Origin of the sequence: Streptomyces atratus, from assembly GCF_014648655.1 — a bacterium.
GTDB lineage: Bacteria > Actinomycetota > Actinomycetes > Streptomycetales > Streptomycetaceae > Streptomyces > Streptomyces atratus.
In genome coordinates, this window is sequence record NZ_BMRN01000005.1 from 169,145 (window position 1) to 225,802 (window position 56,658).

Consider the following 56,658-nt stretch of genomic DNA (forward strand, 5'->3'; position numbering starts at 1 on the left):
CCGGTGGCCGCGAGGAGATCCGGGTCTGTCTGGAGCTGGACACCTCACTGCAGCTGCTCGGCGGACGGGTCAGGATCGGCGCCCTGCGCTCACCGCTGCGCTCCCCCGCCCAACTGGCCGAACTGGCACGCTCGGTGGCGCGCAGGCCCGGCTTCCGGCTGGTGGGTCTGATGGCGTACGAGGGTCATATCGCCGGGGTCGGGGATTCGGTCGCGGGACGGCCGCTGCGCTCCGGAGCGATCCGGCTGATGCAGGCCGCAGGCCGCAAGGAACTGGCCGCCCGGCGGGCCGAGGTCGTGCGGGCGGTACGGGCGGTGGCACCGGACCTGGAGTTCGTGAACGGCGGCGGCACCGGCAGTGTGCAGCACACCGCGGCGGAGCGCGCGGTGACCGAGATCGCGGCCGGATCGGGGCTCTACGTACCGCGGCTGTTCGACAACTACACGTCGTTCACAGCGCGTCCGGCGGCACTGTTCGCCCAGCCGGTGGTGCGCCGGCCGGGCGTGGGTGCGGTGACGGTCCTCGGTGGCGGCTATCCGGCGTCCGGGCCCGCAGGTGCGGACCGGCTGCCCGTCCCGTATCTGCCGGAGGGACTGCGCTACGACCCGCAGGAGGGGCCGGGCGAGGTGCAGACCCCGCTGCTCGGCGCCCCGGCGGACGATCTGCTGATCGGCGACAAGGTGTGGTTCCGGCACGCGAAGGCCGGTGAACTGTGCGAACGCTTCGACGAGTTGCAGCTGATCGAGGGTGACCGGGTGACGGCGACCGTGCCGACGTACCGCGGCGAGGGCCGTACGTTCCTGTGAGCTCAGGGAGCCACGGAGCTGCCCATGCCGCCGCTCGTACCGCTGTCGTCGATCGGCCGGATCGCCTCGGTGATGGTGTCCATGAGGGAGAGCGGCGGGCAGTATCGCCGTCGCCCCTGCCCAGCAGTACGGCTCCGGTGACGGCTGCGCCGACGACGGCCGGTCCGGCCACGGCGAGCGCGACGATCCGGGTGCCGCCACCGGTCGCCGCACTGCCACTGCCGTTCCCGTACGTGACCGGCTCGGGCGGCCCGAACTGCTGGGGCGCGGAGGCGATCGGGCGGGTATGCGCGGTCCATGCCGTACCGTCCCACCACCGCTCGGTACCCGGTGTCGCGGCGTCCGGATACCGGCCGGGCGGTGTCGCGTTGCTCATCCCACCACTCCGGAGTTCCGCCGCCGACGGGATCCCGACGAGCTCCTGTTGGCGGTGGAACTCTAGACCGGTGTGACGTACGCCCCGGAGATACCGCCGTCGACGAGGAAGTCGGTGGCGTTGACGAACGAGGAGTCGTCGCTCGCGAGGAAGGCGACGGCTGCCGCGATCTCCGTGGCGTCGGCGAACCGTCCGACCGGGATGTGCACGAGCCTGCGGGCCGCGCGTTCCGGGTCCTTGGCGAACAGCTCCTGGAGCAGCGGGGTGTTGACCGGTCCCGGGCACAGCGCGTTGACCCGGATGCCTTCGCGGGCGAACTGCACACCGAGTTCGCGGGACATGGCGAGGACGCCGCCCTTGGACGCGGTGTAGGAGATCTGGCTGGTGGCCGCTCCCAGGATCGCGACGAAGGACGCGGTGTTGATGATCGAGCCGCGGCGCTGGCGGCGCATGTAGGGCAGGGCGGCCTTGCAGCAGAGGTAGACGGAGGTGAGGTTGACGTCCTGGACGCGCTTCCATGCCTCCAGTCCCGTAGTGAGGATGGAGTCGTCGTCGGGCGGGGAGATGCCCGCGTTGTTGAAGGCGATGTCGACGGAGCCGTAGGTGTCGAACGCGGTCTTGAAGAGCGCCTCGACCTGTTCGGGGTCGGTGACGTCGACGCGCACGAACGTGCCGCCGACCTCCTCGGCCGCGGCGTTGCCCGCGTTCTCGTCGATGTCGCCGCAGACGACACGGGCGCCCTCCGACGCCAGCCGGCGTGCGGTGGCCAGGCCGATGCCGCTGGCGGCTCCGGTGATGACGGCGGTGCGGCCGACCAGGCGGCGGCAGATGTTCTCGCTGTCGGTGGTGGTCATGCTGGCTCAGGCCTCCGTGCTGATGAAGACGTTCTTGGTTTCGGTGAATGCGGCAAGCGCGTCGGGGCCTAGTTCGCGGCCGAGTCCGGACTGTTCGTAGCCGCCGAACGGGGTCCAGTAGCGGACGCTGGAGTGGGAGTTGACGGAGAGGTTCCCGGCCCGGACCGACTGCGAGACGCGCAGTGCGCGGCCCACGTCGCGGGTCCAGATCGACCCGGCGAGGCCGTACTGCGTCGCGTTGGCGAGCCGGACGGCGTCGGCCTCGTCCTCGAAGGGAAGAACGACGGCGACCGGACCGAACACCTCTTCGGTGGCGACGGGTGAGTCCGGGCGGGCGTCGGTGAGGACGGTCGGTGGGAACCAGAACCCGGGCCCTTCGGGTGCTTTGCCTCTGAGGGCGGTCGCGTCCTCGGGGACGTAACTCCGCACCCGTTCCAGTTGCGCCCGGGAGATCAACGGGCCCATCCGGGTGTTCTCGTCCAACGGGTCTCCCACCACGACCGATTCGATTGCGGGGGCGAGCAGTTCCAGGAAGCGGTCGTACGCGGATCGCTGGACCAGGATGCGGGTGCGGGCGCAGCAGTCCTGGCCGGCGTTGTCCAGGAACGCCATGGGTGCGGCGGCTGCGGCGGCCTCGATGTCGGCGTCGGCGAAGACGATGTTGGGGCTCTTGCCGCCGAGTTCGAGGGTGAGCCGCTTCACACGGTCGGCGCACTTGGCCATGATCTGCTTGCCGACCCGGGTGGAGCCGGTGAAGACGATCTTGGCGACGCCAGGGTGCTCGACCAGGGCGTTTCCGGTCACATCGCCCGCGCCCGGCAGCACCTGGAGGAGGTGGTCGGGAAGCCCTGCGTCCAGGGCGAGCCGGGCCAGCCGCAGGGCGGTGAGGGGGGTCGTCTCGGCGGGCTTGAGGAGTACGGCGTTGCCGGCGGCGAGGGCGGGGGCGAGGCCCCAGGCGGCGATCGGCATGGGGAAGTTCCACGGTGCGATCACGCCGATGACGCCGAGGGGTTCGAGGAGGGTGATGTCGAGTCCGCCGGGGACCGGGATCTGCCGGCCGGCGAGTCGTTCCACTCCCCCGGCGGCGTAGTCGAGCAGATCGCGGACGTTGGCCGCTTCCCAGCGGGCGTTGCCGAGGGTGTGGCCGGCCTCCTGGACCTCCAGGCGGGCCAGCTGTTCGGCTTCGCCGTCGACGGCGGTGGCGAAGCGGCGCAGCAGCCTGGCGCGGTCGGCGGGGGCGAGGGCGGCCCAGGTTCGCTGGGCGGCTGCGGCCCGGACGACCGCCGCGTCGACCTCGGCGGCGGTGGTGGACGGGACGGTGGCGAGGAGTTCTTCGGTCGCCGGGTTGAGTACGTGGTGTTCCACCGGGTGGTCGGGCGTGGTCACGGGGTGCCTCACAGGCGTTCGAAGGAGCGGCGGAGCTCCCAGTCGGTCACTGCGGCGTCGAAGGCTTCGAGTTCGACGCGGGCCATGTTGCGGTAGTGCGCGACGACGTCGTCACCGAAGGCCGCCCTGGCGATCTCGCTCCTCTCCCAGAGTTCGGCGGCTTCGCGCAGTGTGGTGGGGACGTGGTCGTAGTCGGCGGCGTAGGCGTTGCTTCCGCAGGGCTGGGGGAGTTCGAGGCCCTTCTCGATGCCGTGGATGCCCGCCGCGACCAGTCCGGCGACGGCGAGGTACGGGTTGACGTCACCGCCGGGCAGCCGGTTCTCGAAGCGCATCGAGCGGCCGTGGCCGACGACGCGGAGCGAGCAGGTGCGGTTGTCGTGGCCCCAGGCGACGGCGGTCGGCGCGAAGGAGCCCGGCTGGAAGCGTTTGTAGGAGTTGATGTTCGGTGCGTAGAGGAGGGAGAAGTCGCGCAGGGCGGCCAGCTGCCCGGCGAGGAAGTGCCGCATCACCGGGGACATGCCGCCGCCCTCGCCCGCCATGACGCTGCGCCCGGCCTCGTCGGCGGACCGGAGCGAGAGATGGATGTGGCAGGAGTTGCCCTCGCGCTCGTTGAACTTGGCCATGAAGGTGAGTGCGACGCCCTCCTGGGCGGCGATCTCCTTGGCGCCGGTCTTGTAGACGGCGTGCTGGTCGCAGGTGACCAGGGCCTCGTCGTAACGGAACACGATCTCGTGCTGGCCGGGGTTGCACTCGCCCTTGGCGGACTCGACGGTGAGACCCGCGGCCGCCATTTCGTTGCGGATACGGCGCAGCAGCGGCTCGACGCGGCCGGTGCCGAGTACGGAGTAGTCGACGTTGTACTGGTTGGCCGGGGTCAGATCGCGGTAGTTGCGGTCCCAGGCCTGCTCGTAGGTGTCCTTGAAGACGATGAATTCGAGCTCGGTGCCGACATGGGCCGTGTAGCCGTGCTCGGCCAGCCTTTCCAGCTGGCGGCTCAGGATCCGGCGGGGTGCGGCGGCGACGGGCGATCCGTCCTCCTGGGTGAGGTCGGCCATGACCATGGCCGTGCCCTCGTTCCAGGGCACCAGGCGCAGGGTGGAGAGGTCGGCGTGCATGGCGAAGTCGCCGTAGCCGCGGTCCCAGGAGGACATCTCGAATCCGTCGACGGTGTTCATGTCGGTGTCGACGGCGAGCAGATAGTTGCATCCCTCGGAGCCGTGCTCCACGACCTCGTCGAGGAAGAAGCGGGCGGCGAACCGTTTGCCCTGCAGCCGTCCCTGCATGTCGGGGAAGGCGAGCACGACGGTGTCGATCTCACCGCTTCTGACGAGGACGCGCAGTTCCTCGATCCCCAGCGGTGGTGTTCGGTCTGCCACGGGATACTCCTCCTTCGGCCAGCCGGAAGGCTTAAGGTATGCGAGAGAACCATTAATTGTGAAGGGAATGCGGGACGTGGCCGAGGAAAGCGAGTTCACCGACCGCCTGATGCCCGTACTGCGGCCCGTCCGGGCGGGGAACGGCTTCGAGGAGGCGCTGGAGCAGATCCTCCAGGTGGTCAGGCTCGGGCTGGTGCCCGGCGGCGGGCGGCTGCCGGCCGAGCGCGAGCTGGCCGAGCTCCTGGGGATCAGCCGGGTCACGCTGCGCGAGGTGCTGAAGGTCCTGCAGGACCAGGGCCTGGTGGAGAGCAGGCGCGGGCGGTACGGCGGCACGTTCGTGCTGCCCCGCACCGACAGTCCCGGCGAGGACGAGCTGCGCCGGAGGGTGGAGTCGGTCGACATCGAGGACGTGCTGCGCTTCCGCGAGGTACTGGAGGCCGGGGCGGCCGGGCTGTGCGCCGTGCAGGGGCTGACGGACGAGGGGGCGGACCGGCTGCGGACGGCTCTGGCGGCGACTCACGAAGCACCTCTGCCCGACTACCGCAGGCGCGACACCCTGTTCCACCTGACCCTGGCGGAACTCTCGGGCTCCGCATCCCTGACGGCGCAGTACGCGGCCGTCCGGGCCACCGTGAACGATCTGCTGGACTGCATACCGCTGCTCGTGCGGAACCTGGAGCATTCGCAGCATCAGCACACAAGTCTCGTCGAGGCGGTTCTCGACGGGGACGCGGAGGCCGCGCGTGCGGTGATGCGCGAGCACTGTGCGGGTACGGCCGCGTTGCTGCGCGGATTCCTGGCCTGAAAGAGGTGCTACCGGTTCCGCTTCGGTGACAGCCTCCGGAAACGCAAAGGTATCCTCTGCCACCATTGAAACCATGGAACCGAGCCCGCCCGCACAGGCGGCCGACCGGAGGGACCGCCCCGTGTCCGAACCTCTCATCGGCGTCTCCACCTATCTGGAGCCCGCGGCCCGCTGGGGCGTCTGGGAGCTGCCCGCCACCCTCCTCCCGGCCGCCTACCCGCGGATGGTCCAGCAGTCCGGCGGCCTGGCCGCCCTGCTCCCGCCGGACGCCCCCGCCCGGGCCGGGGCCGCGGTGGCCCGGCTGGACGGCCTCGTCATCGCGGGCGGCGCCGATGTGGAACCCGGGCTGTACGGCGCGGAGCGCGACTTCAGGACCGGTCCCCCCGCACATGAGCGCGACGCCTGGGAGCTGGCCCTGATCAGGGCCGCGCTGGAGTCCGGTACGCCGCTCCTCGGCGTCTGCCGCGGTATGCAGCTGCTCAATGTGGCGCTCGGCGGCACCCTGACCCAGCACCTCGACGGGCACACCGGCCCGCTGGGCGCGACCGGAGTCCTCGGCGCACACCCGGTGAAGACCGTACCGGGAACGCTCTGCGCATCGATCGCGCCGGGGGAGTCAGCCGTCCCCACCTACCACCACCAGTGCGTGCAACGGCTCGCACCGGGACTCGTGGCTTCGGCGCACGCGGCGGACGGCACGGTCGAGGCGATCGAACTGCCCAGGCCGCAGTGGGTGCTCGGCGTGCAGTGGCATCCGGAGATGGGCGACGACCCACGGCTGATGCAGGCACTGGTGGCGGCAGCGACGGCCCGGCCGATCCCGGCCCGTACGCCGTCCGAGGACCTCGCGCCGCCGCGGACCACGGGGGCCCGCGAGCGCTTGCGGCCCTAGCGGGTGCCGGCGGCCTCGGGAGCCGCGGCCCCGAAAGAGGCGTCAGCAGGACGAACCGGCGCGCGGGCGTACACGAGATTCCCCGCTACGTGTCCCGTCCCGTCAGCGACAGCAGATCGCGCGCCGGACCCGTCGGACGGTGGCCCGAGGGCCATACCGCGCGCAGCTGGCGCCTCAGCCGCACCCCGGCGATCGGTATCTTGACCAGGCGCCTGGAGGACAGCTCCTCGCCCAGCGCCAGTTCGCTCAGCACGCACGGTCCCGCCCCGCTCTCCGCCGCCGCCTTCACCGCGGTCGTCGAGGAGAGTTCGAGCAGTGGCTGGGCGAGGCCGCCGTGCACGGCGAGGGCCGCGTCCAGTACCTGGCGGGTGCCGGAGCCGTACTCGCGCAGGATCAGCGGGGTCGCGGCCAGTTCCTGCGGGGTCAGGGGCGTACGGCGGCGGGCCCACACATGGGACGGGGCGACCACGACAACCAGGCGGTCATGGGCGATGACTGTGCCGTCGAGCCCTTCCGGCACGGACAGGCCCTCCACGAATCCGAGGTCGGCCTCGCCGACGAGCAGCCGCCCCGCGACCGCCGCCGAGTTTCCGGCGAGCAGCGAGACCGCGGTGTCCGGCCGTTCGGCACGCAGCGCTATCAGCCAGCCCGGCAGCAGGTATTCGGCGATGGTCATGGAAGCGGCCACCCGCAGTCGGGAGTCCCGCCGGTCGCGCAGCGCCTGCGCGCCCGCGTCGAACGCCTCGGCCGCCTCGACGATCCTGCGCGCCCAGTCGGTGACCAGCGCGCCCGCGTCGGTGAGCCGGGAGCCGCGCGGCGAGCGGTCCAGCAGGGCCAGGCCGAGCTGCCGTTCCATCGACCGGATGCGACTGCTGGCCGCGGGCTGGCTGACGCCGACGTCCTGTGCCGCGCGCCCCAGACTGCCGTGCCGGGCGACGGCGAGCAGCAGCTCCAGCGCACCGAGGTCGGGGACCCGGTGGGAGAGGGGAACATGTTCTTCACCGGTCATAAAGCCACCTTATGACCTCATAGACATGGAGTCCCTGGTGGGGACCAGCCCGCGCCACGAAAATCGTGGCATGTCCATCTTTCCGCAGACGCAGCAGTCCCCAGCCCCGTATTCGGCCGCCCTCCGGCTGCCCCATCTGCGGCACATCGGCCCCAACTGGTACGCCACCGTCATGGGCACCGCGATCGTCGCGAGCGCGGGTGTCGCGCTGCCCGTGCACGTCCCGGGACTGCGGGGGGCCTGCACGGTGGTGTGGGCGCTCGCGACGGTCATGCTCGCCGCGGTTCTCACAGCCCGTACCGGGCACTGGATCGCCCATCGCGACCAGGCCCGCACCCACCTGATGGACCCCGCCGTCGCACCGTTCTACGGCTGTCTCTCGATGGCACTGCTGGCGGTCGGGGGCTCGTCGATGGTGGTCGGCCGGGACGTCATCGGGCACCAGGCGGCCCTGGCCCTGGATGTCGTGCTGTACACGGCCGGCACGCTGATCGGGCTGGCCGCCGCAGTCGCGATTCCGTATCTGATGGTCGTGCGTCACCGGGTGGAGCCAGGCACCGCGTCGCCGGTGTGGCTGCTGCCGGTGGTGGCCCCGATGGTCTCCGCGGCGCTCGGTCCGCTGCTGGTGCCGGAGCTGCCCGCCGGTCAGTGGCAGGAGGCGATGCTGCTGGCCTGCTACGCGATGTTCGGTCTGAGTCTGCTGGCCACGTTGGTGATGCTGCCGCTGATCTTCGCCCGGCTCGTCCACCGGGGCCCGCTGCCGCTCGCGCTGACGCCCACGCTGTTCCTTGTCCTCGGCCCGCTGGGCCAGTCGACGACCGCGGTCAATCAGCTCGCCGATGTGGCGCCGGGCGCGATCGGGGAGCCGTATGCCTCGGGGTTCGAGGCTTTCGCCGTGCTGTACGGGGTGCCGGTGATGGGCTTCGCGCTGATGTGGCTGGCTCTGGCCCTCGCGCTGGTGGTGCGCGCCGTGCGGAACGGAATGACCTTCAGCATGACGTGGTGGGGCTTCACCTTCCCGGTCGGTACGTGTGTCACGGGCGCCGCGGGTCTGGCCCGGCACACCGGTCTCACGGCGTACACCTGGCTGGCCGTCGCGCTGTACGTACTGCTGGTGACGGCATGGGCGGTGGCCGGGGTGCGGACGCTGCGCGGGCTGCTCAGCGGAGTGCTGCTCGCAGCGCCGCAGGCGCCTGCGCCAGTGACGGCCCGTACCACGTGAGGAACCGCCCGTCGACGAGTGCGGCGGGCAGTGCGGGGAACGCTTCGGGCCCGTCGTCCGCGGTGAAACGGTACGGCTCGTCGGGCAGCACGACCAGGTCGGCGCCTGCCGTGTTGAGCGCGTCGAGCGGGATGCGGGGATAGCGCTCGGCGTGGTCCGCGTAGACGTTCTCGACGCCCAGCCTGGCCAGCAGATCTCCGGCGAAGGTGTCGCGGCCCAGCACCATCCAGGGCCTGCGCCAGACGGGCACGACCGCACGGCGCGGGGCGCGGGGCGGCGGGAGCGCGGCCCAGGCGGCCTCGGCCTCGTCCAGCCAGCGTGGCCTGGCCTGTCCGCAGGCGGTGACCAGGACCCGTTCCAGTTCCTCGAAGGCCTGGTCGAGGGTCCGGACATCGGTGACGAGCACCTCGATCCCGGCGGCCCTGAGGGCCGCGAGGTCGGGTTCGCGGTTCTCCTCCTGGTTGGCGACGACGAGATCGGGCCGGAGCGCGACGACCGCGGCCACGTCGGGATTCTTGGTGCCGCCGATCCGGGCGGCGGTCAGACCGGCCGGGTGGGTGCACCAGTCGGTGACGCCGACCAGCAGGCCGGGGGCGGTGACGGCGACGGCCTCGGTGAGCGAGGGGACCAGGGAGACGACTCGCACGGTGGGGAACCCCTCTCAGCGACGCGGGTCGAAGGTGGCGTCGATGTGCTCGGCGACCGCGACGACCAGCAGCCGCGTACCGGGCATCGTGGCCCGCCAGCGGTGCCGCACTCCGCCGGACAGAAAAAGTGTGTCGCCCTGCTCCAGCCGGTGCGCCTGCCCCTCGGCCTCCACCTCCGCGGCGCCCCGCACCACGTACATCACTTCGTCGTTGCGGTGCTGGAACTCGCGCCCGAGGTCGAGTTCACCGGTGAACTCCAGGGCGCTGAGCTGATGGCGTCCGCGCACCACCCTGCGTACCCCGTCTCCCTCGCCCGCCCGTACGACATCGACGGCGCGCGCCGAGTCCGCGGCGGCGCGCAGCCGCGCCGTGGTGGTCTCCAGGGCTTCGGCGACCCGGTCCAGGGACCGGGCGCTGGGCCGGGCCCGCTCGTTCTCGATCTGGCTGAGGAACGGCACGGACAGACCACTGCGGGTCGCGACCGCGGCCAGTGTGAGCCCCGGATCTGCGCCGTCGGCGGACCGCGGCTCCCACGCGGAGTGCTTCCTTGTCGTCCATGTCCGGCTCCCTCCCGACTCGTCATCCTTCCGGCTGCCAGCACATTACGCATACGGTTACGCAAGGTCGGCCGGTTGATGAGCGTCTTCCGGACAGCAGGAAGGGGCGGGCCCGCCGACGGCGGCGCCCACCCCTTCCCCTGCACGGGCCCTGAAAAGAGCCCTACTGCGGAGCCATCTTGTCCGCGATGCCCGGGTTCTTCTCCATCCAGGCCTTCACGGCCTCTTCCTCATGGCCGGTACCGTGCTTCTGGATCTGGTTCTCCAGGCCGGCGAGCTGGTCCTCGCTCAGCTTGAAGTTCTTGAACCACTTCGTCAGCTGCGGGTACTGCTTCGGGAAGTCCTTGCTGGCGATGGTGTGCAGCCGGTCGCCGTTGCCGAAGGCCTTCTCGGGGTCCTTCAGCTTGGTCATGCCGAACTCGTTGTACGCCCAGTGCGGCGTCCAGAGCAGCACCGCGATGGGTTCCTTCTTGGCGTACGCACGCTTCAGCTCGGCAAGCATGCCGGGCGTCGAGGAGTCGACGACCTCGTACTCCTTGTCCAGGCCATATGCCGGCAGCACGTTCTTCTTGAGGTTCTCCATCGTGGCGGTGCCCGGCTCGATGCCGACGATCCGGCCCTTGAACTGCGAGGACTTGCCCTTGAGGTCGGCGAGGGACTTGACGTCCTTCACGTACGAGGGCACCGCGACCTCGATCGATGTCGGGCCGTACCACGAACCGATGTCGGTCAGCCGGGAGCCGTACTTGTTCCAGTAGTTCTTCTGGGTGTACGGCAGCCAGCCGTCGAACTGCACATCGATCTGGCCGCGGGACATCGCGGTGTACATCGGACCGACCTCGAACTGCTTGAGGTTGATCTTGTAGCCGCGCTCCTCCAGGACCGCCTTCCACAGGTACGTGGCGGCGATGTCCTCCTCCCAGGGGAACCAGGCCATCTCGACGGCGCGGTCGCGCTCGTCCTTGCCGCCCGCGTCCTTGGACGTCTTGGCCCCGGCGACGGGGGTCCACTTCTCGGCGACGCCCGGGTTGGCCTTCAGCCAGGTGCGGACGGCCTCCTGCTCGTTGCCGGAGCCGGCCTTCTGGATCTCCGCCTCGAGGCCGGTGAGCTGGTCCTCGCTCATCCTGAAGTTCTTGAGCCAGGTGCCGACCTCGGGATTGTCGGCGGAGAAGCCCTTGCGGGCCAGGGTGTGAATGCCGTCGCCCTTGCCCCAGAGGTTCTTGGGGTCCTCGAGCTTGGTCAGGTCGAACTGGTTGTACGCCCAGTGCGGCGACCAGAGCGGGACGACGATCGGTTCCTTCTTGGCGTACGCACGCTTCAGCTCGGCCAGCATCGACGGCGTGGAGCCGTCGACGACCTCGTACTCCTTGTCCAGGCCGTAGCCCGGCAGGATCTTGTCCTTGAGCAGGCCCATCTCACCGGCGCTCGGCTCGATGCCGACGATCCGGCCCTTGAACTGCGAGGACTTGCCCTTGAGGTCGGCGAGGGACTTGACGTCCTTCATGTACGAGGGGACGGCCAGCTCCAGCGAGGTGGGGCCGTACCAGGAGCCCATGTCCTCCAGGCGGTCCTGGTACTTCTTCCAGTAGCTGGCATGGGTGACCGGCAGCCATGAGTCGGTCTCGAAGTCGATCTGGCCGTTGGCCATACCGGTGTAGAGCGCACCGGCCTCGTACTGCTCGGCGTCGACCTGGAAGCCTTGACGCTCCAGCAGCTCCTTCCACAGGAAGGTGGAGGCGATGCCCTCGTCCCACGGGATGTAGCCCATGCTGATCTTCTTGCCCGCACCGATTTTCGAGCCGCCTGCAGCGGTGGCCTTGTCCGAGTCGGACGAGCCGAAGAGGCCCATGCCGCCCGCGACGAGTGCGAGGACGACGATGCCGACGACCGCGACGACGGGCTGCGGGCGGTGGTTCCAGACCTTCAGTCCGCCGGCCATCGACTGCGCCCTGGCGAGGGCGCGGCGGGCGAGCGGGGAGACCTCGCGGCCGAGCGCACTGGTCATCCGGTCCAGGTACATCGCCACGATGACGATGGAGATACCGGCCTCGAAGCCGAGGCCCACGTCGACGTTGCCGATGGCGCGGTAGACGGCGCCGCCGAGGCCGCCGCCGCCGACCATGCCGGCGATGACCACCATGGACAGGCCCAGCATGATGACCTGGTTGATGCCCGCCATGATCGTGGGCAGGGCGAGCGGCAACTGCACCCGCAGCAAGGTGTTGCGCCGGGTGGTGCCGAATGCTTCGGCCGCCTCGACGAGTTCGCCGTCGACCTGGCGGATGCCGAGCTCGGTCATCCGGACGCCCGGGGGCAGCGAGAAGATGATGGTGGCGATGATGCCGGGGACCACGCCGACGCCGAAGAAAATGACGCCAGGGATCAGATAGACCATGGCGGGCATGGTCTGCATGAAGTCCAGGACGGGCCGGGTCACCGCGCTGACGGTCTTGGAGCGGGACGCCCAGATGCCCAGCGGTACGGCCAGCACCAGCGCGATGATGGTGGCGACGAGCACCAGGGTGAGGGTGTCCATCGCTTCGTCCCACAGCTCGACGGAGTCGATGACGGCGAAGCCGACGAAGGCGAGCACACCTGCGAGCAGACCGCGCAGCCACCAGGCGACGACGGCGACGATGCCCGCGAAGAGCAGCGGTGCGGGGGCGGAGAGCACGGCGGCTATGCCGTCGAACATGCCGTTGACGATCGAGCTGATCGCGTCGAACAGCCAGGACAGGTGGGTCTGCAGCCAGTCGACCGCGGAGTCGACCCAGTCACCGAGAGGAAGCCTAAACATTGGCCACCTTCTTCGCGGTGGTCGCAACGTCCTGCGGGACCTCGACGGGGCTCATCGGCTCACCGAGGACGGCGAGCAGCCGGGCGCGCGGTACGACACCGACGAGCTTGCCCTCGGCATCGGTCACGGCGACCGCGACTCCGCTCTGCGAGCAGGGCGTGAAGAGCTCGATGATCGGCGTGGACTCGGTGACGGTGGCCGGGGCGGCCCGCAGGACGTCGTCTGCGGTACGCAGTTCCTCGCCGTCGTCCGTACTGGTGCCCATGACGGTGTGCGGTTCGGCCATGATGGCGCCCGCGGTCAGCACCCGGGTGCGGTCGACGTCCTGGGTGAAGGAGGCGACGTAGTCGTTGGCCGGGGTGACGAGGATGTCCTCGGCGGTGCCGAGCTGGACGATCTTCCCGTCGCGCATCACGGCGATACGGTCGCCGAGGCGCATGGCCTCGTTGAGGTCGTGGGTGATGAAGACGATGGTCTTCTTCAGGCGCTTCTGCAGTTCGAGCAGCTGGTCCTGCATGTCGCGGCGGATCAGCGGGTCGAGCGCGCTGAAGGACTCGTCCATCAGCAGCAGGTCGGCGTCGGTGGCCAGGGCGCGGGCCAGGCCGACACGCTGCTGCATACCGCCGGACAGCTCGTCGGGCCAGGACTTCTCCCAGCCGGCGAGGCCGGTCAGCTCCAGCGCCTCGGTGGCACGCTTCTCGCGCTCGGCGCGCGGCACACCCTGCACTTCGAGGCCGTACGCGGCGTTCTCCAGCACGCTCCGGTGAGGGAAGAGCGCGAAGTGCTGGAACACCATGCTGATCTTGGAGGACCGGACATGGCGCAGTTCTGCGGGGCTCAGGGCGGTCAGGTCCTGGCCGTCGAACAGCACGCGTCCGGCTGTGGGCTCCAGAAGTCCGTTGAGCATGCGCAGCAACGTGGACTTTCCGGACCCGGACAGACCCATCACGACGAAGATCTGTCCCGGTTCGACGGTGAACGAGGCGTCGATCACCGCTGCGGTCGTTCCGTCGGCGCGCAGCTCGTCGCGGTCGGCGCCGCTTTCGAGCTTCTGCACGGCTTGATCGGGTCGTCTGCCGAACACTTTGTACAAGTGCTCAGCTTGCAGCCTTGACACATACACCTCGCGGGTTGAACCGAAAAACGGTCTGCCACCCCCTCCGGCAGACCGTGGAGCAGCGCGGATTCGGTCCGCATGGCACGTGCACTGGTTGAAACTGCTACGTGATCCGCTCCGGCTGCGCGCCTGCCCTCACTTACACGAGCCAAACACAAGAGTGACCCAGGTCACCGATGAGCGGCCGTCGCCGGGGGCCCGCCCCCTTGCCCCGATGTCCGCGACGGCCGGTGTCAGTGGGGTGCGGCATCATCGGGGTGTGACGCGACGCCTGATGCTCCTCGACACCGCTTCCCTCTACTACCGCGCCTACTTCGGGGTTCCCGATTCGGTGCGCGCCCCGGACGGGACCCCGGTCAACGCCGTGCGCGGGCTGCTCGACTTCATCGGGCGCCTGGTGCAGGACCACCGGCCGGACGACCTGGTCGCCTGCATGGACGCGGACTGGCGGCCGCACTGGCGGGTGGAGCTGATCCCTACGTACAAGGCGCACCGCGTCGCGGTGGAGACCGCCGAGGGGCTGCCCGACGAGGAGGAGACCCCCGACACACTGGCCCCGCAGGTGCCGGTCATCGAGGAGGTCCTGGATGCGCTCGGCATCGCCCGGGTCGGCGTCGCGGACTACGAGGCGGACGATGTGATCGGCACGCTCACCGGTCTGGCCACCGGCCCCGTGGACATCGTCACCGGCGACCGGGATCTCTATCAGCTGGTTGACGACGCCCGCGGGGTGCGGGTGCTCTATCCCCTGAAGGGGGTCGGCTCGCTCCAGCTGACGGACGAGGCGTGGCTGCGGGAGAAGTACGGGGTGGACGGCTCCGGCTATGTCGATCTGGCCCTGCTGCGCGGCGACCCGAGCGACGGGCTGCCGGGCGTTCCCGGTATCGGCGAGAAGACGGCGGCGAAACTGCTGGACGCCTTCGGCGATCTGGCCGGGATCATGGCCGCGGTGGACGATCCGGCCGCCAAGCTGACGCCCTCGCAGCGCAAGCGCCTCGACGAGGCCCGGGACTATGTGACCGTCGCACCGAAGGTGGTCCGCGTCGCCCGTGACGTACCCCTGCCCGAGTTCGATCCCGCACTTCCCACCGAGCCACGCGATCCCGTCGCCCTCGAAGCCCTCGCGAAGCAGTGGGGGCTGGGCGGTGCCCTGCAACGCGTGCTCTCCACACTGCGCGACTGAGATGCTAGCTTAGGTAAGCCTAAGCACTCGGAGCAGGGAGAATCTCGTGGCAGAGCGACCGGCACGGCAGGCACCCAAGGCGCAGGGGGCCCACGTTGTGCGCACCGAGCAGATCACCCCTCACATGGTGCGCGTGGTGCTCGGCGGTGACGGCCTCGCCGGCTTCGGACTCTCCGGGTTCACCGACCACTACATCAAGCTCTGCTTCGCCCCCGAGGGTGCGGGCTACGCACACCCGTTCGACATGGCCAGTATCCGTGAGGAGCAGCCGCGGGAGCTGTGGCCCACCACCCGCACCTACACGGTGCGCTCCTGGGATCCGGTCACCCGTGAGCTGGCCATCGACTTCGTGGTCCACGGCGACGAGGGCCTCGCCGGACCCTGGGCGATGCGGGCGGTCGCGGGTGACCAGGTGACCTTCCTCGGCCCCGGCGGGGGCTACGGCCCAAACGCCTCGGCGGACTGGCACCTCCTGGCCGGCGACGAGAGCGCTCTGCCGGCCATCGCCGCCGCCCTGGAGCAGATGCCGGCGGGTGCGGTGGTGCATGCGTTCGTCGAGGTGGCGGACGCCTCGGAGGAGCAGAAGATCGTGACGCCCGACGGGGTCGAGGTGACCTGGCTGCACCGCGGTGAGCGCCCGGTCGGCGAGGCGCTGACAGCCGCGGTCAAGGAGCTGGAGTTCCCGGCGGGCGAGGTCCAGGCATTCATCCACGGCGAGGCGGGCTTCGTGAAGGAGATCCGCCGCCATCTGCGCCTGGACCGCGAGATCCCGCTCTCCCAACTGTCCATCTCCGGCTACTGGCGGCTCGGCCAGAACGACGACGCCTGGCGCTCGGTCAAGCGCGAGTGGAACGCACAGGTGGAGCGCGAGCAGGAGAGCGCGGCGTAACACCGGCTCACTCGTGTACGCCCCGGTCCCCGACCGGGGCGTACGTGTTCCCGGGGCGCCGGTTCATCCACCGGCGGCATGCACCGCCGCCCCGTCGCCGCCGCCCGGACCCCCCTCGCCTTCGCCGTCGTACGCGCGCGAGGACGCGTCCACGTGCGCGAGCCGTCGCAGTGCGCTGAACATCGCCTCCCCCAATACCGTGCCGACGACCACGCCCTCCACCAGATCCTCGCGCGCCACCCGCCGCCCCACATAGTCGAGGTCGGCCCGCGCGACCGGTTCGGCGGCGGCCGCGTAGTCGTCGAGCAGCTCGACGAACCCGCCGTGCCCGGCCCGCCGCAGCGCGACGATCACCCCGGCCAGGCACTCGCCGGCCGGACCGTGCGCCTCGGCCCGCCAGCCGCGTCGCTCCACCAGCTCCGCCACCTCTTCGCGGGCGTCATCCAGCTCGGGGCCCGGCTCGCCCCCCTGGAGCGGGGTGAGTCGCTTCGCCGCGACACCCAGCACCTTGTGCACCGGCTGCTCCGGATCCTCGACCGCCCGGAGCACATCGCCGATGGCCGCGAGCGAGAGCCCGCCGATATCCAGCAGGGCGCGGATCAGCCGCAGCCTGCGCTCATGGCCGGAGTCGTAACTCGCCTGGTTCGGGCTGGTCAACTGCCCGGCGGGCAACAGCCCTTCACGTACATAGAACTTGATCGTCGGTACCGGAACCCCGGACCTGCGACTCAACTCGCCGATGCGCACCGCGTGTTCTTCCTTCCGCGCTTGCCAACCCCCGACCCATCATAGATAGTTCCACTATCGGATAGCGGGAAGTGCCACTATCCATAATTGCAGGGGGTCCTCATGCCTTCATGGCGTTCATGGCACCGGCCGTTGGTCCTCTTCGCGACCGCGATGGCCGTCATGGCGGTCGTTTCGGCCGTGGGACTGCTGGTCGACGACCGGGTCCTGGCGGGCTCGGCCATATGGTTCAAGCCGTTCAAGTTCGCGGTCTCGTTCGTCGTGTACGCACTCGCACTGGCCTGGATGCTGACGCTGGTCACTCGCGGCCGGCGCGTCGGCTGGTGGGCCGGAACCGTGGTCGCCCTGTCCAGCCTGGGCGAGATGGCGATCATCACCGGCCAGGTGATCCGCGGGAAGCGCAGCCACTTCAACCACGCCACCCCGTTCGACGAGACGCTGTTCAACGCGATGGCCGTCACCGTCGTCGTGCTCTGGACCGGCACACTGGTCATAGCCGTCCTGCTGTTGCGCGCCCGTATGGCCGACCGCGCCGCCGCCTGGGCGATACGCTCGGGCGTGCTGCTCGCCCTGGCGGGTGCCGGATTCGGCTTCCTGATGACGCAGCCCACGCCCGAGCAGCGGGCGGCCGGAAATCTCGACACCGCCGATGTGATCGGCGCGCATTCCGTCGGCGTACCGGACGGCGGCCCGTCGATGCCCCTCACCGGCTGGTCGACAACCGGCGGGGATCTGCGCATACCGCACTTCGTCGGCATGCACGCGCTCCAGCTGCTGCCGCTCTTCCTGCTCGCGCTGATCGCCCTGGCCCCGCGCTTCCCCCGGCTGAGTGAACCGCGGGTCCGACTGCGGCTGGTGCTGGTCGCCTCCGGTGCGTACGCGGCAGTCGTCGCGCTGGTCACCTGGCAGGCGCTGCGCGGTCAGCCGCTGACCCATCCGGACGGTGCGACGCTCATCGCCGCGGCCCTGATCACGGCGGCGACCGCCGGCTGCGGTTATGGGGCGCTGAGGTCAACTCCCGTACCGAAGAAGGCCGATTCAGATTCCTTCTCCGATTCCGCCGACAAGGAGCTCGTGGCATGACCGGTGCGCTCTTCGAGATCTCGTTCTTCCTGACAGCCCCGTTCTGGCTGCTCATGATCCTCGCGCCGAACTGGCGTCCCACGGCGCGCATCGTCGCATCCCCGCTCACCGTCCTGCCGGTGCTTGCGCTCTATCTGGTCATGGCCGTACCGGTCTTCCCCGAGCTCTGGGACGCGGTGCGCAGTCCCGACATCGACACCTTCCGTGACCTGACGGCCCTGGCGAACGGGGCGGGGGCGGTCTGGGCGCAGGTCATCGCCTGGGATCTGCTGCTGGGCCAGTGGATGTTCCTGGAAGGACGCCGACTGGGGATCTCTCCGCTGGTGATGGGGCCACTGCTGGTGCTGACGATTCTGCTGTCGCCCTTCGGGCTGCTGGTCTTTCTCGTGCTACGGGCTGTCCTGCGGCCGAAGACCCGGCCCGGGAACGGAATCCCGGACCGGGCCGGTCACGCGTCGCTGCGGTGAGGGCGCCCGTCAGACGGACTTCCGGTACGAGCGGAGTATGCGGGTCGACAGCCGGACCGCCACCACCGCAAGGACCAGCAGTGCTCCCCCGCGGCTGAGCACCGGACTCCGGTCGGGGTCGGCGGTCGGCGGTCGGCGCCGAACGGCCGGCCGCCATCGCCCAGTTGACCGGGTTGAAGTCCGCGACGTGCCGCGTCCAGGACGGCATCCGGCTCGGGGCCATGAAGGAGGAGGAGAGGAAGGTCAGCGGCAGCAGCAGGAAAGTGTTGATGCCGGTGATCGACTCGCGCTGACGGACCAGCATGCCGAGCGCGTTGGAGAGAGCGCCGAAGACCGTGCCGAGCAGGATCGAGGCGACGACCAGGATCAGCAGCCCGCCCGCACCGCCGGGGTAGGTGGCGCCGGCGGCCCAGCCGAGCAGCACGATGATGACGGACTGCACGGCGGTGCTGGTGCCGTTCTGCACGACGTCGGCGTTCATCAGCGCGTTGCTGCTGACCGGCGTCGTCAGGAAGCGGTTGAGCGTGCCGCGTTCACCGGTCGGGGGGCCGGGGTTCGAGACCCCGGCGATTGCTGCTCCAACAGCTCCCGCCGGGGTCTTTTTTTCTGTGGCGTCGCTCCTGCTACGCCTTCCGCTCAGGGTCGAGAACGATCTCCTGTTGGTCCAAGTCCTGCCATTCCTGCGGGACTTCACCGGTTTCATGGAAGGACTTCCACTCCTCGATGCCGCTGATCGAGGCGTCGGTGATTTCCTTGTGGAAGTTCTTGATCCACTCCAGCTGTGCGTCGATCATGTGGAGCTGATACTCGGTCTCGACGACGAAGACGCGGGGCAGCTTCTCCCCCAACTGACCGAGGACCCCCCGGAGAGCCGCGGCCTGGACCGCCAGCGCCGCCTCCCGGGTCTCCATCAGCTCCGCCACATCCTCCGGCGGCAGCACCGGCAGAAGCGAGAGGGCTGTCTCGAAAACCGGGTACTCGACGGCCGGAACGGCGAGCAGATCGGAGAGCCAGTCGAGCATTTCCGCACGCCCGGCCCCGGTGATGCCGTAGAGCGTGCGCTCGGGGCGGTTGCCCTGCCGCTGGACGCCCGCGACCTCGACGTAACCGTGCTTCTCCAGGTTCTGGACGACGGTGTACAGCGAGCCGAAATTGATCTTGACGCTGTGTTCCTTGCCGCGCCGGCGAAGCGTCTGGGCGATCTCGTACGGATACATGGAACGCTCGGCGAGCAGCACCATGACCGTCAGCGCCAGTGGATTGCCGAGCCTGCGCCGCTCGGTCACCCGCCCCACCACCACTCCGCCTTCGAATACTCGTGAGCGAACATATCGCGTTCACCCGGACGCTTCAACCGCGATGTATCGCGAATTTCGGGATGCGTGGAAGGATCTCGCGCACTGACCAATCCGTGCTGCCGTCGGCTCCGGATCACTCGGAGAACCGATGTGCGATCAGGGAGGAAGCCCGCGTGAAAGAAGCCGTGTACATCAGCGGAGCGCCCTCGGCGGGGCCCGATCTCCAGGAGCTGCTGGGGCTGGTCGCCCGGGGCGACCAGGATGCGTTCGCCAAGGTGTACGACGCGGTCAGCGGGCCCGTCCTCGGGCTGGTACGGAGCGTGCTGCGCGATCCCGCCCAGTCGGAGGAGGTCGCGCAGGAAGTCCTGGTCGAGGTGTGGCGGACGGCCCCTCGCTTCCGGGCCTCCCGCGGCAGCGCGATGAACTGGGTGCTGACGCTTGCTCACCGCCGGGCCGTGGACCGGGTGCGCTCGGCCGAGGCATCGGCGGCCCGTGAGCACCGGGCGGCGCTGCTGGACCGTACGCCCGCCTTCGACCAGGTCACCGAGCAGGTGGAGAGCCGGCTGGAGCGCGAACAGGTCCGCCGCTGCGTGCGGACGCTCTCCGAGCTGCAACGGCAGTCCGTGACCCTCGCCTACTACCGGGGGCTGACCTACCGCGAGGTGTCGGAGCTGCTCTCCGTACCGCTCGGGACGATCAAGACACGACTGCGCGACGGGCTGATCCGGCTGCGCGACTGCCTCGGGGTGAGCGCATGAGCAACGCCGAACTGCACACACTGACCGGGGCATACGCCCTGCACGCGCTGCCGGACACCGAGCGGGTGGCCTTCGAACGGCATCTCCGCGACTGCGAGGCCTGCGCCGTCGAGGTGCGCGAGCTGTCCGAGACCGCCGCCCGACTCGGCCTCGCAGTGGCCGACACCCCACCGCGCGGGCTGCGGGACAGGGTGCTGCGGGAGATCACGACCGTACGGCAGGAGTCGCCGTCGGGCATCGGCCGGGACCGCTCGGGCGGCGCGGCGGACCGGGGCGACAGCACTACGGGGCGTGGCGCCGGTGGTACGGGGCAGGGCGGCCGGCGGCCGAGGTACGCGCTCGCCGCCTGTCTCGCCGCCGCCGTCGGATTCGGCGGGATCGCCGCCTGGCAGCACCGGGCGGCCCAGGACGCCCGGCAGGAGGCGCGGGCGGCACAGCAGCAGAACGAGCAGCTGGCACAGGTCCTCGCCGCTCCGGACGCCAAGGCCTCCTCCGGCACGATGAAGGGCGGCGCGAAGGGAACGGTCGTGGTCTCGCAGAGTGAGAACCGGGCCGTGTTCATGGCCTCGGGAATGCGGCAGCCGCCCAGCGGCAAGGTGTATCAGCTGTGGTTCGACGACCGCGGCACCATGCGTTCCGCCGGGCTGATGAACACCCCGGCCGCGAGCGACGCCGTCCTGCTGGACGGCCCGGTCGACGGTGCGTCGGGCATAGGAATCACGGTGGAACCGGCCGGTGGCTCCGCGCAGCCGACGTCCGCGCCGCTGGCGCTGATGAACTTTCCGGCGGCATGACCGGGGCCGGTCCGCCGGGCGGACTCGTCCGGCGGACCGCGTTCGCCGGGCAGAGCCGTGACAACCCGTTGCGCGGGGGCGGCATGACCGACACCGAGAAGGGCACACCTCCATGACAGTCTCCGTGGCACTGTTCACCTCCGACCTGCGGGTGCACGACAACCCGGTGCTGCGGGCCGCTGTACGGGACGCGGATGCCGTCGTTCCGCTGTTCGTGCGCGACACAGGCATCCACCGGGCCGGCTTCGACGCGCCGAACCGGCTGGCGTTCCTCGCGGACTGCCTCGCCGACCTCGACGCGGGGCTGCGCCGCCGCGGCGGACGGCTCGTCGTCCGGGACGCCGACGTGGTGGCCGCCGCCCGTGCCGTGGCTGCGGAGACCGGTGCGCGGAGTCTGCACATCGCTGGCGGGGTGAGCGGGTACGCGATGCGTCGCGAGGCGCGACTGCATACGGCTCTGGCAGCCGTCGGCTGCACCCTGCACGTCCACGACGCAGTGGTCACCGCGCTCGCCCCGGGCCGGATCGTCCCGGCAGGCCGTGATCACTTCGCGGTGTTCACCCCGTACTTGCGCCGTTGGGAGGCGGCGGGAGTACGGGGAACACTGACCGCGCCACGCGCGGTGCGGCTGCCGGACGGCGTGGAGTCCGGGCCGTTGCCGGAACGGGCGGAGGTGGCCGGGGTCTCCCCCGGGCTCGCCGGGGGTGGCGAGTCGGCCGGACGCCGGCTGCTGTCGTCCTGGCTGCACGGCCCCCTGGCCGACTACGAGAGCGGTCACGACGATCTGGCCGGTGACGCGACCTCCAGGCTCTCTCCGTACCTCCACTTCGGCTGTCTCTCGGCGGCCGAAGTGATCAACCGGGCGAGGCAGCGGGGCGGACCGGGCGCCGACGCGTTTGTACGGCAGCTGGCGTGGCGGGACTTCCATCACCAGGTACTCGCCGCACGGCCGGACGCCGCCTGGGAGGACTACCGCACGCGGCACGACCGCTGGCGGTCCGACGAGGACGAGGTCGAGGCCTGGCGCGCGGGGCGCACAGGCTATCCACTGGTCGACGCGTCGATGCGGCAGCTGGCCCACGAGGGCTGGATGCACAACCGGGGCCGGATGCTCGTGGCCTGCTTCCTCACCAAGACGCTGTACGCGGACTGGCGGGTGGGCGCCCGGCACTTCCTGGACCTGCTGGTCGACGGCGACCTGGCGAACAATCAGCTCAACTGGCAGTGGATGGCGGGTACCGGCACCGACACCCGTCCCAACCGGGTCCTGAACCCGGTGATCCAGGGCAAGCGGTTCGATCCGCGCGGTGCCTACGTGCGCCGCTGGGTGCCGGAGCTTGCGGACCTGGCGGACGGCGAGATCCATGAGCCGTGGAAACTGACCGGGCCGCGCCGGGCCGCGATCGACTACCCGGATCCGCTCGTCGACCTGGCGGAGGCACGGGCCCGGTTCGAACGGGCACGCGGACTGGGCTGACGGCGCGATCCCGCCGATCAGCAGGAAGCTCATCAGCGGCGGTGCCACCGGCGTCGCCGCTGCCGCGACCGGCGCGGCCGTGCGTCGCCGCTGCCCTGTCATGCCCCTCCCCCGAGTGGCGGCCACCGACCGGAACCCTCCGTCTCCGGGAGCTTCCGGACGCCTCTCGGCTGTGATGCGTCATAGGTGCCGTCCCTGATCGGCCGGAAAGACTCACACTCGATCGAGTGACAGACCAATCCGTCCGGCGCAGGGCGACGAATCCCCGTTGTGAGTGAAGATCGAGACGATTCGCAGCGAACCGGGGCCGCTCGGTCCCGCCGACCGGGCTGCGCGCGCGCCGCCCTCGCCGCGCTCAGCGGTCTGATCGCCGGGTTCTGCGCCCTGGCGGTCGCCGAGCTGGTCGCGGCTGTCGTACGTCCCGAGGCAGGCCCGGTCACGGCAGTGGGCAGTGCGGTGATCGACCGCACTCCCCCGGCCGTGAGGGACTTCGCCGTACGGAACTTCGGTACCGCCGACAAGCTGGTGCTCCAGCTCGGGATCCTGATCCTTCTGGCGCTCTTCGCCATGGCGGTCGGGGTGCTGGCACTGCGGCACCGGCGGCTCGGTTCAGCTGCCGTCCTGGTCTTCGGTCTGGTCGGGGCAGTGGCGGCGGCAGGGCGTCCGCAGGGCGCGCCTGCCGACGCGCTGCCTTCGGTGGTGGGTGCCGCGGTGGCCGTAGGAGTGCTGTATCTCCTGGTCGGACGGCTCACACCGGCTCTTCGTCCCTCTCCCGCGGCTGGGGAGAGGGACGAAGAGGCGAACGGCGTCCTCGACCGCCGTGGCTTCGTGGTCGCGGCGACCGCCGCGACGGTGGCCTCTGCCGGCGCGGGACTCCTGGGGCGGCGGCTCACGTCCTCCGTCCAGGCCGGAGCCTCCGCTTCACGTCATGACCTGGTCCTCCCGGTGCCGCATTCCGCCGCACCGGCGGTCCCGGCGGGCGCCGATCTGAGGATCCGGGGGCTGAGCTCGTTCATCACCCCGAACAAGGACTTCTACCGGGTGGACACGGCTCTGGTCGTGCCGCGCGTCGACGCCGGCACATGGCAGCTGAAGATCCATGGCAGGGGTGTGGCGCGGCCCGTCACCGTCGGCTTCCACGACCTGCTGCGAAGGGAGGTCATCGAGCGCGACATCACGTTGACCTGCGTGTCCAACGAGGTCGGCGGCCCTTACGTCGGCAACGCCAGGTGGCTCGGCGTACGACTGGCCGATCTGTTGCGCGATGCCGGGGTGCGCCCGCCGTCGAAGGGCGGGCCCGCCGACCAGATCGTGGCGCGTTCCGTCGACGGCATGACGATCGGCACACCGGTCGAGACGGTCATGGATGGGCGCGACGCGATGCTCGCCTTCGGCATGAACGGCGAGCCACTGCCCTTCGAGCACGGCTTCCCGGTCCGTATGGTCGTTCCCGGCCTGTACGGATACGTGTCCGCGTGCAAGTGGATCAAGGAAATCGAGCTCACCACGTTCGATGCCTACGACGCCTACTGGGTGAAACGGAGCTGGGCCCAGGAGGCACCGGTCAAGACCGAGTCGCGGATCGACACCCCCCGTCCGTTCGCCTCCCCGAAGGCCGGCATCGTGCCGGTGGCCGGGGTGGCCTGGGCCCAGCACCGCGGTATCTCCAGGGTTGAGGTACGGGTGGACGGTGGGGAGTGGCACACGGCACGGCTGGCTGCCGCGGACACCCAGGACACCTGGCGCCAGTGGGTGTGGGAGTGGCCCGCCGCATCCGGCCGCCACACCCTTGAGGTTCGCGCCACCGACGGAACCGGCGCCACCCAGACCGGCGATCGCGTAGGCACCGTGCCCAACGGTGCGACCGGCTGGCACTCGGTGGTGATCGACGTGCCCTGAGCCGGGGCACACCGAGCCGGGGCACACCCCGACCGCACCACCCGCTCCGCGGAGCGCGGCTCACCATGCCCCGAGACATCACCAAAAGTAATCATATCCTCACTCAAACAATCCGGGAGAACGCCATGAAGGCCCTTCACGTCCGCCGTGCCGCAGTCGCCCTGTCCGCAGCGGTTGCCCTGCCGCTCACCCTGGCCGCCTGCTCCAGCGACTCGAAGGACAACTCGCCCGGTTCCAGCGCCAGTTCGGCCGAGGCGTCGTCGCCCGTCGAGGCCGACGGCTCGATGAACACGAACGAGCCGTTCGGCCCGGCCTGCTCCTCCGTGCCGAAGGACGGCGCGGGCTCCTTCGCCGGCATGGCGAAGGACCCGGTCGCCACGGCCGCCTCGAACAACCCGGCACTCTCCACCCTGGTCGCCGCGGTCAGGAAGGCCGGTCTGGTGGACACGCTGAACAACGCGCGGAACATCACGGTGTTCGCGCCCACCAACGACGCCTTCGCCAGGATTCCGCAGGCGGACCTGGACAAGCTGCTCGCCGACAAGGCGGCGCTCACGAAGGTACTGACGTACCACGTGGTGGGTCGGAAACTGACGCCGAAGCAACTGGAGAAGGGCTCCTTCGCCACGCTGGAGAAGAGCGAACTGACCACGTCCGGTTCAGGGATGACGTACACCGTGAACGAATCGTCGAACGTCGTCTGCGGCAATGTCCCGACCGCCAACGCGACGGTCCACATCGTCGACACGGTCCTGATGCCCCCGCGGTGAGGCGAGACGGGCAGGCCGCTGTTCTCGCCAGGACGGCCGGGACTTCCGGTCGACGCCCTGGTCTTCCTGTGCGGGGGCGGGCATGACGATCGGTCCGGCCTGGCCGCGGGCAGCGGTGTACGACCCGGCGGGCGGCCTCCGTTACTTCCAGTGGTTCACGCTCCTCCCCCCGAGCGCGACGGTTCTGCTCGGTGCGGTTCATCTCGTGTACGGGAGGAGACCGTCCTCCGTACGCTGACCGGACGAACCGTCCGAGCGTCGTGGACCGGCAGGACCGGGTGGCGGGTGCCGTCGTCGGATCGGCGGTCGGTGACGCGCTGGGGGCGCCGTTCGAGTTCGGTCCCGCCGGTGTGTACGCGGCCCGCTTCCCGGACGGCGTCGGCACGATGTGCGGGGGTGGCGGCTGGGATCCGGGCGAGGCCACGGATGACACCCAGATGGCCGTTCTGGTCGCGGAGTCCCTGCTGGAACGGGACGGCCTCGACCTCCCCGACATGTTCGGCCGGTTTCGCCGATGGGCGCGGGATGGGCCGAAGGACATCGGCCTGCAGACCGAGGACGTCCTGACGAGCGGTGACCCCTGGGACCTCGCGGCAGCGCTGCACTTCCAGGTCAACGGGCGTGCGGCGGGCAACGGTTCGCTGATGCGGGCCGCCGCACCGGCGGTGTATTTCGCGCGGGCGGGGCGGGTGGCGACGATGGACGCCGGCCGCCGGATCGCCGCGCTGACGCACGGCGACCGGGCCGCCTGGGAGGGCACCGCCGTGCTCCATGAGCTGATCCGGGTGGCACTGGACGGCGACCATCCGCTCGCCGCCGTCCCGGGCGCCCTGGACCGGGTGCACGAGGATCACCGCGAGCGCTGGGCCACCGTTCTCGCGCCCGGCTGGCATCCGGACGCGGCAACGGAGTTCAACGGTGCGGTGTGGCCGTGTCTGGGCACCGCACTCTGGGCACTGCGCACGACACGTACGTACGAGAACGCCCTTGCCGCAGCGGTCGACGTGGGTGGGGACACGGACACGGTCGCGGCGGTGACCGGCGGCCTGGCGGGGGCGGTGTACGGCTTCGAAGCGATTCCGTCACGCTGGACGGAGCCCCTGCACGTGCCACTGCCGGGGTACGGGGACCGTGTGCTGCGGACGCCCGATCTGCTGGCCCTGGCCCGGCGGCTGGACGGTGACCCATGTGGTGCGATTCCCACGAATATCCGCACGCCTTGAATCTACACATAAGGGTGAGATAAGAGCAGAATATCCATAACAGGCCATTCTGCACACAAAGGCGCCGTTCAGGTCTGCGACAGCGAAGGAGACGAACCCATGTCAAACGTCTCGCACACCGGCCGTGACATGGCCAGCCACCCCGATATCTCCGAAATGCGCGATCGCTACACCCGAATGCTCGGCGGGCGTGATGTGGCCCTGGTGGACGCACCGGTGTTCCTCATCGGTCTCTACTGCGCCATCTCGCCCTGGGTGCTCCACTTCACGGCGAGTCAGCCCGCACTCATGACGAACAACCTGATCATGGGTATCGCGATCGCCGTACTGGGCCTCGGGTTCACCGTCATGCCGGAGCGGATGTATGGCCTGAGCTGGGCCATATGCGCCATGGGCGCCTGGTTGATCGCCTCGACGTGGGTCGTCGGCAGCGGCCCCGGCCTGGGCATCATCCTCAACAACGTCATCATCGGCGGACTGACCGTGCTGCTGGGGTTGGTCTGCGTAGTGGTGTCGATGAAGAGCGGCAAGCGCTCGGTCTGAGACCGGGAACCTCGGCCGGTCCGCGTGAAGCGGACCGGCCGAGGGCTGCCGGGCCGGTGCCGCGGAGCAGACCTGTCGGAACGGCAGATGGTCCACGTCGTACCCGAAGTACCGCGGCCCGGCGAGGGCCAGGCCGCCCGGTGTGGTCCAACGCGGGTCGCAAGGGGCCGCGAGGACGCTGACGCGCAGGCCGTGGCGCAGGCCCTTCGCCGTCACCGGGTCACCGGTGTCGGTGTCCAGCACGCAGATGAGGTCAGGCGTGGCGGCGACCGTCTCGCCGTCGCGGGTGGCGAGCAGATGCTCGTTCCGGAAACCGGGTTCCAGGACCCGGCCCGCGTCGTCGCCCCCGTCGATTTTCTCGGCATCGCAGCAACCAATGAAGGTTCCGAAGTGACACCCCGCTCCGGGGCGTCCTTCGACAAGGCGTACACGCTCAAACTGGCCCGCGCACACGAGGGCCACGGATGGGACCGGGTGCTGTTCGCCTACGGCTCCGGCTCCCCCGATCCGTCCCCCGCCGCCGCCTACATCGCGGCCCGTACCGAAACGCGCGGGCAGGCCGACAAACCCGACCTGCCCGGCACCCTTCCAGCCCGTCCGGCGTTTGAGGACCGGGGTCCGGGGCAGAGCCCCGGTTCCGGGAAGGGCCTGGTAAGGGACAAGCCCGCCGCAGGCGCACCACCCCGCAGCCCTCACCCCACAGAGCTATAAGCCACAACCCCCCGCAACACCGCCTCCACCGCCTTACGCGCACTCCGCGCCACAGAACTACCGTCCCTCGGAGCCGCAGCCGCGATCTGCCCCAGCACATCGATCACCTGCTTGCACCACCGCACGAAGTCTCCCGCCGGCATCTCCGCCTCGCGCAGCACCTCGTCCAGCGTCCGCCCCGACGCCCACATGTAGACCGCCCAGGCAAACCCCAGGTCGGGTTCACGCTGCCCGACCCCCTCCGCCTGGTTGATCTTGAATTCCTCCTCCAGGGCGTCGAGCCGACCCCAGATCCGGACCATCTCGCCCATCGCGGTCTTCGCGGGCCCCGACGGCAGCTTCGGCGCCACCGCGTCATCGGCCTGCCGCGCCTCATACACCAACGCCGAAACGCACGCCGCAAGTTCGGCAGGGTTCAGGCCCTCCCACACCCCGGCCCGCAGGCATTCGCTCGCCAGCAGATCCAGCTCGCCGTAGAGCCGCGCAAGCCGCCGCCCGTGTTCGGTGACCTCATTGCCCCGCAGATAGTCGAGCTCGGTGAGCAGTGCGACGATCCGGTCGAAGGTGCGGGCGATCGTGTTCGTCCGCCCCTCGATGCGCCGCTCCAGCTGCCTGGTGTCGCGCTGCAGCCGGTGATACCGCTCGGCCCATCGCGCATGGTCCTCACGCTCGTTGCACCCATGGCAGGGGTGCGCGCGCAACTCCGCCCGGTAGTGGGCGATCTCCCGGTCGTCGGCCGCGGCGGACCGCCCCTTGCGGTGCCGCTCCGGCACTATGTGCCCGGCCTTGGTCCGCAGCGCGGAGGCCAGATCGCGGCGCGACTGCGGCGAGCGCGGGTTGAACGACTTCGGCACCCGCATCCGCTCCACGGCCTCCACCGGAACGGGGAAGTCGATCGGGGCGAGCCTCTTCACCTGCCGCTCGGCAGTCAGCACCAACGGCCGCGGCCCGTCGTGGTATTCGAGCCCGCGGTGCCCGTGCCCATTGGTCCGTCCGGCGGGCAGCCCCGGGTCGAGGACCAGTGCGAGTCCGGCGTACTTGCCCGTGGGGACATGGATGACATCGCCGGGCTTGAGCTTCTCCAGGGACGCCGCGGCCGCGGCCCGCCGCTGCGACGCGCCCTGCTTGGCGAGCTCCGTCTCCCGGTCCTTGAGTTCGCGGCGCAGTCGCGCGTACTCCTCGAAGTCACCGAGGTGGCAGGTCATGCCCTCCCGGTAGCCCTCCAGTCCCTCTTCGTTCCGCTGGACCTGCCGGGAGATCCCGACCACCGACCGGTCTGCCTGGAACTGTGCGAAGGAGGTCTCCAGCAGCTCGCGCGAGCGGTGCCGCCCGAACTGCTGCACCAGGTTCACGGCCATGTTGTACGAAGGCCGGAAGCTGGACCGCAGCGGATACGTACGCGTACCCGCGAGTCCGGCCAGCGCGCCCGGGTCCATGCCCCGCTGCCACAGCACCACCGCATGGCCTTCGACGTCGATCCCACGCCGTCCGGCCCGCCCGGTCAGCTGGGTGTACTCGCCCGGTGTGACGTCGGCGTGCTGTTCGCCGTTCCACTTGACGAGCTTCTCCAACACGACCGAGCGTGCGGGCATGTTGATGCCGAGGGCGAGGGTCTCCGTCGCGAAGACGGCCTTGACGAGCCCTCGTACGAACAGCTCCTCGACGACTTCCTTGAACGTGGGCAGCATGCCGGCGTGATGCGCGGCAATGCCCCGCTCCAGCCCTTCGAGCCACTCGTAGTAGCCCAGGACGTGGAGGTCCTCGCCGGGAATGGATGAGGTCCGCTCCTCGACGATCTCGCGGACCAGGCGGCGCTTGCCCTCGTCGTTGAGCCGCAGTCCGGCGTGCAGACACTGCTGTACGGCGGCCTCGCAGCCTGCCCGGCTGAAGATGAACGTGATGGCGGGGAGCAGCCCTTCGGCGTCCAGCCGGTCGATGACCTCGGGCCTGGCCGGGGTCCAGATCCGGCTGCGCTGGCGCCGCTCGCGCTCACGGTCCGCCTCGCGGATCATCTTGCCGCGGCGGCGTTCACGCGGGTTGTACGCCCGCTGGTTCTCCATCCGGACGAGCCGGACCAGATCGGGGTTGACCTCGCGGCGGCCGGCGCCGCGGCCGCCGTGATCGGTCTCCTCCTCGAAGAGGTCGTACATCCGGCGGCCTGCCAGCACGTGCTGCCAGAGCGGCACGGGGCGGTGCTCGGAGACGATGACCTGGGTGTCGCCGCGGACGGTGTCCAGCCAGTCACCGAACTCCTCGGCATTGGACACGGTCGCCGACAGCGACACCAGGGTCACGGAGTCCGGGAGGTGAATGATCACTTCCTCCCAGACGGCGCCCCGGAAGCGGTCGGAGAGGTAATGCACCTCGTCCATCACCACATAGCCGAGGCCGCGCAGCGCCTGCGAGCCCGCGTACAGCATGTTCCGCAGCACTTCGGTGGTCATGACGACCACCGGGGCATCGCCGTTGACGCTGTTGTCACCGGTCAGCAGGCCGACCTTGTCCGGTCCGTAGCGCTTGACCAGATCGGCGAACTTCTGGTTGGACAGGGCCTTGATCGGGGTGGTGTAGAAGCACTTGCGGCCCTGTTCGAGGGCGAGGTGCACGGCGAACTCGCCGACGATGGTCTTGCCCGAGCCGGTCGGTGCTGCGACGAGCACCCCCTTGCCGGCCTCCAGTGCCTCGCAGGCCTCGATCTGGTAGGGGTCCAGATCGAACTCGTACATCTCGCGGAAGGGCGCGAGTGCGGTGGCCAGCTCGGCAGCACGGGTCCGAGAAGCCTGGTATCGCTCAGCTGGTGAGAGGTCCTCTGTCATCTTGCTTACGAGCCTACCCGCCACCTCTGACAGCAGGCGCGATCTTTAAATCCCGCTGGGAGTACCCGGCAGGAGCACTCTCACCGCGCCAGGCACACAGGTCGCGGTGAGCGGCAGCGCCCCGAGCTGTTCACCGTCCGCGTACGCGGTGACACCGGCTGCGGCCAGCTCGATCGAGGAAACCCTGTGCACGGTGACCTCGGGGTGGCTGAGGTGCGTTCCCTTGTAGACGCGGGGGAAGACCTTGAGCAGGGTGGTGCGGCTGCAGTCGCCGACAACGGTCACGTCGAACAGCCCGTCGTCCATGACGGCGTCCGCGCAGATCCGCATGCCCCCGCCGTACGTCGATCCGTTGCCGACCGCGATGAGCGTCGCCTCGATCTCCCTGACCGGTCCGTCATCCAGCCTGACGCGGTACGGAATGGGCTTGAACGCGGCGAGTTCGGCAAGGATCGCGAGGTCGTACTTGAACCGTCCGCCGACCCAGCGCATCCGGTTCCCGCGGTCATTGACCCGGGAGTCGAAACCGGAGGCGAGCACCGACCCGAACCACCGCTCACCGACCCGGCCGAGGTCGATCTCGCGGACGCCGCCGCCCTTGAGCGCCTCGGCGGCCAGCCGTCCGGCGGCGGCCGGATCCCGTATCGGCAGCCCGAGCGCGCGGGCGAAGTCGTTGCCGGTGCCGACGGCGACGACCCCGAGCGGGGTCAGCGTTCCCGCGACGGCCTGCAGGGCGAGGGACATCATGCCGTCCCCGCCCACGGCTATCAGCGCGCCGGTCCCGGCCGCGACGGCCTCACGGGCCCGCCGCAGGGCATCGTCGGCGTCCTCACCGAGAACCGTGCGTACAAAGAATCCTGCGTCCCGCAACGCGGAAGCGGCCGGCTGCGCGGCGTGCGCGCCCCGGCCGCGTCCTGCGGTGGGATTGACGAAAAGGGTGATCTCGCTGGTCACCCGGGGACCCTACAAGGTCAGGTGATGTCGTCGTAACCGTTCACGCGGTCCCGGTCCGAACTCGCCTGTGCGGGCAACGCCCGGGCGGACGAGACCGATTCGATCTCACCGACGTCCTCGGGGGTGAGATCCAGCTTTGATGCCTCGTCGTCGTCCAGTTCGGCGTCGGGATCGGCACGGCGTCGCCGCTTGTCGTTCAGCAGAGAGAAACCGACTGCCATGAAGTACAGGACCACGATCGGACCCGCGAGCGCGATCATCCCCACGGGGTCGGTGGTGGGAGTCGCCACTGCCCCGAAGACGAACACCCCCATGACCACACCGCGCCACCAGCCGAGCATGCGACGCCCGGTCACTATGCCCGTCAGGTTCAACATGATCAGGAGCAGCGGCAGCTCGAAAGCCGCTCCGAAGATGAGCACCATCCGGACCGTGAAGTCGAGGATCTTGTCCATCGGGAGGATGTTCGCCGAACCGTCGGGCGTGATGCCCAACAGGACACGCATGCTGATCGGCAGGATCGTGTAGGCGAGCGCGGCACCACCGAGGAACAGCGGCACTGCGGCCGCCACGAAGGCGTACGTGTACTTCCGCTCGTGCTTGTGGAGTCCGGGCGCCACGAACGCCCACAGTTGGTACAGCCAGATCGGGCTGGCGATGATGACGCCGGCCATGAGGCTGACCTTCACCGTCGTCGTGAAGGGTGAGAGAAGGTCGGTGTACGCAATGACCGCGCACGCGCCCCCGGTTGTCTCGCCCAGTCCCTTCTCGCAACGGGGCACGGGAGCAGAGAGGAACTCCATCAGCGCCTGGCTGTAGAAAGCTGCGGCGATCGTCACGACAACGATGGCCAGCATGCCCTTCGCCAGCCGGTTACGCAGCTCACGCAGGTGCTCCACCAAGGGCATGCGGCCCTCTGGGTCCGTCTCCTGCTTGCGGGCAGACTTGAGCAACCCACGTCCTCATCTCGTGCAGCAGGCCCTCACTGATCAGGGCGCCTGCGTCGGCCCGGTTCTTTTCAGCGCTTGGTCGAGTCGGTCGGCTCCGCGACCGGTCGCGAGCTGCTCACGTCGCCGGGGGCGGCCTTGATGGTGCGCTGGGCGGCCTGGTCCTGGGCGGCGTCGTTGGCGGCCGGCTCGGCCGGGGTCGCCGACGGGCTGCCCTCGGACTTCATGGCCTTGGCCTCGCTCTTGAGGATGCGGGCCGACTTGCCGAGCGAGCGAGCCATGTCAGGAAGCTTCTTCGCGCCGAACAGCAGAACAACGACGACAAGAATCAGGATGATCTCGGGAGCGCCGAGCCTTCCGAACATATGTGTGTACCTTCTCACCGAGGCAGCAGGGGTGGGGCGGATCGAACCTCGGACGGACGTCCGACCTTCGTACTGTCAGCGATCGTATCCCGCAGGAGTAAACGCAGGGCAATACCCACGCATCCTTGCGATTACGGCCCATGCCTCGCTCTCAGAGCCGCTTCAGCAGCGTACCCCCCGAACCCCGGAAACTGGAGGCCGCGCCCTCCTCGATCCATCGCCCCTGCTCACAGGCTCACACGATCGTGGGGCGGTACATCTAGCGCAACGCTTCACCGGTGGCGGCAAGATCCGTCGTGGCCCGCTCCAGATCCTCCGCCGCCCGGTTGATGCGCTGGGTCGTTCGCGTCACCTGACGCCCCAGACGCTGGGCCTCGATGAAGACCTTGACGGCCAGCACGCCGAGGACGGCGATCCCGAGAAACCCCAGGGCGATGGCGAGCATGGGCCAGAACATGCGCAGAGCCTCGATGTGTCTAGGTGTCCGAAGTTCTAAAGGCTGGTGTGGAGGCGCAGCGTCCGCACCCCGCCACCGGTGAGGAGCTCAACAATCCGTTCTCCGGCGGGCTTACGGACGGCCGCGCCGCACTCCGGACAGGTGAAGGAGTAGAACGTCGTCCTGCGGCTGGCGCCCACGGCGAGGCGAATGGCGCCCGCCGCCAGCTCGAACCGCTCGTGGCAGTCCGGGCAGGCGGCCTTGAACCGTACGGACTCGGGCACCACCACGGTCGGAACACCTGACACCACAGACATATTGCTCATATCTCCCTCAGGTTTCCGCTCAGGCCGGTTCGTCATACGCGGCGAGCGCCGCACGGGCCGCCTGCCGTGCGCTCCGCGCCAGTTCCGGCGGGGAGACGATGCGGCCTTCGCCGCCCAGTCTCAGCGCAAGCCTGCGCAGCGAGGCCGGGTCGGGGGTGCGCAGGATGATCCGCAGCCCGCCGTCGGACAGCTCCTGTGCGCTGTCGTGCGGGTAGTACTCGGCGACCCACCGGCCGCCGGGGCCCACCTCGACCACGACCTCCGGGTCCTCGGCCGCCGGCTGGACGAGCCCCTCGGACAGATCCCGCAGTTCGAGCTCGGGCGGCGCGGCCGGTTCGTCGAGCAGCCGGATCTCGGCGACCCGGTCGAGCCGGAACGTACGCCGGTCCTCGGACGACCTGCACCAGGCCTCCATGTACGTGTGACCCACGGCGAACAGCCGGATCGGGTCCACCTCGCGCTCGGTGAGTTCGTCGCGCGCGGGCGAGTAGTAGCGCAGCCAGAGCCGGCGCCGCTCGGAGATCGCCCGGTCGACATCGGCGAAGACGCCGCCCTCGGACTCGAAGGTGACCGAGAGCCGCGAGCTCGCCGCCCCCACCTCACCGGCCGCGGTCTCCAGCTTCGCGGTGGCCCGCAGCAGCGCCTGCCGGTCGCTCTCGCGCAGCCCCGGCAGCGTGGCCACGGCGCGGGCGGCGACCAGCAGGGCCGTCGCCTCGTCGGCCGCGAGCCGCAGCGGTTCCGCGACATCGTCCGGGTTGTGCCACCAGATCCGGTCGCCGTCGGTGTCGATGTCCAGCAGATCCCCGCCGCGGAAGCTCGTACCGCACATGGGCAGCACGTCGAGGTCGGAGATCAGCTCGTCCTCGCTGATCCCGAAGGCGCGGGCGACGTCCTGGACGTGGGCACCGGGGCGCTCGCGCAGATACGTCACCAGGGAGAGCATCCGGCGGGTCTGGTCGATCGCGTTCGTGGCCATGTATACGGTCCCCCTCAGTCCTTGGCCACGGCGCGCAGCCGGTCCACCACATCGGCCCGCAGATCGGCGGGTTCCTGTACGACGACGTCCGGACCGAACTCGACGAGCCAGGCGTCCAGGCCGTGTCCGTACGGAATCTCCAACTCGTCCCACCCGTCCCCGAGTTCCCGGACCGATATGGCGCGCGAGCGCAGCGGGTATCCGGCACCGGCCCGCAGCCTGATCCGCGCGGTCCGGGTCGCCGTCTCCCCCGCCCAGCTCTCGACGGTCTCGCGGACGGTCACGACGTCGGGCACCTCGACGGTGAAGGCCCCGGCCCGGGAGCGGACCCGGCCGGTGATCCGGGAGAGCCGGAACACCCGCTCGGCGCCGCGGTCCCGGTCCCAGCCGGCCAGATACCAGTGGCCGCGCCAGCACTCCAGCGTCCACGGCTCGACCTGGCGCTGCTCGGGCCGGGCGGCGTTGGCCTTGCGGTAGTCGAAGGTCACCGGGCGGCGGTCCCGGCAGGCCAGCATCAACGGCTCGAACGCGGCCTCATGAACGGGGATGCGGGGTTCGAGGGCACTGTGCACCTCGTACGCGTCCTCGGCCTCCGGCATGCCTGCGGCCCGCAGCTTCTGCAGCGCTCCGCTGGCGGCACCGGCCAGCCGCGCCTGCTGCCACACCTTGGCGGCCAGTCCGAGTGCGGCGGCCTCCTCGGCGTCCAGCGTGATCGGGGGCAGCCGGTTGCTGTCGCGGCGGGCGAGATATCCCGTGTCGCCGTCCAGGTTCTCCACGGTCTCGATGATCAGACCGAGCTCGCGCAGATCGTCCTTGTCGCGCTCGAACATCCGGTTGAAGGCGTCGTCGGAACCCGCTTCCAGGTAGGCCTCGATGGAGCCGCGCAGCTCGCGCTTGCTCAGCGGGCGCCGGGTCCCCAGCAGACACAGAGCCAGGTTCATCAGCCGCTCGGCCTTGGCGATCGCCATCGACGCCCTTTCTGTTTTGCCCTACGACCGTCGACCGTACCGCTCCGCGCTGTCCGGACAAAAGCGAGGGCCCGTGCCTGCCAGGCACGGGCCCTCGTATCTCACGCCTCGGATCAGGCAGCGACCAGGTCGCAGACGAAGATCAGGGTCTCGCCGGGGGCGATACGGCCGCCACCGGCGCCGCGGTCGCCGTACGCGAGGTGCGCGGGAATGGTCAGCTGGCGACGGCCGCCGACCTTCATGCCCTGCACGCCCTTGTCCCAGCCGGAGATGACCTGACCGGCACCGAGCTGGAACTGCAGCGGGGTGCCGCGGTTCCAGGAGGCGTCGAACTCCTCGCCGGTGGAGAAGGCCACGCCCACGTAGTGGACGGAGACGGTGGCGCCCGCCTTGGCAACCGCGCCGTCGCCTTCCCAGATGTCCTTGATCTCCAGATCGGCCGGCGGCTCGCCACCCGGGAAGTCGATCTCGGGCTTCTCGATGCTCACTGACTTGCTCCTCTTAATGATGAACTGGGCAACCGGGACAGTCTTACATCTTTGCCAGGATGTCCACGGCGAACACCAGCGTGGACTTCGCGGGGATGGTCTGCTGCGCCTTGTCACCGAACCCCTGGTCCGGCGGGATGACAAGGAGCACACGGCTGCCGATCTTCTTGCCGACCAGACCGTTCTTGAGCCCCTTCAGAGTGACCTGGGCCAGTGGGAAGGTCTGCGTCTTGCCCGCCGTGTAGGTGCTGTCGAACGTCTTGCCGTCCTTCCACAGCAGACCGACGTAGTTCACGATGACGCTGTCGGTGTCCTTCACGACGTCGCCCTTGGACTCCAGGATGTAATTGGAGACGAGCTTCGTCGGCGGGTCGGTCTTGGTGGGGATGGTGACCTTGGGGGCCTTGCCGTCGGTGTTGGTGCCGACCTTGGGCAGGTCGATATTGTCCTGGGCGACCGCGGTGCCCTTGGCGGACTTCGGGATCTGCGTCGACTTCAGAATGTCGACGACGAAGACGAGCGTGGCGTTCGGCTTGATGTCGCCCTGGCCCTGTGCTCCGTAACCGAGATCCGGCGGAATGACCAGCTGGACCCGGCTACCGACCTTCTGGCCGACGAGGCCCTTGTCCCAGCCCTGGATGACCATGCCGGCGCCGAGGGTCAGATCGAACGGCTGCTTGCGGTCGAAGCTGTTGTCGAACGGCTTGTCGTAGTCCCAGGCCTGCCCGAGGTAGTTGACCTGGATCGCGTCGCCGTTCTTGAGCGTGGCGCCGTCACCCTGGCTGAGGACCCTGGTCTTCAGCTCCTTGGGCGGGTTCCCCGTGCCCTTGGACAGGGTGGGCTTCTCGCCGAACTTCGCGCCCGCGGTGATCGCGGGGAACCCGTCCTTGGACGGGGCGGAAGCGGAAGCTGATTCGGAAGCGGAGCCCTTCTCGTTGCCACAAGCCGCTGTCAGCAGCAACAGGGGGACGACGAGAAGGCCGGCAAGTCGGCGCACTTGTTCCTCAGATCTCAGACGGCACAGTTGGTTTGGTCCTCGACACTCTAGGGCGTACGCAGGGCCCCGTACGAGGAACGTACGGGGCCCGCGCCGCGTCGGGAGCCGAGGTTGTCCTGTTGCCGGCTCACATACCCGCGATCAGCTTCTCCACTCGGTCGTCCACCGAACGGAACGGGTCCTTGCACAACACCGTGCGCTGCGCCTGGTCGTTGAGCTTGAGATGGACCCAGTCGACGGTGAAGTCCCGCCGCTGCTCCTGGGCCCTGCGGATGAAGTCACCTCGCAGCCGCGCCCTGGTCGTCTGCGGGGGCACGGACTTGCCCTCGAAGATCTTCAGGTCGTTGCAGACACGGGCGGCCTGTCCCTTGCGCTCCAGCAGGTAGTACAGGCCGCGGCGGCGGTGGATGTCGTGGTACGCGAGGTCTATCTGGGCGACCCGCGGATGCGACATGGTCATGTTGTGCTTGGCCCGGTACCGCTCGATGAGCTTGTACTTCATCACCCAGTCGATCTCGGTCTCGATCCGGTCGAGGTCCTCGGCCTCGACCGCGTCGAGCGTACGGCCCCACAGCTCCAGGACCTGAGCGACGGTTCCGGTGCGGATGCCACGGCGGTCGACGAAGTCGACCGCCTTCTCGTAGTACTCGCGCTGCACCTCGATGGCGGACGCCTCGCGGCCACTGGCCAGGCGCACCTTGCGCTGCCCCGTGGTGTCGTGACTGACCTCGCGGATCGCCCGGATCGGGTTCTCCAGCGTCAGATCCCGCATCACTGTGCCCGCCTCGATCATGCGGAGCACCAGATCGGTCGCGCCCACCTTGAGCAGCATGGTCGTCTCGGACATGTTGGAGTCACCGACGATGACGTGGAGGCGGCGGTACCGCTCCGCGTCGGCATGCGGCTCGTCACGCGTGTTGATGATCGGGCGGGAGCGCGTCGTGGCGGAACTGACGCCCTCCCAGATGTGCTCGGCACGCTGGCTGACGCAGTAGACGGCGCCTCGCGGTGTCTGCAGCACCTTGCCCGCGCCGCAGATCAGTTGCCTCGTGACGAGGAAGGGAATGAGAATGTCCGCGAGCCGGGAGAATTCTCCGTGCCGCGCCACGAGATAGTTCTCGTGACATCCGTAGGAGTTTCCCGCCGAGTCGGTGTTGTTCTTGAAGAGGTAGACGTCGCCCGCGATTCCCTCCTCGTGCAGGCGGCGTTCGGCGTCGACGAGCAGGCCTTCGAGAATGCGCTCGCCGGCCTTGTCGTGGGTGACCAGCTCGGTCAGGTTGTCGCATTCGGGGGTTGCATATTCCGGATGCGATCCCACGTCGAGGTAGAGGCGGGCGCCGTTCCGCAGAAAGACATTGCTGCTGCGGCCCCATGACACAACACGGCGGAAGAGGTAGCGCGCCACTTCATCAGGAGACAGTCGGCGCTGTCCCCTGAACGTGCACGTGACGCCGTACTCGTTCTCCAGCCCGAAAATGCGGCGGTCCATGACTGAACATTACGCCTGATGGCCTGAGCTGAAACCGGGTTCGACAGCACCGTTTCGATCATTTTCCGATCCTTGTACAGCAACGGCCGTACGCCCGGGAACTGCGAGGACCTTTCCCGTGGCAAGCAGGACCAGCAGCGCCGCCACCCCGCCGGCCCCCGCGACGGCGAAGCTCCACGCCGTGCCGCCCAGTTCGACGGCCGGACCTGCCACGGCCGTTCCCGCCGCCGCGCCCACTCCGAACGTCGTCACCAGCCAGGAGAACGCCTCGGTCACCGTGCCCTGCGGAGCATGCCGGTCGACCACGATGAACGAGCACGCGATCGCGGGCGCCAGAAAGACTCCGGCCACTGCTGCCAGAGCGGTCATGGCGACCACCCCCGGGGTCAGCATCAGCGGCAGATAGCCGAGCGCCAGCAGTGCGACGATGACGCTCAGCCGGCGCTCCGGAGCCCCGGCCCACTGCCGCGCCCCGTACACCGCACCACCGACCAGCGCGCCCAGCCCGAGCGCGGCCATCAGCCAGCCGTACACCGACTCCCGGCCGTGGTCGTCGGCGTACGCCACCCCGGCCACCGTGATCGAACCGAGCGCGAGCCCCACGAAGAAGAACGAGCCGAGCAGCGCCAGCAGTCCCGGCGAGCGCAGCGCGCCCAGCCAGTGCGCCTCACGGGGCGCGGAACGCCAGGCGCGGGAGGGCTCGGAAAGGACGACGGAGAGCGCCCCCAGGACCCCTATGGCGTTGATGACGAGCAGGGCGGCGGCGGGCGACCAGAGGGAGACGAGCAGCGTCACCAGCAGCGGGCCCACGGTGAACATGACCTCCTGGGCGACGGCGTCCATCGCGTACGCCCGGTGCACCCGGTCCTCGCCGCCCAGGACGCTCGGCCACAGGGCCCGCAGACCGCCCTCCAGTGGCGGGGTGAACACACCGGCCACCATCACCGCCCCGTAGGCCAGCGGCAGTGACCCCAGGCCCACCAGTGCCAGCAGGGCCATGCCCAGCGCCGACACCACGGAGGCCGGGAGCTGGACCCGCGGCTGGCCGTACAGGTCCACGGCGCGGCCCAGCAGCGGCTGTCCGACCGCGGTGGACAGCCCGTACACGGCCGCGAGCGCGCCGGCGAGGGTGTAGCTGCCGCCCTCGGCCCGGGTGAACAGCACGATCGCGATATGGGCGGTGCCGCTCGGGAGCCGCCCCACCAGGGTCCCTACCAGCAGCCGGGCGGCGTGCCGCGCCCGGAGGATGTCCAGAAATCCCGCGGCCATGTCCCGCCCCTCTCCCTCGGACGCTCTCCGGCACCCTGAGGTTTTACGTATAACGTCGAGGCTCATACGTACCATGTGCCCAGTCCGCAGGTCCACCTCACGGCGCCTGCCCCGACCGGCCCGGAGGCCCGAGTGACCAGCGCACCACAGTCACAGCCCGCCCCGACCCGGCCCACCAGCCGCGATGTCGCACGGGCCGCAGGCGTCTCGCAGGCCACCGTCTCCCTCGTGCTCGGCGACAAATGGCGAGGCAGGGTCTCCGAGGCCACCGCCGAGCGTGTACGGCACGCCGCGCACGAACTCGGCTACCAGCCCAATCTCGCCGCCCGCAGCCTCCGTCTCGGCCGCACCAGAACCGCACTGCTGGTCGTCCCCGCGCTCACCAACGAATTCTTCGCACGCGTCTACACCGGCGCCGCCGCGGTCGCCGCCGAACACGGCTTCGGGGTCGTCCTCTACCCGTCCCCCGAAGGCACGGGACCGGCCAGGGATCCCTTCGCCTCGGCGCGCGCCTCCCTCGACGGGGTGATCGCCTCCTCCATGGCCGCCGGCGCACTCGACGTGCTGCGCGGCGCCGGCCTGCCGCTTGTCATGCTCGACAGCGACCCGGCGGACACCGGCGTCGCGGCACGGGTCAACCTCGACATCGCCGACGGCATGCGGCAGGTCGCGGAGCATCTGCTCGCGCTGGGCCACCGCCGCTTCGTCCACCTTGCGTCGGCGGTCGACACCTGGACCTTCGCGGTCCGTGCCCGGGCGCTCCACGACACCCTGGGGGCGGTGCCCGGCACCTCCGTACGGACCGTCCCGGCGCCGCTCGACGTACAGGCAGGCCGCGAAGGAGCGGAGCACGCACTCGGTTGCTCCGGCCCCCGGCCCACCGCCATCGTCTGCGACGACGACATCCTCGCCGCGGGCGCCTGCAAGGCTGCCCGCAGGCTGGGGCTCCGCGTCCCCGACGACCTCTCCGTCACCGGCTTCGACGATCTGGCCCTGGCCACAGCCGTCGAACCGGAGCTCACCACCGTGCAGCTGCCGGCCGAGCAGGTCGGTGAACGCGGCATGGCCGCCCTGCTGGCGGTCCTGGACGGCCGCCCGGCCGAGCCCGGCAGCCTGCCCGTGCACCTGGTCGCACGGGGCTCCTCGGCACCCCCGTCCGCGGACGGTCTGCGCTCATGACAGTGCCCCGGCCCGCCGGGAAGGGCGGACCGGGGCACCGGCACGGCGTGGACTACTCCTCGGAGGACTCCACGTCCCCACCGGAATCGGTGGACTTGGTGACATCCGTCGTGCTCGTGGGGGAGTCGGCCCCCTCGTCGTCCTCGATGTCGGAGGGGGCATCCGTCGGTGCGGAACCGCCGTCCGCCTCCAGCAACCGCGCCAGCTGCCGGCCGACGATCCGCTTGAACTTCCGCTGCTGCGGCCTCGTACGGTCCAGGACCGCGACTTCCAGCCGCTCAGCGGGGATCTCCCGCTCGCTGCCGTTGGGATCGCGCGACAGCGCCTGCACCGCCAGCTTGAGCGCCTCGGCGAGCGTCATGCCGTCGCGGTGCCGCTGGTCCAGGAAGGTGCTGATCTGCTCGGCATTCCCGCCGACCGCGACCGATCCGTGCTCGTCGACGATCGAGCCGTCGTGCGGCAGCCGGTAGATCTGGTCGCCCTCCGGCTCGACGCCGACCTCGGCGACCACCAGCTCCACCTCGTACGGCTTCTCGGCCGCACTGGAGAAGATGGTGCCCAGCGTCTGCGCATAGACGTTGGCCAGCCCACGGGCTGTCACATCGTCACGGTCGTAGGTGTATCCACGCAGATCCGCGTAGCGCACACCGCCGATGCGCAGATTCTCGTACTCGTTGTACTTGCCGGCGGCAGCGAAACCGATCCGGTCATAGATCTCGCTGAACTTGTGCAGCGCACGGGACGGGTTCTCGCCGACGAACACAATGCCGTCGGCGTACTGCAGCACAACAAGGCTGCGACCACGGGCGATGCCCTTCCGGGCGTATTCCGCCCGGTCGGCCATGGCCTGCTGAGGTGAGACATAGAACGGCGTCGACACCGGTTATCCGTCCCTTTCTGTCAGTGACAAGAGCATCGAAGAAGCAGCGGAACGGGGATCAGAGCAGCGCGGCGCGCGGGCCGTCGGGCTGTTCCAACCGGCGTTCCAGAATCGAGCGGGCGATCTCGGAGGATTCCGCCTCGACCAGCTTCCGGAAGCCTTCGTCGGTGATGACGGTGACGATCGGGTAGATCCGCCGCGCCACATCGGGACCGCCGGTCGCCGAGTCGTCGTCCGCGGCGTCGTACAGCGCCTGCACGACCAGGGTGAGGGCCTGCTGCTCCGTCAGATCCTCGCGGTAGAGCTTCTTCATCGAGCCACGGGCGAAGATCGACCCGGAGCCGGTCGCAGCGTATCCGTGCTCCTCGGAGCGGCCGCCGGTGACGTCGTACGAGAAGATCCGGCCCTTCCCGCGGTCGACGTCGAAGCCGGCGAAGAGCGGCACGACGGCGAGGCCCTGCATGGCCATCGCCAGATTGCTGCGGATCATCGTGGAGAGCCGGTTCGCCTTGCCCTCCAGGGAGAGCTGGGCGCCCTCGACCTTCTCGAAGTGCTCCAGCTCCAACTGGAAAAGCTTGACCATCTCCACCGCCAGTCCGGCCGTGCCGGCGATGCCCACCGCCGAATACTCGTCGGCCGGGAAGACCTTCTCGATGTCGCGCTGCGCGATCATGTTGCCCATGGTCGCCCGCCGGTCGCCGGCCAGGACCACACCGCCGGGGAACGTCGCCGCGACGATGGTCGTCCCGTGCGGCGCCTCGATGGCCCCATGGAGGGGCGGCAGGTTCCGGTTGCCCGGGAGCATCTCGGGAGAATGGTCGGACAGGAAATCCATGAACGAAGAGGATCCCGGCGTCAGGAAGGCAGCTGGTAGACGCCCGGTGCTACGAGTGTTGGCTTCCACGCGTTTCCCTCCAGGTATGCGACGGCCCTGCGCAAGGTGTCAGGATCGTCTCCCAACGTGCCGATGGCCGAATTGCAGTTGATGCCTTTACGCCACGGACCCTACCCGTCCCGCGGCGGTCATCCACATGGACTGCGGGGCAGCTGCACGGCCTGCGGTGCCGCTTGTGGCCGCGCGGTACGGGCCGACCCGGCCCGTACCGCGCGCACCTCTCCACTCCCCCGCGTTCACATGCGTGAACTACTGTCCACCCTTTTGAACGAAGGAACGCACGAAGTCCTCTGCGTTCTCCTCGAGTACGTCATCGATCTCGTCCAGAACCGAGTCGACATCGTCGCTCAGCTTCTCCTGGCGCTCCTTGAGGTCCTCGGACGCCTGCGCGTCCTGCGCCTGCTCCTCGACCTCCTCGGTGGAGCGCGTCGCCTTCTGCTGTCCGCCGCCGGTGTCCTTGGTCGCCATTTAGCTCACCCCGCTCGGTTCGAAGCACTTGATCAGACCCTACCTACGGGGTCCGACATTGGCCCGGTAGTTGTCTCAACGTCCGGGGGTCATCCCGATGTTTCCCCGATCGCGGCCCTTTCAGCCGCCCGACAGCACCTGGACCAGCTCTTCCGCCGTGCGACAGCGGTCCAGGAGCTCCTTGACGTGATCACGGGTGCCGCGGAGCGGTTCCAGGGTGGGTACCCGTTGCAGTGAGTCATGGCCCGGCAGATCGAAGATGACCGAGTCCCAGGAGGCCGCGGCCACGTCGTCCGCATACTGTTCCAGGCAGCGGCCGCGGAAATAGGCCCTGGTGTCCTCCGGAGGCTTCGTACGGGCCTTCTCGACCGCGTCCTCGTCCAGCAGGCGCTTCATCTTCCCGCGGGCCACCAGACGGTTGTAGAGGCCCTTGTCGGCCCTCACATCGGCGTACTGGAGATCCACCAGGTGCAGGCGCGCCGCGTCCCAGTCCAGGCTGTCCCGGCGGCGGTAGCCCTCCATGAGCTCCCGCTTGGCGATCCAGTCGAGCTCGCCGGACAGGCTCATCGGATCGTTCTCCAGCCGGTTGAGGGTGTCCTCCCAGCGGATCAGGACGTCCTTGGTCTGCTCGTCGGCGTCCACCCCGTACCGTTCCTCGACGTACTTGCGGCCCAGCTCGAAGTACTCCATCTGAAGCTGCACCGCGGTGAGCGTACGGCCGCTACGCAGCGTGATCAGATGATTCAGTGTCGGGTCGTGGGAGACATGGTGCAGGGTACGCACCGGCTGGTCGACCGCGAGATCGACGTTGATGAAGCCGTCCTCGATCATGGAGAGGACCAGGGCGGTGGTGCCGAGCTTGAGATAGGTGGAGATCTCCGAGAGGTTCGCGTCGCCGATGATCACATGGAGCCGGCGGTACTTCTCGGCATCGGAGTGGGGTTCGTCGCGGGTGTTGATGATGGGGCGCTTGAGGGTGGTCTCCAGCCCGACCTCGACCTCGAAGTAGTCGGCGCGCTGACTGATCTGGAAGCCGTGCTCGTGGCCGTCCTGGCCGATTCCCACGCGTCCCGCTCCGGTGATCACCTGGCGGGAGACGAAGAACGGGGTCAGATGGCGCACGATATCGGAGAACGGGGTCTCCCGCTTCATCAGGTAGTTCTCATGCGTGCCGTACGAGGCGCCCTTGTTGTCGGTGTTGTTCTTGTAGAGGTGGATCGGCTGGGCGCCGGGAAGCTGGGCCGCGCGTTCGGCCGCTTCGGCCATGACGCGTTCGCCGGCCTTGTCCCAGAGGACCGCGTCCCGCGGATTGGTGACTTCCGGGGAGCTGTATTCGGGGTGCGCATGGTCGACGTAGAGGCGGGCCCCGTTGGTGAGGATGACATTGGCCAGGCCGATGTCCTCGTCGGTGAGCTGGCTGGAGTCCGCGGTCTCGCGGGCGAGGTCGAAACCTCGCGCGTCCCGCAGCGGGTTCTCCTCCTCGAAGTCCCAGCGGGCGCGGCGCGCCCGGTGCATCGCCGCTGCGTAGGCGTTGACGATCTGGGATGAGGTGAGCATGGCATTGGCGTTGGGGTGGCCGGGGACGGAGATCCCGTACTCCGTCTCGATGCCCATTACTCGCCGTACGGTCATGCGGCCCTCCTTGCCCGGCGGCGCTCCCTTGAGGGGGCGGCGCTCAAGTACCGCTGCTTGTCCGGTGCGTGTGCGGTGCCCGTCCCCGCACTGCGCGACCGGGCGGTACGCAAGAGCCTAGAGCGACTCCGTGCCGGTGGGGAGATCAAATACGTCATTGCTGCGGTGTCGCGTGAGCTGTCCGGAAAGCAACCGGCTGCGGATGCCCGGCCGGGCATCCGCAGCCGGTCTGCGTTCTACAAGTACTGCCCGGTATTCGCCACCGTGTCGATGGACCGACCGGTGTCTGCGCCCTGCTTTCCGGTGACCAGCGTACGGATGAAGACGATCCGCTCGCCCTTCTTGCCGGAGATCCTGGCCCAGTCGTCCGGGTTCGTGGTGTTCGGCAGGTCCTCGTTCTCCTTGAACTCGTCCACACACGCCTGGAGGAGGTGGGAGACGCGAAGGCCCTTCTGGCCCTGGTCGAGGAAGGCCTTGATGGCCATCTTCTTGGCCCGGTCGACGATGTTCTGGATCATCGCGCCGGAATTGAAGTCCTTGAAGTAGAGGACTTCCTTGTCGCCGTTGGCGTACGTGACCTCGAGGAAGCGGTTCTCCTCGGACTCGGTGTACATCCGCTCGACGACCGACTGGATCATGGCGTGCGCAGCGGCTTCCTTGGAGCCGGTGTGCTCCGCGAGGTCGTCCGCGTGCAGGGGCAGCGAAGGTGTGAGGTACTTCGCGAAGATGTCCTTCGCGGCCTCTGCGTCGGGGCGCTCGATCTTGATCTTCACATCGAGGCGGCCGGGGCGCAGGATCGCGGGGTCGATCATGTCCTCGCGGTTGGAGGCGCCGATGACGATGACGTTCTCCAGGCCCTCGACGCCGTCGATCTCGGCGAGCAGCTGGGGGACGATGGTGTTCTCCACGTCCGAGCTGACGCCGGATCCCCGGGTGCGGAAGAGGGACTCCATCTCGTCGAAGAACACGATGACGGGGGTGCCCTCGCTCGCCTTCTCACGGGCACGCTGGAAGACCAGGCGGATGTGCCGCTCGGTCTCGCCGACGTACTTGTTGAGGAGTTCCGGGCCCTTGATGTTGAGGAAGTAGCTCTTGCCCGCGGGCTGGCCGGTGACTTCGGCGACCTTCTTGGCAAGGGAGTTGGCCACTGCCTTGGCAATGAGTGTCTTGCCGCAGCCCGGCGGGCCGTAGAGCAGGATGCCCTTCGGTGGCCGCAGTTCGTGTTCCTTGAAGAGGTCGGGGTGGAGGTAGGGGAGCTCGACCGCGTCCCGGATCAGCTCGATCTGGTCGCCCAGGCCGCCGATCTTGTCGTAGTCGATGTCCGGTACTTCTTCGAGAACGAGCTCTTCGACCTCGCTCTTGGGCACCACTTCGTAGACGTAGCCGGACCTGGGTTCGAGCAGCAGGGCGTCGCCGGGGCGGATGGTGATGTCCAGCAGCGGCTCGGCGAGCCGTACCACCCGTTCCTCGTCGGTGTGCCCGATGACCAGGGCCCGTTCGCCGTCCTCGAGGATTTCCTTGAGTGTGACGATGTCCCCGGCCCGCTCGAATTCCATGGCGTCGACCACGTTGAGCGCTTCATTGAGCATGACTTCCTGGCCGCGCCGGAGGTCGTCGAGCTCAACGCTGGGGCTGACATTCACCCGGAGCTTTCGGCCCCCGGTGAAGATGTCGCAGGTGCCGTCCTCATTGCCCTGCAAGAACACACCGAAACCGGCCGGCGGCTGTGCGAGCCGGTCGACTTCTTCCTTGAGGGCCACGATCTGGTCGCGGGCCTCGCGGAGTGTGTTGGCGAGCCGCTCATTCTGCGCGGACACGCCTGCCAGGTTGGTCTGCAACTCGACGATCCGCTCTTCGAGAATCCTCGTATGGCGCGGAGAGTCGGCGAGCTTACGTCGCAGGACGGCGATTTCCTGCTCAAGATAGGCGACCTGGCCGGCTGGGTCTTCGGACCCCCGCCCGGGCCGGATGCCGCGGTTGATGTCGTCGTCGTGGGCTGCCACGGTCCTCACCTCCTCCAAGGGGAGCTGGACGCTTCCTGACCCTACCTGGGTGGGTGATGATTGAAACCCCTAGATCACAAAGACTGCGAGGCGTGTCCGATCTTCACCCTTGCGTTCCCCCTCGTGTCAGGGGAATACCCACCCTTCAACATCGGAAAGCGGCCGGTTGTATCGTCGAACCGTTCAACACCCGTCAGGGCTGGCTACTTTTGGTTCGGATACGCAGGAAACGGCAGGAGAAATGACCGTGCAGCAGGACGCTCCCACCGGCAGCGACACGCAGGACCTGGAGGTCTGGATCGACCAGGACCTCTGCACGGGAGACGGCATCTGCGTGCAGTACGCACCCGAGGTGTTCGAGCTGGACATCGACGGTCTGGCGTATGTGAAGAGCGGCGACGACGAGCTGCTGCAGGACAAGGGCGCGACGACGCCCGTACCGCTGCCGCTTCTTCAGGATGTGGTCGATTCGGCCAAGGAGTGCCCGGGCGACTGCATCCATGTACGTCGCGTTTCGGACAGGGTCGAGGTGTACGGTCCCGAGGCCGCCTGATCCGGCGGTTCCGGGCGGGCGATCACGTGCAGTGACCGATCAGGCGCTGCTCGGTGCAGCCCGGGCGGCGCGGACGAATGCACCGCCCTGCCACTGCCAGGTGACCTCTTCCTGCTGGTCGGGACAGCAGCGCGGCACTTCGGCCGAGGAGTAGCCGAGCAGGGTGGCGGAGATGATGCCGTCACGCACCGCGAAATCGCCGATGCTCATCTCCTGGGCGGGGTCCACCAGGGTCGCCACGACCCGGGGTGTGGCCCCGCTTCCTTGTGTGAGGACGTAGACGCCGCTGGGCGGGGTGCCGGAACCGGCCGCGCAGTGGACCACGGCGACGGTCTCGGGGCGGCCGTCGCCGTCGAGGTCGCCGGGTGCCTGTTTGGCCACGGTGTTCTCCAGCCCGCCGCATTCCAGGGGGAAGGTCGCCCGCTCCGGATCGGGTGCGACGACGGACGCGGTGCCGTGCTGCGCGGTGGTGCGGTGGGGGGTCGAGGCGGAGGCCGTGGGGTCCGGCTGGAGCATGCCTGCGGCTGCAACGACAGCGGCCATGGCTGTCGCGGTGGCCAACCAGTGCAGCGGCCTGGTGTCGGTGTGCGCGAGGTCCGGGAGCTCGGAGGGCTGCACGCGGGATGTCTCCTGTGGTTCCTGTGGTTCGAGGATGCCTGGGTGGGCGGTGCCGCCGGTGGGACGTCCGCGGTGGTGTGGGGGTGGCCAGCATCGTGCCACACCTCACAGAGCAGGGGAACGGTGGGGTCGGCACGGACGGGCTTCCGTAGCGGCAACGAAAAGGCGCCGCCGCCGAGTTCCCGGGTCGGTCCGGGAACTCGGCGGCGGCGCCGGTACGTTGTGCGGCTCAGCCGCGGGAGGAGCCGCTCTGGCTGCCGGGACCGTCGTAGTCATCGCCGTAGGCGCCCTTGGCGGGGCGGCGGCGGCGCAGCGGGGCCTCCACACCGTCGGCCAGACGGCGGGCGGTGACGAGGAAGCCGGTGTGGCCGATCATGCGGTGGTCCGGGCGGACGGCCAGGCCCTCGACGTGCCAGTTGCGGATCATCGATTCCCAGGGCTGCGGTTCGGCGAAGCAGCCGATCTCGCGGATGGACTCGACGGTCCGCGCGAGCTGGGTGGTGGTCGCGACGTACGCGCAGAGGATGCCACCGGGCACGAGCGCCTTGGAGACGGCCTCCAGGCACTCCCAGGGGGCGAGCATGTCGAGGATGACACGGTCGACGTCGGTGTCCGAGAGGTTGTCCTGGAGATCGCCGACGGTGAGCTGCCAGGCGGGGTGCGGTTCGCCGAAGTAGCGTTCCACGTTCTGCTGGGCGATCTCGGCGAAGTCCTCGCGGCGCTCGTAGGAGTGCAGCATGCCCTGGTCGCCGATGGCGCGCAGCAAGAAGGTGGAGAGCGAGCCGGAGCCGACGCCGGCTTCCACGACGCGGGCGCCGGGGAAGATGTCGGCGAAGGCCAGGATCTGCCCCGCGTCCTTGGGGTAGACCACGGCTGCGCCGCGGGGCATGGACAGGACGTAGTCGGGGAGCAGGGGGCGCAGCGCGAGGTAGGCGACGTTTCCCGTGGTTCGGACAACACTGCCCTCGGGGGCACCGATCAGCTCATCGTGCGGGAAAGAACCCTTGTGGGTGTGGAAGTTCTTTCCGGCTTCGAGCGTGAAGGTGTAGTGGCGTCCCTTGGGATCGGTGAGCTGGACCTGGTCCCCGACCTTGAAGGGCCCGCGTCGGCGGGCGGCACCGGTCGGTTCAGACATGTGACCAGCGTACCGGTGATTCCCGGCGCGCCGACCGCGAGCCCGGGCGGTCAGGCGGCGGGCCTGGCCAGAGCGGCGACGAATGCCCGTTCGACGTCGGCGGTGGACAGCACGCCGTAGATCTCGCCGGTCTCCTCGAGGACGAGGTATTCGGTGGCGGGGTTGGCCTTGAGCCTGTCCAGGAGTGCTTCGCCGGCCAGCTCGGCGGAGATCTTCATGCCTTCGGTGAGGTCCTGGGCGAGGCTGCTGACGGCGACCCAGGGGCGGCGGTGTTCGGGGACGGAGACGATGGCCGTCTCGCGGACGACGCCCTGGGGTTCGCCGTGTCCGTCGACGACGACGAGGGCGCGGGCGCCCGCCTCGTTGGCACGGCGCAGGGCTTCGGAGAGCGGGGTGGCGGCCTCCACCGGAACGGCGCGCCGGGTGAGGGTGCGGGCGCGCAGTTCGGGGAGGTGTTCGCGCAGGCGGGCCATGCGCAGGCTGTTGCCCGCACCGGTCCAGATGATGGCGGCGAGGATGGCGGCGAGCAGCGCGTCGGTGACGGTGTCCAGGCCGCTGAGGTCTCGGGGGTTGTTCCCGAAGGAGCCGGTGTGGGTGAGCAGCGGGAGGCCGATGAGGGTGACGACGGCGAGCGCGCGACCGACCCAGGCGGCGGCGACGGTGCCGCTCATCGGCCGCCCGGTGATCTTCCAGACGACGGCGCGGAGCATGCGCCCGCCGTCGAGCGGGAGACCGGGCAGGAGGTTGAAGGCGGCCACCAGGAGGTTGGAGATCATCAGTCCGGCGAGGAGGACACCGGGCACGGTACCGGGCGCGACGAACGTCATCCCTACGTAGAAGAGCCCGGCGAGCACCAGGGAGAGCAGCGGGCCGACGAAGGCGAGAACGAATTCGCGGCCGGGGGTCTCGGACTCCTTCTCGATCTCGGAGACGCCGCCGAAGAACTGGAGCTGGATGCGGCGCACCGGCAGCTTGTAGCGCAGCGCGACGACCGTGTGGGCGAGTTCGTGGACGAGTACGGACGCGTAGAAGGCGATCGCGAAGAAGAGGGAGACCAGATAGCGAGCCGCGCCGAGTTCGGGCAGTACCCGTTCGAGCTGACCTCCGAAGACCCAGGTGATCAGTGCGGCCACGATGAACCAGCTGGGCGCGACGTACACGGGCACACCGAAGGGACGGCCCATGAGCAGGCCTCCGCCGGGCTCTTCGGGGCGCCGCGGTTCGCCCTTCTCGGGGCCGGCGCCGGGATCCGTTCCCCCTGCACCGGGCTGCGGCCGCCCGCTGTCGCCGCTCTCGTCCACGAGGTCCCTTCGGTCGGTGCTGTACGGCACGATCATGCAGTGTTCGAGGGTGTGTGGTCGATGGTATGCCGCCGGCTGTCAGTGGCGGGCCGTAGGGTCTTCGACATGACCTCCCTGCCGCGGCCGCCTCAGCCGCCTTCGTCCCTGTCGCCGTCGCGGGCGAGCGATTTCATGCAGTGTCCTCTGCTGTACCGCTTCCGGGTCATCGACAAACTGCCGGAGAAGCCCAGCGAAGCGGCGACCCGGGGCACGCTGGTGCATGCGGTGCTCGAGCGGCTCTTCGACAATCCGGCGGTGGAGCGCACGGCCGGCCGGGCCACGGCGCTGATCCCCGGCCAGTGGGACCGGCTGCTCGAGTCGAAGCCGGAGCTGTCGGAGCTGTTCGCGGAGGATGCCGGGGGCGAGCGGCTGGCGCGTTGGCTCTCGGAGGCGGAGAGCCTGGTGGAGCGGTGGTTCTCGCTGGAGGATCCGACACGCCTGGAGCCCGCCGAGCGGGAGCTGTTCGTCGAGACGGAGCTGGAGTCGGGGCTGCGGCTGCGCGGGGTGATCGACCGTATCGATGTGGCGCCGACGGGCGACGTCCGGATCGTCGACTACAAGACGGGGAAGGCGCCGCGCCCGGAATACGCGGAGGGCGCGCTCTTCCAGATGAAGTTCTATGCCCTGGTGATCTGGCGGCTGAAGGGCGTGGTGCCCCGTCGGCTCCAGCTCGTCTATCTCGGCAGCGGCGACATCATGACGTACGACCCGGTGGTGGCGGATCTGGAGCGCGTCGAGCGGAAGCTGCTGGCGCTCTGGGACGCGATCCGGCTGGCGACGGAGACGGGCGAGTGGCGGCCCCGGCCGACAAAGCTCTGCGGCTGGTGCGACCACCAGTCGGTCTGTCCCGAATTCGGTGGCACTCCCCCGGTCTATCCGTTGTCGGTACGCCCGGCGGAGTCGGAGCAGGATGTCCAGGGCAGAATGGATCCGGTCCGTGCTGAGGCCGGCCGGCCTGTGGCCCTCGAAGGACCTTAAGGAGACCTTGTGGCTATCCGCGTCCTACTGGTCGATGACCAACCACTGCTGCGCACCGGCTTCCGGATGATTCTGGAGGCGGAGGGGGATCTCGCGGTGGTGGGCGAGGCCGGTGACGGCCTCCAGGCTCTCGACCAGGTGCGGGCGCTGCAGCCCGATGTGGTGCTGATGGACATCCGTATGCCCCGGATGGACGGCGTCGAGGCGACGCGTCAGATCACCGGTCCCGGCCGGGACGGTCCGGCGAAGGTGCTGGTGCTGACCACGTTCGATCTCGACGAGTATGTGGTGGAGGCGCTGCGCGCCGGTGCCAGCGGCTTCCTGTTGAAGGACGCTCCGGCCAATGAGCTGGTGCAGGCCATCCGCGTGGTCGCCGCGGGCGAGGCGATGCTCGCTCCGAGCATCACCCGCAGGCTGCTCGACAAGTACGCGGACCACCTGCCGTCCGGCGAGGAGCCGGTGCCCGACACCCTGCACACGCTGACGGACCGTGAGGTCGAGGTGCTGAAGCTGGTGGCGCGCGGTCTGTCGAATGCGGAGATCGCCGCGGATCTTTTCGTCAGTGAGACCACGGTCAAGACGCATGTCGGCCATGTGCTGACCAAGCTCGGTCTGCGCGACCGGGTGCAGGCGGCCGTGTACGCGTACGAAAGCGGCCTGGTGCGCCCCGGCGCCCAGTGAGCGGACCAGCTCGCGGACCGGGAAGCGGCCCTGCACACGACGACGCCCCGGCCGGGTTCGGCCGGGGCGTCGTCCGTGCTCAGACGGTGCCCTTCCCCAGCTCCCAGAGCTGGAGGTCGGCGGAGGAGTTGACCGCCCACTCGACGCCGGTGAGGTCTTCGCGGGAGGCGGCGTACTGCTTGCCCTGCCAGATCGGCAGTACGGGGACGTCGTTGGCGACGATGTCCTGGAGCTGCTGGAAGGTCTTGACCGAGGCGCTGCGGTCGGTCTCGCGGCGGGACTGCGGAATGAGCGTCTTCTGGGCCGGGGTCGACTTGTAGGGCGAGTTGAGGAAGTTGTTCTTGTCGAGGAACGGCGCCATGAAGTTGTCGGGGTCCGGGAAGTCGGGGAACCAGCCCATGCCGTAGACGGCGTAGTCGCCGCGCAGCTGTGCCGGGCGGTACTTCGCCCAGGGGGCTCCCTGGACGGTGACGTCGAACAGTCCGGTGTCGTTGAGCTGCTTCTTCAGGGTTCCGAACTCGGCGGCGGTGCCGGCCCCGACACGGTCGGTCGGATAGTGGAGCGTGAGCTTCACCGGGGTGTCGACGCGTGCGGCGTTCAGGATCGCCGCAGCCTTCGTGGTGCTGGGTTCGCTGTACTTGTTGTAGAACGAGTTGGCGTGCGCGGTGATGCCGGACGGGATCAGCGAGTACAGCGGCTCGGCCGTGGTGCCGTACACCTTGCCCGCGATTTCACCGCGGTCGATGACCTGGGCCATGGCCTGGCGGACGGCCTTGTTCTTCACGGCCGGGTCATTGGTGTTGAAGCCCAGAAAATGAATGGCGAGGCCGGGCATCTCGGTGAGCTTGATGCCGTCCCTGGGATTTTCGAGCATCTGCTGGGACTGCTCGGGCGACATGGTGCGGGTCATCATGTCGATCTTCTCGTTGTCGAGGGCCTTGCCCATGGCCGTCGGGTCAGGGAAGACGTCCAGCTCGACCTTCTCGTTCCGTACCTTCAGATCCCCCTTGTAGTGGGGGTTCCTGGTGAAGAGCACCTTGACGACCTGGTTGTGCTCGACTTCCGGCTTCATGGTGTACGGGCCGGAGCCGTCCACCTGGAATCCGGTACGCGCGGACTTCGCCGCGTACTTGCTCCGCGGCACGATCCCGGCGACCGGGGTGGCGAGCTTGTACGGGAACGTGGCGTCCGGCGCGCGCAGATGGAAGATGACCTCCCGCTCGCCCTGTGTCTCGATCGTGTCGATGTTGTCGAGCAGGGCGACGGGCCCGTTGGCGGCGTCGATGCGGATGACGCGGTCGATGGAGTACTTCACGTCATCGGCGGTCACGGCCTTGCCGTCGGCGAACTTCAGACCGCTGCGCAGCTTGCAGCGGTAGCTCTCGTTCTGCGTGTCCGTGAAGGTGCAGCTCTCCGCGGCTTCGGGCACCGGCTCGCCGCCGCCGCGCGGCACATGCACCAGGGTCTGCAGGGTCTGCCGGAGCACATTCCATACGCCGGCTTCGTAGCCGATGGCGGGGTCGAGCGGCGCGGGGTTGTCCTTGGAGGCGACGAACTGGTCCGTGGTGCCGACAACGATGGCGGCCCTGCCATCGCTCTCGTCGCCGCCCGACGCGCCGCAGGCGGCGAGTGCGGGTGCGAGCAGGCCGACGACGGCCGGCAGCACCAGAGTCTTGCGGTTCATCTTGGACGCTCTCCCTCATCCGTGCATTGAGAAAGCGACATTAGTGGGCGCCGTCGGCAATGCCGGACCGGAGATGTCCCGATGCGTAATCAGACGGTGATGGGAATTAGCGGCGAGCCGTCTTCCTCGACCGGGAAGGTTCCGCACAGGACCTCACTCATCATGACATTTCGACACACCAAAACGGACACCTCGGTGGATCTTGAAAAGCCTTCAGAGGTCATTCAGGTGATAAAGCTCACGCTCGGGGTTCTTTCTTCCCTCTGTCGCACGCCCGACTTGAACGCACTTATGTACGACAGAAAATGCACCATCCGACGCCGAGAGTTTTTCGATTTATTCACAGAAACACTCTCGGTGTGCGGATCACTGCAGTCCTGTGACCAGGCCCCGGAGAAATGCGAGATCGACTTCTTCGAGCGAACGTACGACCACTCGGCCGGAGGCAGGGGCGATCGGCGCGACGGACGGTACGGCGACCACCCGGCAGCCCGCGGCCTCCGCCGCGGCGACGCCTGTCGCGGTGTCCTCGATGACCGCGCAGAGCTCGGGGACCGCCCCGAAGCCGGACGCGGCGGTGAGATAGGGCTCCGGGTGCGGTTTGGTACGGGAGACCTCGTCGCCCGCGACGGTGAGGGCGAAGTGGTGGGCGCCCACCGAGTCCAGCACCCGGTCGATGATCCGCCGGTGCGAGGCGGAAACCAGGGCGGTGGGAATCTCGTGCCTGGCCAGCTCGGCCAGCAGCCGTGCCGCGCCCGGCATCAACGGCACCCCGCGGCCGATGCGCCTCTCGAAGCGGTCGTTGAGCAGCACGGTGAGTTCGGCGAGGGTGATGTCCGCGCCGGTGACATCCATGAGGTAGCCGGCGCTGCGGGTCATCGGCCCGCCGACCACCACGTCCCGCCAGGCCTCGTCGAGCTGATGCCCGAGCTCGGCGAAGACCTCCACCTCGGCGTCCCACCAGAAGCCCTCGGTGTCGACGAGCGTGCCGTCCATGTCGAGCAGGACGGCCTGCAGAGCGGCGCCTTCGGCCGTGCGGGTCATGGACGCGGGAACCGTGCTGGTCATCCGGCACACCTTCCGTGAGGGACGAGAAGGCCGGCCGCCATTTCCCGTGGGAAGGGCGACCGGCCTGCACTGGACCGACCAGTCTACGACTTGTCCGGCAACCGCGCGCTGAACGGCGTCTTACCGCGCGTTGAAGTACTTCGCCTCCGGGTGGTGGATGACGATCGCATCGGTGGACTGCTCCGGGTGCAGCTGGAACTCCTCCGAGAGATGCACACCGATCCGCTCCGGCTGGAGCAGCTCGGCGATCTTCGCCCGGTCCTCCAGGTCGGGGCAGGCGCCGTAGCCGAGCGAGAAGCGCGCACCGCGGTACTTCAGCGCGAACATGTCCTCGACATCGGCGGGGTCCTCGCCGCCGAAGCCGAGCTCGAAACGGACCCGGGCGTGCCAGTACTCGGCGAGGGCCTCGGCGAGCTGGACGGAGAGACCGTGCAGCTCCAGGTAGTCACGGTAGGAATTGGCCTCGAAGAGCTTGGCGGTCTCGCCGCCGATCTTCGAGCCGACGGTGACGACCTGGAGGCCGATCACATCCGTCTCGCCGGACTCCTCGGGGCGGAAGAAGTCCGCGAGGCAGAGGCGACGGCCGCGGCGCTGGCGCGGGAAGGTGAAGCGGGTGCGCTCGGAGCCGTCCTCGTGGAGCAGGATCAGGTCGTCGCCCTTGGAGACGCAGGGGAAGTAGCCGTAGACGACGGCGGCTTCCAGCAGGTTCTCCGTGTGGAGCTTGTCGAGCCAGCCGCGCAGGTGCGGGCGGCCCTCGGTCTCGACCAGCTCCTCGTACGTCGGTCCGTCACCGGCTCGGGCCTGCTTGAGGCCCCACTGGCCCTTGAAGAGCGCGCCCTCGTCCAGCCAGGACGCGTACTCCTTGAGCTGGATGCCCTTGACGACCCGGGTGCCCCAGAACGGCGGTGCGGGGACCGGGTTGTCGACGGCGACGTCGGAGCGGACGCCCTCCTCGGGCTCGTCGACCTCCAGGACCACCGTGTCTCGCTTGGGGACGCGGCGCTGCTTGAGTTCGGGGAGGGTGGCGCCGGGGACGCCACGCTTGACCGCGATGAGGGCGTCCATCAGGCGCAGCCCCTCGAACGCGTCACGGGCGTAGCGGACCTCGCCCTCGTAGATCTCGTGGAGGTCCTGCTCGACATAGGCCCGGGTGAGGGCCGCGCCGCCGAGGATCACCGGGAAGTCGGCGGCCAGCTTGCGCTGGTTCAGCTCCTCCAGGTTCTCCTTCATGATCACGGTGGACTTCACCAGGAGGCCGGACATTCCGATGACGTCGGCGCGGTGCTCCTCGGCGGCCTCCAGGATCGCGGAGACGGGCTGCTTGATACCGAGGTTCACGACGTTGTAGCCGTTGTTGGACAGGATGATGTCGACGAGGTTCTTGCCGATGTCATGGACGTCGCCGCGGACCGTGGCCAGGACGATGGTGCCCTTGCCCTCGGCGTCGGACTTCTCCATGTGCGGTTCCAGATAGGCGACCGCGGTCTTCATGACCTCGGCGGACTGGAGCACGAACGGCAGCTGCATCTGGCCGGAGCCGAAGAGCTCACCGACGACCTTCATGCCTTCGAGCAGCGTGTCGTTGACGATGTCGAGGGCCGGGCGGGTCTGCAGGGCCTCGTCGAGGTCGGTCTCCAGGCCGTTCTTCTCACCGTCGATGATGCGGCGCTGAAGGCGCTCGTCGAGCGGCAGGGCGAGGAGTTCCTCGGCCTTGCCCGCCTTCATGGACTTCATGTTGACGCCCTCGAAGAGCTCCATGAGCTTCTGGAGGGGGTCGTAGCCCTCTGCGCGGCGGTCGTAGATGAGGTCGAGCGCGACCTTGACCTG

The 56,658-nt window shown here is 69.2% G+C and carries 51 protein-coding genes and 6 pseudogenes (2 of these 57 only partly in view); 20 read left to right on the top strand and 37 right to left on the bottom strand.

Annotated elements, in window-relative coordinates; all coding sequences use genetic code 11:
* Positions 1-806 carry the 3' portion of an amino acid deaminase/aldolase gene (locus tag IEZ15_RS10815; RefSeq protein ID WP_189276146.1) on the top strand. The gene continues 397 nt to the left of window position 1, outside the view, so the window shows 806 of its 1,203 coding nt (coding positions 398-1,203); its start codon lies beyond the left edge, outside the window; it ends in the stop codon at positions 804-806.
* 271 nt (positions 807-1,077) lie between these two features.
* Here IEZ15_RS10815 and IEZ15_RS46715 read toward each other — a convergent pair.
* The 4 genes and pseudogenes from IEZ15_RS46715 to IEZ15_RS10835 form a co-directional block, all read right to left on the bottom strand.
* Positions 1,078-1,182 (bottom strand): annotated as a pseudogene (locus IEZ15_RS46715) (DUF2510 domain-containing protein); the annotation flags it as partial.
* 62 nt (positions 1,183-1,244) lie between these two features.
* A complete protein-coding gene (locus IEZ15_RS10825; protein WP_189276149.1) occupies positions 1,245-2,036 on the bottom strand; it encodes a 3-oxoacyl-ACP reductase in 792 nt (263 codons plus the stop codon).
* A 6-nt stretch (positions 2,037-2,042) separates the two neighbouring features.
* Complete coding sequence (locus IEZ15_RS10830; protein ID WP_229845828.1) at positions 2,043-3,422, bottom strand: aldehyde dehydrogenase family protein; 1,380 nt, start codon at positions 3,420-3,422, stop codon at positions 2,043-2,045.
* 8 nt (positions 3,423-3,430) lie between these two features.
* The gene (locus tag IEZ15_RS10835; RefSeq protein WP_189276152.1) at positions 3,431-4,798 is read right to left on the bottom strand and encodes a glutamine synthetase family protein; all 1,368 of its coding nucleotides are present in this window, start codon (positions 4,796-4,798) and stop codon (positions 3,431-3,433) included.
* Between the two features lie 67 nt (positions 4,799-4,865).
* Here IEZ15_RS10835 and IEZ15_RS10840 point away from each other — a divergent pair, with 67 nt between their 5' ends.
* Together IEZ15_RS10840 and IEZ15_RS10845 are read left to right on the top strand one after the other, a co-directional pair.
* Positions 4,866-5,603, top strand: a complete 738-nt coding sequence (locus IEZ15_RS10840; RefSeq protein ID WP_189276155.1) for a FadR/GntR family transcriptional regulator — start codon at positions 4,866-4,868, stop codon at positions 5,601-5,603.
* A 121-nt stretch (positions 5,604-5,724) separates the two neighbouring features.
* Positions 5,725-6,495 carry a gamma-glutamyl-gamma-aminobutyrate hydrolase family protein gene (locus tag IEZ15_RS10845; RefSeq protein ID WP_229845829.1) on the top strand — a complete coding sequence of 257 codons (771 nt, stop codon included), beginning with the start codon at positions 5,725-5,727 and terminating at the stop codon, positions 6,493-6,495.
* A gap of 85 nt (positions 6,496-6,580) precedes the next feature.
* Here the strand turns inward: IEZ15_RS10845 and IEZ15_RS10850 are convergent, their stop codons facing one another.
* Positions 6,581-7,504: a LysR family transcriptional regulator gene (locus IEZ15_RS10850; protein ID WP_189276159.1), complete on the bottom strand. Its 924-nt coding sequence runs from the start codon at positions 7,502-7,504 to the stop codon at positions 6,581-6,583.
* Positions 7,505-7,574: 70 nt separating this feature from the next.
* On the opposite strand from IEZ15_RS10850, the gene IEZ15_RS10855 reads away from it, so the two are divergent.
* Positions 7,575-8,726 carry a TDT family transporter gene (locus IEZ15_RS10855; RefSeq protein ID WP_189276161.1) on the top strand — a complete coding sequence of 384 codons (1,152 nt, stop codon included), beginning with the start codon at positions 7,575-7,577 and terminating at the stop codon, positions 8,724-8,726.
* On the opposite strand, the gene IEZ15_RS10860 is transcribed toward IEZ15_RS10855, so the two are convergent.
* The 4 genes and pseudogenes from IEZ15_RS10860 to IEZ15_RS10875 form a co-directional block, all read right to left on the bottom strand.
* A complete protein-coding gene (locus IEZ15_RS10860; protein WP_114243599.1) occupies positions 8,665-9,372 on the bottom strand; it encodes a helical backbone metal receptor in 708 nt (235 codons plus the stop codon). The two genes, IEZ15_RS10855 and IEZ15_RS10860, sit on opposite strands and share 62 nt — an antisense overlap.
* A gap of 15 nt (positions 9,373-9,387) precedes the next feature.
* A pseudogene (locus IEZ15_RS10865) lies at positions 9,388-9,931 on the bottom strand (helix-turn-helix domain-containing protein).
* Between the two features lie 162 nt (positions 9,932-10,093).
* On the bottom strand, positions 10,094-12,727 hold the full coding sequence (locus IEZ15_RS10870; RefSeq protein ID WP_189276163.1) for an ABC transporter permease/substrate binding protein: 2,634 nt from the start codon (positions 12,725-12,727) through the stop codon (positions 10,094-10,096).
* The gene (locus IEZ15_RS10875; RefSeq protein WP_114243602.1) at positions 12,720-13,784 is read right to left on the bottom strand and encodes a quaternary amine ABC transporter ATP-binding protein; all 1,065 of its coding nucleotides are present in this window, start codon (positions 13,782-13,784) and stop codon (positions 12,720-12,722) included. Before IEZ15_RS10875 ends, IEZ15_RS10870 begins: the two co-directional genes overlap by 8 nt.
* 334 nt (positions 13,785-14,118) lie before the next feature.
* On the opposite strand from IEZ15_RS10875, the gene IEZ15_RS10880 reads away from it, so the two are divergent.
* Positions 14,119-15,027, top strand: a complete 909-nt coding sequence (locus IEZ15_RS10880; protein ID WP_189276444.1) for a 5'-3' exonuclease — start codon at positions 14,119-14,121, stop codon at positions 15,025-15,027.
* A gap of 46 nt (positions 15,028-15,073) precedes the next feature.
* Positions 15,074-15,916: a siderophore-interacting protein gene (locus IEZ15_RS10885; protein WP_189276167.1), complete on the top strand. Its 843-nt coding sequence runs from the start codon at positions 15,074-15,076 to the stop codon at positions 15,914-15,916.
* Positions 15,917-15,979: 63 nt separating this feature from the next.
* Here IEZ15_RS10885 and IEZ15_RS10890 read toward each other — a convergent pair whose 3' ends face one another.
* Positions 15,980-16,663, bottom strand: coding sequence for a MerR family transcriptional regulator (locus IEZ15_RS10890; protein WP_189276169.1), 684 nt, complete (start codon positions 16,661-16,663; stop codon positions 15,980-15,982).
* 153 nt (positions 16,664-16,816) lie between these two features.
* Here IEZ15_RS10890 and IEZ15_RS10895 point away from each other — a divergent pair, with 153 nt between their 5' ends.
* Both IEZ15_RS10895 and IEZ15_RS10900 read left to right on the top strand, forming a co-directional pair.
* Positions 16,817-17,746: a hypothetical protein gene (locus IEZ15_RS10895; RefSeq protein ID WP_189276446.1), complete on the top strand. Its 930-nt coding sequence runs from the start codon at positions 16,817-16,819 to the stop codon at positions 17,744-17,746.
* Positions 17,743-18,213: an ABA4-like family protein gene (locus IEZ15_RS10900; RefSeq protein ID WP_189276171.1), complete on the top strand. Its 471-nt coding sequence runs from the start codon at positions 17,743-17,745 to the stop codon at positions 18,211-18,213. The genes IEZ15_RS10895 and IEZ15_RS10900 overlap by 4 nt, the downstream gene beginning before the upstream one ends.
* Before the next feature lie 9 nt (positions 18,214-18,222).
* On the opposite strand, the pseudogene IEZ15_RS10905 reads toward IEZ15_RS10900, so the two are convergent.
* Both IEZ15_RS10905 and IEZ15_RS10910 read right to left on the bottom strand, forming a co-directional pair.
* A pseudogene (locus IEZ15_RS10905) lies at positions 18,223-18,748 on the bottom strand (ABC transporter permease); the annotation flags it as partial.
* Between the two features lie 88 nt (positions 18,749-18,836).
* The gene (locus tag IEZ15_RS10910) at positions 18,837-19,499 is read right to left on the bottom strand and encodes a PadR family transcriptional regulator (protein WP_189276448.1); all 663 of its coding nucleotides are present in this window, start codon (positions 19,497-19,499) and stop codon (positions 18,837-18,839) included.
* Positions 19,500-19,684: 185 nt separating this feature from the next.
* Here IEZ15_RS10910 and IEZ15_RS10915 point away from each other — a divergent pair, with 185 nt between their 5' ends.
* From IEZ15_RS10915 to IEZ15_RS10945, 7 genes are all read left to right on the top strand, one after another.
* Positions 19,685-20,269, top strand: a complete 585-nt coding sequence (locus IEZ15_RS10915; protein ID WP_189276173.1) for a sigma-70 family RNA polymerase sigma factor — start codon at positions 19,685-19,687, stop codon at positions 20,267-20,269.
* Entirely contained in the window at positions 20,266-21,063 is a 798-nt protein-coding gene (locus IEZ15_RS10920; protein ID WP_189276175.1) for an anti-sigma factor, read from the top strand. Before IEZ15_RS10915 ends, IEZ15_RS10920 begins: the two co-directional genes overlap by 4 nt.
* 112 nt (positions 21,064-21,175) lie before the next feature.
* Complete coding sequence (locus IEZ15_RS10925) at positions 21,176-22,540, top strand: cryptochrome/photolyase family protein (RefSeq protein WP_189276176.1); 1,365 nt, start codon at positions 21,176-21,178, stop codon at positions 22,538-22,540.
* 270 nt (positions 22,541-22,810) lie between these two features.
* Positions 22,811-24,439: a molybdopterin-dependent oxidoreductase gene (locus IEZ15_RS10930; protein ID WP_189276178.1), complete on the top strand. Its 1,629-nt coding sequence runs from the start codon at positions 22,811-22,813 to the stop codon at positions 24,437-24,439.
* A 125-nt stretch (positions 24,440-24,564) separates the two neighbouring features.
* On the top strand, positions 24,565-25,209 hold the full coding sequence (locus IEZ15_RS10935; RefSeq protein ID WP_189276181.1) for a fasciclin domain-containing protein: 645 nt from the start codon (positions 24,565-24,567) through the stop codon (positions 25,207-25,209).
* Positions 25,210-25,469: 260 nt separating this feature from the next.
* The gene (locus IEZ15_RS10940) at positions 25,470-26,432 is read left to right on the top strand and encodes an ADP-ribosylglycohydrolase family protein (RefSeq protein ID WP_189276183.1); all 963 of its coding nucleotides are present in this window, start codon (positions 25,470-25,472) and stop codon (positions 26,430-26,432) included.
* Positions 26,433-26,531: 99 nt separating this feature from the next.
* Entirely contained in the window at positions 26,532-26,975 is a 444-nt protein-coding gene (locus IEZ15_RS10945) for an SPW repeat protein (protein ID WP_093898420.1), read from the top strand.
* 141 nt (positions 26,976-27,116) lie between these two features.
* On the opposite strand, the pseudogene IEZ15_RS10950 reads toward IEZ15_RS10945, so the two are convergent.
* A pseudogene (locus IEZ15_RS10950) lies at positions 27,117-27,353 on the bottom strand (S-methyl thiohydantoin desulfurase domain-containing protein); the annotation flags it as partial.
* Between IEZ15_RS10950 and IEZ15_RS10955 the strand changes: the two are divergent.
* Positions 27,273-27,521: pseudogene (locus IEZ15_RS10955) on the top strand (hypothetical protein); the annotation flags it as partial. The pseudogenes IEZ15_RS10950 and IEZ15_RS10955 overlap by 81 nt on opposite strands.
* Positions 27,522-27,667: 146 nt before the next feature.
* On the opposite strand, the gene IEZ15_RS10960 reads toward IEZ15_RS10955, so the two are convergent.
* From IEZ15_RS10960 to IEZ15_RS11015, 12 genes are all read right to left on the bottom strand, one after another.
* Positions 27,668-30,502, bottom strand: a complete 2,835-nt coding sequence (locus IEZ15_RS10960) for a DEAD/DEAH box helicase (protein ID WP_189276185.1) — start codon at positions 30,500-30,502, stop codon at positions 27,668-27,670.
* Between the two features lie 45 nt (positions 30,503-30,547).
* Positions 30,548-31,456, bottom strand: a complete 909-nt coding sequence (locus tag IEZ15_RS10965; protein ID WP_114243615.1) for a diacylglycerol kinase — start codon at positions 31,454-31,456, stop codon at positions 30,548-30,550.
* Positions 31,457-31,473: 17 nt separating this feature from the next.
* Entirely contained in the window at positions 31,474-32,364 is an 891-nt protein-coding gene (tatC, locus tag IEZ15_RS10970) for a twin-arginine translocase subunit TatC (protein ID WP_114243616.1), read from the bottom strand.
* A gap of 110 nt (positions 32,365-32,474) precedes the next feature.
* Complete coding sequence (tatA, locus tag IEZ15_RS10975) at positions 32,475-32,768, bottom strand: Sec-independent protein translocase subunit TatA (protein ID WP_114243617.1); 294 nt, start codon at positions 32,766-32,768, stop codon at positions 32,475-32,477.
* A 259-nt stretch (positions 32,769-33,027) separates the two neighbouring features.
* A complete protein-coding gene (locus tag IEZ15_RS10980; protein ID WP_114243618.1) occupies positions 33,028-33,225 on the bottom strand; it encodes a hypothetical protein in 198 nt (65 codons plus the stop codon).
* Between the two features lie 35 nt (positions 33,226-33,260).
* A complete protein-coding gene (locus IEZ15_RS10985; protein WP_189276187.1) occupies positions 33,261-33,530 on the bottom strand; it encodes a CpXC domain-containing protein in 270 nt (89 codons plus the stop codon).
* A 19-nt stretch (positions 33,531-33,549) separates the two neighbouring features.
* Positions 33,550-34,506 (bottom strand): helix-turn-helix transcriptional regulator, encoded by a 957-nt coding sequence (locus IEZ15_RS10990; protein ID WP_189276189.1) that lies wholly within the window; start codon positions 34,504-34,506, stop codon positions 33,550-33,552.
* 14 nt (positions 34,507-34,520) lie between these two features.
* On the bottom strand, positions 34,521-35,474 hold the full coding sequence (locus IEZ15_RS10995; protein ID WP_189276192.1) for a helix-turn-helix transcriptional regulator: 954 nt from the start codon (positions 35,472-35,474) through the stop codon (positions 34,521-34,523).
* A gap of 113 nt (positions 35,475-35,587) precedes the next feature.
* Positions 35,588-35,962, bottom strand: a complete 375-nt coding sequence (locus tag IEZ15_RS11000; protein WP_114243622.1) for an FKBP-type peptidyl-prolyl cis-trans isomerase — start codon at positions 35,960-35,962, stop codon at positions 35,588-35,590.
* 43 nt (positions 35,963-36,005) lie between these two features.
* Positions 36,006-36,959, bottom strand: a complete 954-nt coding sequence (locus IEZ15_RS11005) for an FKBP-type peptidyl-prolyl cis-trans isomerase (RefSeq protein ID WP_189276194.1) — start codon at positions 36,957-36,959, stop codon at positions 36,006-36,008.
* 127 nt (positions 36,960-37,086) lie between these two features.
* Positions 37,087-38,448: a Pup--protein ligase gene (gene pafA, locus IEZ15_RS11010; protein WP_093894153.1), complete on the bottom strand. Its 1,362-nt coding sequence runs from the start codon at positions 38,446-38,448 to the stop codon at positions 37,087-37,089.
* Positions 38,449-38,457: 9 nt separating this feature from the next.
* Positions 38,458-39,717 (bottom strand): MFS transporter, encoded by a 1,260-nt coding sequence (locus tag IEZ15_RS11015; protein ID WP_114243624.1) that lies wholly within the window; start codon positions 39,715-39,717, stop codon positions 38,458-38,460.
* A 132-nt stretch (positions 39,718-39,849) separates the two neighbouring features.
* Between IEZ15_RS11015 and IEZ15_RS11020 the strand changes: the two genes are divergently transcribed.
* A complete protein-coding gene (locus IEZ15_RS11020; protein WP_114243625.1) occupies positions 39,850-40,896 on the top strand; it encodes a LacI family DNA-binding transcriptional regulator in 1,047 nt (348 codons plus the stop codon).
* Positions 40,897-40,948: 52 nt separating this feature from the next.
* On the opposite strand, the gene prcA is transcribed toward IEZ15_RS11020, so the two are convergent.
* The 6 genes and pseudogenes from prcA to arc form a co-directional block, all read right to left on the bottom strand.
* Positions 40,949-41,776 carry a proteasome subunit alpha gene (gene prcA / locus IEZ15_RS11025; protein ID WP_114243626.1) on the bottom strand — a complete coding sequence of 276 codons (828 nt, stop codon included), beginning with the start codon at positions 41,774-41,776 and terminating at the stop codon, positions 40,949-40,951.
* Positions 41,777-41,834: 58 nt separating this feature from the next.
* Positions 41,835-42,680, bottom strand: a complete 846-nt coding sequence (gene prcB / locus IEZ15_RS11030; protein ID WP_114243627.1) for a proteasome subunit beta — start codon at positions 42,678-42,680, stop codon at positions 41,835-41,837.
* Positions 42,632-42,819 (bottom strand): annotated as a pseudogene (locus IEZ15_RS44580) (endonuclease domain-containing protein); the annotation flags it as partial. The pseudogene IEZ15_RS44580 and the gene prcB, both read right to left, overlap by 49 nt.
* A 101-nt stretch (positions 42,820-42,920) precedes the next feature.
* Positions 42,921-43,139, bottom strand: coding sequence for a ubiquitin-like protein Pup (locus tag IEZ15_RS11035; RefSeq protein WP_016325855.1), 219 nt, complete (start codon positions 43,137-43,139; stop codon positions 42,921-42,923).
* A 120-nt stretch (positions 43,140-43,259) separates the two neighbouring features.
* The gene (gene dop, locus IEZ15_RS11040; RefSeq protein WP_338060244.1) at positions 43,260-44,771 is read right to left on the bottom strand and encodes a depupylase/deamidase Dop; all 1,512 of its coding nucleotides are present in this window, start codon (positions 44,769-44,771) and stop codon (positions 43,260-43,262) included.
* A gap of 236 nt (positions 44,772-45,007) precedes the next feature.
* Positions 45,008-46,774 (bottom strand): proteasome ATPase, encoded by a 1,767-nt coding sequence (arc, locus tag IEZ15_RS11045; protein ID WP_114243629.1) that lies wholly within the window; start codon positions 46,772-46,774, stop codon positions 45,008-45,010.
* A 241-nt stretch (positions 46,775-47,015) separates the two neighbouring features.
* Between arc and IEZ15_RS11050 the strand changes: the two genes are divergently transcribed.
* Complete coding sequence (locus IEZ15_RS11050; protein ID WP_114243630.1) at positions 47,016-47,327, top strand: ferredoxin; 312 nt, start codon at positions 47,016-47,018, stop codon at positions 47,325-47,327.
* A 39-nt stretch (positions 47,328-47,366) separates the two neighbouring features.
* Here IEZ15_RS11050 and IEZ15_RS11055 read toward each other — a convergent pair whose 3' ends face one another.
* From IEZ15_RS11055 to IEZ15_RS11065, 3 genes are all read right to left on the bottom strand, one after another.
* Positions 47,367-47,945, bottom strand: a complete 579-nt coding sequence (locus tag IEZ15_RS11055) for a hypothetical protein (RefSeq protein WP_189276196.1) — start codon at positions 47,943-47,945, stop codon at positions 47,367-47,369.
* A gap of 229 nt (positions 47,946-48,174) precedes the next feature.
* Positions 48,175-49,080 (bottom strand): tRNA (adenine-N1)-methyltransferase, encoded by a 906-nt coding sequence (locus tag IEZ15_RS11060; protein ID WP_114243632.1) that lies wholly within the window; start codon positions 49,078-49,080, stop codon positions 48,175-48,177.
* 50 nt (positions 49,081-49,130) lie between these two features.
* Positions 49,131-50,381: a site-2 protease family protein gene (locus tag IEZ15_RS11065; RefSeq protein WP_114248900.1), complete on the bottom strand. Its 1,251-nt coding sequence runs from the start codon at positions 50,379-50,381 to the stop codon at positions 49,131-49,133.
* 171 nt (positions 50,382-50,552) lie between these two features.
* Between IEZ15_RS11065 and IEZ15_RS11070 the strand changes: the two genes are divergently transcribed.
* Together IEZ15_RS11070 and IEZ15_RS11075 are read left to right on the top strand one after the other, a co-directional pair.
* Entirely contained in the window at positions 50,553-51,398 is an 846-nt protein-coding gene (locus tag IEZ15_RS11070) for a RecB family exonuclease (RefSeq protein ID WP_229845847.1), read from the top strand.
* Positions 51,399-51,407: 9 nt separating this feature from the next.
* Positions 51,408-52,079 carry a response regulator gene (locus IEZ15_RS11075; protein WP_093541287.1) on the top strand — a complete coding sequence of 224 codons (672 nt, stop codon included), beginning with the start codon at positions 51,408-51,410 and terminating at the stop codon, positions 52,077-52,079.
* A 79-nt stretch (positions 52,080-52,158) separates the two neighbouring features.
* Here the strand turns inward: IEZ15_RS11075 and IEZ15_RS11080 are convergent, their stop codons facing one another.
* The 3 genes from IEZ15_RS11080 to metH form a co-directional block, all read right to left on the bottom strand.
* Positions 52,159-53,763, bottom strand: a complete 1,605-nt coding sequence (locus IEZ15_RS11080; RefSeq protein ID WP_189276200.1) for an ABC transporter substrate-binding protein — start codon at positions 53,761-53,763, stop codon at positions 52,159-52,161.
* Between the two features lie 366 nt (positions 53,764-54,129).
* A complete protein-coding gene (locus IEZ15_RS11085) occupies positions 54,130-54,831 on the bottom strand; it encodes an HAD family hydrolase (protein ID WP_114243634.1) in 702 nt (233 codons plus the stop codon).
* A 120-nt stretch (positions 54,832-54,951) separates the two neighbouring features.
* Positions 54,952-56,658, bottom strand: partial view of a methionine synthase gene (gene metH, locus IEZ15_RS11090; RefSeq protein WP_189276202.1) — the 3' end only. It continues 1,806 nt past the right edge of the window; only the last 1,707 of its 3,513 coding nucleotides appear in the window; its start codon lies off the right edge, out of view; it ends in the stop codon at positions 54,952-54,954.

What these genes read in the sequence shown, in the direction of transcription:
- IEZ15_RS10825 (WP_189276149.1), bottom strand. Translation starts at nt 2,036, where the DNA reads ATGACCACCACCGACAGCGAGAACATCTGCCGCCGCCTGGTCGGCCGC.
- IEZ15_RS10840 (WP_189276155.1), top strand. Translation starts at nt 4,866, where the DNA reads ATGCGGGACGTGGCCGAGGAAAGCGAGTTCACCGACCGCCTGATGCCC.
- IEZ15_RS10850 (WP_189276159.1), bottom strand. Translation starts at nt 7,504, where the DNA reads ATGACCGGTGAAGAACATGTTCCCCTCTCCCACCGGGTCCCCGACCTC.
- IEZ15_RS10855 (WP_189276161.1), top strand. Translation starts at nt 7,575, where the DNA reads ATGTCCATCTTTCCGCAGACGCAGCAGTCCCCAGCCCCGTATTCGGCC.
- IEZ15_RS10870 (WP_189276163.1), bottom strand. Translation starts at nt 12,727, where the DNA reads ATGTTTAGGCTTCCTCTCGGTGACTGGGTCGACTCCGCGGTCGACTGG.
- IEZ15_RS10880 (WP_189276444.1), top strand. Translation starts at nt 14,119, where the DNA reads ATGCTCCTCGACACCGCTTCCCTCTACTACCGCGCCTACTTCGGGGTT.
- IEZ15_RS10895 (WP_189276446.1), top strand. Translation starts at nt 16,817, where the DNA reads ATGGCCGTCATGGCGGTCGTTTCGGCCGTGGGACTGCTGGTCGACGAC.
- IEZ15_RS10900 (WP_189276171.1), top strand. Translation starts at nt 17,743, where the DNA reads ATGACCGGTGCGCTCTTCGAGATCTCGTTCTTCCTGACAGCCCCGTTC.
- IEZ15_RS10920 (WP_189276175.1), top strand. Translation starts at nt 20,266, where the DNA reads ATGAGCAACGCCGAACTGCACACACTGACCGGGGCATACGCCCTGCAC.
- IEZ15_RS10925 (WP_189276176.1), top strand. Translation starts at nt 21,176, where the DNA reads ATGACAGTCTCCGTGGCACTGTTCACCTCCGACCTGCGGGTGCACGAC.
- IEZ15_RS10935 (WP_189276181.1), top strand. Translation starts at nt 24,565, where the DNA reads ATGAAGGCCCTTCACGTCCGCCGTGCCGCAGTCGCCCTGTCCGCAGCG.
- IEZ15_RS10945 (WP_093898420.1), top strand. Translation starts at nt 26,532, where the DNA reads ATGTCAAACGTCTCGCACACCGGCCGTGACATGGCCAGCCACCCCGAT.
- IEZ15_RS10960 (WP_189276185.1), bottom strand. Translation starts at nt 30,502, where the DNA reads ATGACAGAGGACCTCTCACCAGCTGAGCGATACCAGGCTTCTCGGACC.
- tatC (WP_114243616.1), bottom strand. Translation starts at nt 32,364, where the DNA reads ATGCCCTTGGTGGAGCACCTGCGTGAGCTGCGTAACCGGCTGGCGAAG.
- tatA (WP_114243617.1), bottom strand. Translation starts at nt 32,768, where the DNA reads ATGTTCGGAAGGCTCGGCGCTCCCGAGATCATCCTGATTCTTGTCGTC.
- IEZ15_RS10980 (WP_114243618.1), bottom strand. Translation starts at nt 33,225, where the DNA reads ATGTTCTGGCCCATGCTCGCCATCGCCCTGGGGTTTCTCGGGATCGCC.
- IEZ15_RS10985 (WP_189276187.1), bottom strand. Translation starts at nt 33,530, where the DNA reads ATGAGCAATATGTCTGTGGTGTCAGGTGTTCCGACCGTGGTGGTGCCC.
- IEZ15_RS10990 (WP_189276189.1), bottom strand. Translation starts at nt 34,506, where the DNA reads ATGGCCACGAACGCGATCGACCAGACCCGCCGGATGCTCTCCCTGGTG.
- IEZ15_RS10995 (WP_189276192.1), bottom strand. Translation starts at nt 35,474, where the DNA reads ATGGCGATCGCCAAGGCCGAGCGGCTGATGAACCTGGCTCTGTGTCTG.
- pafA (WP_093894153.1), bottom strand. Translation starts at nt 38,448, where the DNA reads ATGGACCGCCGCATTTTCGGGCTGGAGAACGAGTACGGCGTCACGTGC.
- IEZ15_RS11015 (WP_114243624.1), bottom strand. Translation starts at nt 39,717, where the DNA reads ATGGCCGCGGGATTTCTGGACATCCTCCGGGCGCGGCACGCCGCCCGG.
- IEZ15_RS11035 (WP_016325855.1), bottom strand. Translation starts at nt 43,139, where the DNA reads ATGGCGACCAAGGACACCGGCGGCGGACAGCAGAAGGCGACGCGCTCC.
- dop (WP_338060244.1), bottom strand. Translation starts at nt 44,771, where the DNA reads ATGACCGTACGGCGAGTAATGGGCATCGAGACGGAGTACGGGATCTCC.
- IEZ15_RS11050 (WP_114243630.1), top strand. Translation starts at nt 47,016, where the DNA reads ATGACCGTGCAGCAGGACGCTCCCACCGGCAGCGACACGCAGGACCTG.
- IEZ15_RS11060 (WP_114243632.1), bottom strand. Translation starts at nt 49,080, where the DNA reads ATGTCTGAACCGACCGGTGCCGCCCGCCGACGCGGGCCCTTCAAGGTC.
- IEZ15_RS11070 (WP_229845847.1), top strand. Translation starts at nt 50,553, where the DNA reads ATGCAGTGTCCTCTGCTGTACCGCTTCCGGGTCATCGACAAACTGCCG.
- IEZ15_RS11080 (WP_189276200.1), bottom strand. Translation starts at nt 53,763, where the DNA reads ATGAACCGCAAGACTCTGGTGCTGCCGGCCGTCGTCGGCCTGCTCGCA.
- IEZ15_RS11085 (WP_114243634.1), bottom strand. Translation starts at nt 54,831, where the DNA reads ATGACCAGCACGGTTCCCGCGTCCATGACCCGCACGGCCGAAGGCGCC.